This is a genomic window from Pseudomonas extremaustralis, assembly GCF_900102035.1.
Classification (GTDB): Bacteria; Pseudomonadota; Gammaproteobacteria; order Pseudomonadales; family Pseudomonadaceae; genus Aquipseudomonas; species Aquipseudomonas extremaustralis.
The window spans coordinates 3,051,866-3,109,536 of record NZ_LT629689.1; the positions used below are offsets into that span (position 1 = coordinate 3,051,866).

52 protein-coding genes (2 of these 52 running past the window's edge) are annotated in these 57,671 nt (G+C 55.7%); 15 read left to right on the plus strand and 37 right to left on the minus strand.

The window, feature by feature from the left end:
• The 16 genes from BLR63_RS13965 to BLR63_RS14040 form a co-directional block, all read right to left on the minus strand.
• Nucleotides 1-706, minus strand: partial view of a polysaccharide biosynthesis protein gene (locus BLR63_RS13965; protein WP_162097539.1) — the beginning only. The gene continues 1,292 nt to the left of window position 1, outside the view; the window shows 706 of its 1,998 coding nt (coding positions 1-706); it begins with the start codon at nucleotides 704-706; its stop codon lies beyond the left edge, outside the window.
• A gap of 57 nt (nucleotides 707-763) precedes the next feature.
• Complete coding sequence (locus BLR63_RS13970; protein ID WP_408003387.1) at nucleotides 764-1,792, minus strand: MraY family glycosyltransferase; 1,029 nt, start codon at nucleotides 1,790-1,792, stop codon at nucleotides 764-766.
• Nucleotides 1,793-1,809: 17 nt separating this feature from the next.
• Nucleotides 1,810-2,772 (minus strand): NAD-dependent epimerase/dehydratase family protein, encoded by a 963-nt coding sequence (locus tag BLR63_RS13975; protein WP_231998171.1) that lies wholly within the window; start codon nucleotides 2,770-2,772, stop codon nucleotides 1,810-1,812.
• A 5-nt stretch (nucleotides 2,773-2,777) separates the two neighbouring features.
• Nucleotides 2,778-3,527 carry a glycosyltransferase family 2 protein gene (locus BLR63_RS13980; protein WP_010566522.1) on the minus strand — a complete coding sequence of 250 codons (750 nt, stop codon included), beginning with the start codon at nucleotides 3,525-3,527 and terminating at the stop codon, nucleotides 2,778-2,780.
• Between the two features lie 4 nt (nucleotides 3,528-3,531).
• On the minus strand, nucleotides 3,532-4,947 hold the full coding sequence (locus BLR63_RS13985; RefSeq protein WP_010566521.1) for a mannose-1-phosphate guanylyltransferase/mannose-6-phosphate isomerase: 1,416 nt from the start codon (nucleotides 4,945-4,947) through the stop codon (nucleotides 3,532-3,534).
• A gap of 224 nt (nucleotides 4,948-5,171) precedes the next feature.
• Nucleotides 5,172-6,146 (minus strand): GDP-L-fucose synthase, encoded by a 975-nt coding sequence (gene fcl / locus BLR63_RS13990; protein ID WP_010566520.1) that lies wholly within the window; start codon nucleotides 6,144-6,146, stop codon nucleotides 5,172-5,174.
• Nucleotides 6,147-6,149: 3 nt separating this feature from the next.
• Nucleotides 6,150-7,268, minus strand: coding sequence for a GDP-mannose 4,6-dehydratase (gmd, locus tag BLR63_RS13995; RefSeq protein WP_010566519.1), 1,119 nt, complete (start codon nucleotides 7,266-7,268; stop codon nucleotides 6,150-6,152).
• 12 nt (nucleotides 7,269-7,280) lie between these two features.
• Nucleotides 7,281-7,976 carry a glycosyltransferase gene (locus BLR63_RS14000; RefSeq protein WP_050901346.1) on the minus strand — a complete coding sequence of 232 codons (696 nt, stop codon included), beginning with the start codon at nucleotides 7,974-7,976 and terminating at the stop codon, nucleotides 7,281-7,283.
• Entirely contained in the window at nucleotides 7,973-9,106 is a 1,134-nt protein-coding gene (locus BLR63_RS14005) for a hypothetical protein (RefSeq protein ID WP_130926121.1), read from the minus strand. The genes BLR63_RS14000 and BLR63_RS14005 overlap by 4 nt, the downstream gene beginning before the upstream one ends.
• A 26-nt stretch (nucleotides 9,107-9,132) precedes the next feature.
• On the minus strand, nucleotides 9,133-10,077 hold the full coding sequence (locus tag BLR63_RS14010; protein ID WP_010566516.1) for a glycosyltransferase family 2 protein: 945 nt from the start codon (nucleotides 10,075-10,077) through the stop codon (nucleotides 9,133-9,135).
• Nucleotides 10,078-10,767: 690 nt separating this feature from the next.
• Nucleotides 10,768-11,787: a GDP-mannose 4,6-dehydratase gene (locus tag BLR63_RS14015; RefSeq protein WP_010566515.1), complete on the minus strand. Its 1,020-nt coding sequence runs from the start codon at nucleotides 11,785-11,787 to the stop codon at nucleotides 10,768-10,770.
• A complete protein-coding gene (locus BLR63_RS14020) occupies nucleotides 11,784-12,668 on the minus strand; it encodes an NAD-dependent epimerase/dehydratase family protein (protein WP_010566514.1) in 885 nt (294 codons plus the stop codon). The genes BLR63_RS14015 and BLR63_RS14020 overlap by 4 nt, the downstream gene beginning before the upstream one ends.
• A gap of 2 nt (nucleotides 12,669-12,670) precedes the next feature.
• Nucleotides 12,671-13,984, minus strand: a complete 1,314-nt coding sequence (gene rfbH / locus BLR63_RS14025; RefSeq protein WP_010566513.1) for a lipopolysaccharide biosynthesis protein RfbH — start codon at nucleotides 13,982-13,984, stop codon at nucleotides 12,671-12,673.
• Nucleotides 13,985-14,010: 26 nt separating this feature from the next.
• The gene (gene rfbG / locus BLR63_RS14030; RefSeq protein ID WP_042947266.1) at nucleotides 14,011-15,096 is read right to left on the minus strand and encodes a CDP-glucose 4,6-dehydratase; all 1,086 of its coding nucleotides are present in this window, start codon (nucleotides 15,094-15,096) and stop codon (nucleotides 14,011-14,013) included.
• 2 nt (nucleotides 15,097-15,098) lie between these two features.
• Nucleotides 15,099-15,872: a glucose-1-phosphate cytidylyltransferase gene (rfbF, locus tag BLR63_RS14035; protein WP_010566511.1), complete on the minus strand. Its 774-nt coding sequence runs from the start codon at nucleotides 15,870-15,872 to the stop codon at nucleotides 15,099-15,101.
• A gap of 13 nt (nucleotides 15,873-15,885) precedes the next feature.
• Nucleotides 15,886-16,875: an FAD-binding oxidoreductase gene (locus tag BLR63_RS14040; RefSeq protein WP_042947249.1), complete on the minus strand. Its 990-nt coding sequence runs from the start codon at nucleotides 16,873-16,875 to the stop codon at nucleotides 15,886-15,888.
• 817 nt (nucleotides 16,876-17,692) lie between these two features.
• On the opposite strand from BLR63_RS14040, the gene BLR63_RS14050 reads away from it, so the two are divergent.
• Nucleotides 17,693-19,024, plus strand: a complete 1,332-nt coding sequence (locus tag BLR63_RS14050; protein ID WP_042947246.1) for a lipopolysaccharide biosynthesis protein — start codon at nucleotides 17,693-17,695, stop codon at nucleotides 19,022-19,024.
• Nucleotides 19,012-19,920, plus strand: coding sequence for a glycosyltransferase family 2 protein (locus BLR63_RS14055; RefSeq protein ID WP_010566508.1), 909 nt, complete (start codon nucleotides 19,012-19,014; stop codon nucleotides 19,918-19,920). Before BLR63_RS14050 ends, BLR63_RS14055 begins: the two co-directional genes overlap by 13 nt.
• Before the next feature lie 78 nt (nucleotides 19,921-19,998).
• Here BLR63_RS14055 and BLR63_RS14060 read toward each other — a convergent pair whose 3' ends face one another.
• The 11 genes from BLR63_RS14060 to mtnA all read right to left on the minus strand — a co-directional run bounded on the left by BLR63_RS14060 (nucleotide 19,999) and on the right by mtnA (nucleotide 33,383).
• Nucleotides 19,999-20,244 (minus strand): lipopolysaccharide assembly protein LapA domain-containing protein, encoded by a 246-nt coding sequence (locus BLR63_RS14060; protein WP_010566507.1) that lies wholly within the window; start codon nucleotides 20,242-20,244, stop codon nucleotides 19,999-20,001.
• A gap of 24 nt (nucleotides 20,245-20,268) precedes the next feature.
• Nucleotides 20,269-20,565, minus strand: a complete 297-nt coding sequence (ihfB, locus tag BLR63_RS14065; protein WP_003218804.1) for an integration host factor subunit beta — start codon at nucleotides 20,563-20,565, stop codon at nucleotides 20,269-20,271.
• Nucleotides 20,566-20,697: 132 nt separating this feature from the next.
• Entirely contained in the window at nucleotides 20,698-20,982 is a 285-nt protein-coding gene (locus BLR63_RS14070) for a hypothetical protein (protein ID WP_010566506.1), read from the minus strand.
• 161 nt (nucleotides 20,983-21,143) lie between these two features.
• A complete protein-coding gene (gene rpsA, locus BLR63_RS14075) occupies nucleotides 21,144-22,838 on the minus strand; it encodes a 30S ribosomal protein S1 (protein ID WP_010566505.1) in 1,695 nt (564 codons plus the stop codon).
• A gap of 119 nt (nucleotides 22,839-22,957) precedes the next feature.
• Nucleotides 22,958-23,647 (minus strand): (d)CMP kinase, encoded by a 690-nt coding sequence (cmk, locus tag BLR63_RS14080; protein ID WP_010566504.1) that lies wholly within the window; start codon nucleotides 23,645-23,647, stop codon nucleotides 22,958-22,960.
• Nucleotides 23,644-25,854 (minus strand): bifunctional prephenate dehydrogenase/3-phosphoshikimate 1-carboxyvinyltransferase, encoded by a 2,211-nt coding sequence (locus BLR63_RS14085; protein WP_010566503.1) that lies wholly within the window; start codon nucleotides 25,852-25,854, stop codon nucleotides 23,644-23,646. Before BLR63_RS14085 ends, cmk begins: the two co-directional genes overlap by 4 nt.
• A gap of 28 nt (nucleotides 25,855-25,882) precedes the next feature.
• On the minus strand, nucleotides 25,883-26,995 hold the full coding sequence (hisC, locus tag BLR63_RS14090; RefSeq protein WP_010566502.1) for a histidinol-phosphate transaminase: 1,113 nt from the start codon (nucleotides 26,993-26,995) through the stop codon (nucleotides 25,883-25,885).
• A gap of 9 nt (nucleotides 26,996-27,004) precedes the next feature.
• Nucleotides 27,005-28,099: a prephenate dehydratase gene (gene pheA, locus BLR63_RS14095; protein WP_010566501.1), complete on the minus strand. Its 1,095-nt coding sequence runs from the start codon at nucleotides 28,097-28,099 to the stop codon at nucleotides 27,005-27,007.
• A complete protein-coding gene (gene serC / locus BLR63_RS14100; protein WP_010566500.1) occupies nucleotides 28,099-29,184 on the minus strand; it encodes a 3-phosphoserine/phosphohydroxythreonine transaminase in 1,086 nt (361 codons plus the stop codon). Before serC ends, pheA begins: the two co-directional genes overlap by 1 nt.
• 164 nt (nucleotides 29,185-29,348) lie before the next feature.
• Nucleotides 29,349-32,003, minus strand: a complete 2,655-nt coding sequence (gene gyrA / locus BLR63_RS14105; RefSeq protein ID WP_010566499.1) for a DNA gyrase subunit A — start codon at nucleotides 32,001-32,003, stop codon at nucleotides 29,349-29,351.
• A gap of 303 nt (nucleotides 32,004-32,306) precedes the next feature.
• A complete protein-coding gene (mtnA, locus tag BLR63_RS14110) occupies nucleotides 32,307-33,383 on the minus strand; it encodes an S-methyl-5-thioribose-1-phosphate isomerase (protein ID WP_010566498.1) in 1,077 nt (358 codons plus the stop codon).
• A gap of 109 nt (nucleotides 33,384-33,492) precedes the next feature.
• Between mtnA and BLR63_RS14115 the strand changes: the two genes are divergently transcribed.
• From BLR63_RS14115 to BLR63_RS14130, 4 genes are all read left to right on the plus strand, one after another.
• Entirely contained in the window at nucleotides 33,493-34,824 is a 1,332-nt protein-coding gene (locus BLR63_RS14115; RefSeq protein ID WP_010566497.1) for a TRZ/ATZ family hydrolase, read from the plus strand.
• Between the two features lie 63 nt (nucleotides 34,825-34,887).
• The gene (ubiG, locus tag BLR63_RS14120; RefSeq protein ID WP_010566496.1) at nucleotides 34,888-35,586 is read left to right on the plus strand and encodes a bifunctional 2-polyprenyl-6-hydroxyphenol methylase/3-demethylubiquinol 3-O-methyltransferase UbiG; all 699 of its coding nucleotides are present in this window, start codon (nucleotides 34,888-34,890) and stop codon (nucleotides 35,584-35,586) included.
• A gap of 4 nt (nucleotides 35,587-35,590) precedes the next feature.
• A complete protein-coding gene (gene mupP, locus BLR63_RS14125; RefSeq protein ID WP_010566495.1) occupies nucleotides 35,591-36,262 on the plus strand; it encodes an N-acetylmuramic acid 6-phosphate phosphatase MupP in 672 nt (223 codons plus the stop codon).
• A 102-nt stretch (nucleotides 36,263-36,364) separates the two neighbouring features.
• On the plus strand, nucleotides 36,365-37,105 hold the full coding sequence (locus BLR63_RS14130; protein WP_010566494.1) for a YciK family oxidoreductase: 741 nt from the start codon (nucleotides 36,365-36,367) through the stop codon (nucleotides 37,103-37,105).
• A 75-nt stretch (nucleotides 37,106-37,180) separates the two neighbouring features.
• Here BLR63_RS14130 and BLR63_RS14135 read toward each other — a convergent pair whose 3' ends face one another.
• The gene (locus tag BLR63_RS14135; RefSeq protein ID WP_010566493.1) at nucleotides 37,181-38,683 is read right to left on the minus strand and encodes a nucleobase:cation symporter-2 family protein; all 1,503 of its coding nucleotides are present in this window, start codon (nucleotides 38,681-38,683) and stop codon (nucleotides 37,181-37,183) included.
• A 148-nt stretch (nucleotides 38,684-38,831) separates the two neighbouring features.
• Entirely contained in the window at nucleotides 38,832-40,010 is a 1,179-nt protein-coding gene (locus BLR63_RS14140) for an aspartate aminotransferase family protein (RefSeq protein ID WP_010566492.1), read from the minus strand.
• A gap of 103 nt (nucleotides 40,011-40,113) precedes the next feature.
• Here BLR63_RS14140 and BLR63_RS14145 point away from each other — a divergent pair, with 103 nt between their 5' ends.
• Nucleotides 40,114-41,019: a LysR family transcriptional regulator gene (locus BLR63_RS14145; RefSeq protein WP_010566491.1), complete on the plus strand. Its 906-nt coding sequence runs from the start codon at nucleotides 40,114-40,116 to the stop codon at nucleotides 41,017-41,019.
• Here BLR63_RS14145 and BLR63_RS14150 read toward each other — a convergent pair.
• Together BLR63_RS14150 and fabV are read right to left on the minus strand one after the other, a co-directional pair.
• Nucleotides 41,016-41,639 (minus strand): HAD family hydrolase, encoded by a 624-nt coding sequence (locus BLR63_RS14150; RefSeq protein WP_010566490.1) that lies wholly within the window; start codon nucleotides 41,637-41,639, stop codon nucleotides 41,016-41,018. The two genes, BLR63_RS14145 and BLR63_RS14150, sit on opposite strands and share 4 nt — an antisense overlap.
• A gap of 211 nt (nucleotides 41,640-41,850) precedes the next feature.
• On the minus strand, nucleotides 41,851-43,044 hold the full coding sequence (gene fabV, locus BLR63_RS14155) for an enoyl-ACP reductase FabV (RefSeq protein WP_010566489.1): 1,194 nt from the start codon (nucleotides 43,042-43,044) through the stop codon (nucleotides 41,851-41,853).
• A 318-nt stretch (nucleotides 43,045-43,362) separates the two neighbouring features.
• On the opposite strand from fabV, the gene BLR63_RS14160 reads away from it, so the two are divergent.
• Both BLR63_RS14160 and ppnN read left to right on the plus strand, forming a co-directional pair.
• On the plus strand, nucleotides 43,363-44,187 hold the full coding sequence (locus tag BLR63_RS14160; RefSeq protein ID WP_042947263.1) for an aspartyl/asparaginyl beta-hydroxylase domain-containing protein: 825 nt from the start codon (nucleotides 43,363-43,365) through the stop codon (nucleotides 44,185-44,187).
• 148 nt (nucleotides 44,188-44,335) lie between these two features.
• Nucleotides 44,336-45,709 carry a nucleotide 5'-monophosphate nucleosidase PpnN gene (gene ppnN, locus BLR63_RS14165; protein WP_010566487.1) on the plus strand — a complete coding sequence of 458 codons (1,374 nt, stop codon included), beginning with the start codon at nucleotides 44,336-44,338 and terminating at the stop codon, nucleotides 45,707-45,709.
• A 184-nt stretch (nucleotides 45,710-45,893) separates the two neighbouring features.
• Here the strand turns inward: ppnN and BLR63_RS14170 are convergent, their stop codons facing one another.
• Nucleotides 45,894-46,223: a YXWGXW repeat-containing protein gene (locus BLR63_RS14170; RefSeq protein ID WP_042947241.1), complete on the minus strand. Its 330-nt coding sequence runs from the start codon at nucleotides 46,221-46,223 to the stop codon at nucleotides 45,894-45,896.
• Between the two features lie 90 nt (nucleotides 46,224-46,313).
• Complete coding sequence (locus BLR63_RS14175; RefSeq protein WP_010566485.1) at nucleotides 46,314-47,243, minus strand: LysR family transcriptional regulator; 930 nt, start codon at nucleotides 47,241-47,243, stop codon at nucleotides 46,314-46,316.
• A 101-nt stretch (nucleotides 47,244-47,344) separates the two neighbouring features.
• Here BLR63_RS14175 and BLR63_RS14180 point away from each other — a divergent pair, with 101 nt between their 5' ends.
• A complete protein-coding gene (locus BLR63_RS14180; protein ID WP_010566484.1) occupies nucleotides 47,345-48,016 on the plus strand; it encodes an NADPH-dependent F420 reductase in 672 nt (223 codons plus the stop codon).
• A 92-nt stretch (nucleotides 48,017-48,108) separates the two neighbouring features.
• Here the strand turns inward: BLR63_RS14180 and mqo are convergent, their stop codons facing one another.
• Nucleotides 48,109-49,755: a malate dehydrogenase (quinone) gene (mqo, locus tag BLR63_RS14185; protein WP_010566483.1), complete on the minus strand. Its 1,647-nt coding sequence runs from the start codon at nucleotides 49,753-49,755 to the stop codon at nucleotides 48,109-48,111.
• Nucleotides 49,756-50,390: 635 nt separating this feature from the next.
• Here mqo and BLR63_RS14190 point away from each other — a divergent pair.
• Nucleotides 50,391-51,053, plus strand: coding sequence for a Wzz/FepE/Etk N-terminal domain-containing protein (locus BLR63_RS14190; RefSeq protein WP_010566482.1), 663 nt, complete (start codon nucleotides 50,391-50,393; stop codon nucleotides 51,051-51,053).
• 332 nt (nucleotides 51,054-51,385) lie between these two features.
• Nucleotides 51,386-52,225 carry a hypothetical protein gene (locus tag BLR63_RS14195; protein WP_010566481.1) on the plus strand — a complete coding sequence of 280 codons (840 nt, stop codon included), beginning with the start codon at nucleotides 51,386-51,388 and terminating at the stop codon, nucleotides 52,223-52,225.
• A 165-nt stretch (nucleotides 52,226-52,390) separates the two neighbouring features.
• Here the strand turns inward: BLR63_RS14195 and dusA are convergent, their stop codons facing one another.
• Nucleotides 52,391-53,377, minus strand: a complete 987-nt coding sequence (gene dusA / locus BLR63_RS14200; protein ID WP_042947239.1) for a tRNA dihydrouridine(20/20a) synthase DusA — start codon at nucleotides 53,375-53,377, stop codon at nucleotides 52,391-52,393.
• A 258-nt stretch (nucleotides 53,378-53,635) separates the two neighbouring features.
• Here dusA and BLR63_RS31885 point away from each other — a divergent pair, with 258 nt between their 5' ends.
• The 3 genes from BLR63_RS31885 (at nucleotide 53,636) to tal (ending at nucleotide 56,078) form a co-directional block, all read left to right on the plus strand.
• A complete protein-coding gene (locus BLR63_RS31885) occupies nucleotides 53,636-53,848 on the plus strand; it encodes a hypothetical protein (protein WP_010566479.1) in 213 nt (70 codons plus the stop codon).
• 208 nt (nucleotides 53,849-54,056) lie between these two features.
• Complete coding sequence (locus BLR63_RS14210; RefSeq protein WP_010566478.1) at nucleotides 54,057-54,935, plus strand: sensor domain-containing diguanylate cyclase; 879 nt, start codon at nucleotides 54,057-54,059, stop codon at nucleotides 54,933-54,935.
• Nucleotides 54,936-55,151: 216 nt separating this feature from the next.
• Nucleotides 55,152-56,078 carry a transaldolase gene (gene tal / locus BLR63_RS14215; protein WP_010566477.1) on the plus strand — a complete coding sequence of 309 codons (927 nt, stop codon included), beginning with the start codon at nucleotides 55,152-55,154 and terminating at the stop codon, nucleotides 56,076-56,078.
• Nucleotides 56,079-56,219: 141 nt separating this feature from the next.
• On the opposite strand, the gene rssC is transcribed toward tal, so the two are convergent.
• Entirely contained in the window at nucleotides 56,220-56,702 is a 483-nt protein-coding gene (gene rssC, locus BLR63_RS14220; protein WP_010566476.1) for an anti-sigma factor antagonist RssC, read from the minus strand.
• Nucleotides 56,702-57,671 carry the 3' portion of a two-component system response regulator RssB gene (gene rssB / locus BLR63_RS14225; RefSeq protein WP_010566475.1) on the minus strand. It continues 212 nt past the right edge of the window, so only the last 970 of its 1,182 coding nucleotides appear in the window; the start codon falls outside the window, past its right edge; its stop codon occupies nucleotides 56,702-56,704. Before rssB ends, rssC begins: the two co-directional genes overlap by 1 nt.

A 57,671-nucleotide genomic window follows, 5' to 3' on the forward strand; every position in this document is an offset into this window, starting at 1 on the left:
CACGATTTGAGGACGGAATTGCAAGCAAGATTTCCTCGGCTCCCGTTACATCGATCATGCGTTGAATATTTTTGGGCTTATACACCTGAAGCCCCGAAATAACACGGTCAGAAATACTCACGTCATCGTCAATAAACGCAACGGGGCGCATCACGCGCCCCATGCGTAAAGCAGCAACCAACTGGTTACCCGCAGAACCAGCGCCGTAGATGGCGACTTTAGGCAGACCATTGTCGCGACTGGTGAACGGTACGTGTTGCGCGGCAGTGAACCAGTCACCCAAAAAATACTGACGCATTGCCAGACGCAGACCTCCGATGGTAATAAGACTGAGCCACCAATAATTGAAAATGATCGAGCGTGGCACCACGGTCTGGTGGTTGCTGTACCAATAAACAACCAATGCCAATATCAAAGATGACAGGCTCACGGCCTTGATAATTGCGATCAACGCGTCGTTGCCAAAATAACGCATGACGGCGCGGTACATACCAAAACGGACAAACAGGGGAATGGCGATCAGCGGCGCGGAGAGAAAGAGCCAGAGGTGCATACGGATAGGATTGATCATGTCGTCGATCCCCAGACGCACAAGAAAAGCCATCCAGAGTGCAAACCAAACGAGCACGATGTCTGTCATTACTTGGATAAATCGTTTATACCGACGAGGCAGGCCCAACAAATAGGTCCGTAACATATCCATAATTACCTCCAAACAGGTGCTGCAAAACAAAAAAGCACAATGACTAAATAGACCAGCGACTTATTGCAGTGGGTCAATTTTCTCAACGGCACCCGCACGAAACATTCTGGCTAACATGACTAGCGGAATATAAGCAATTATCACGCCCATGACGCCATCCAATCCAAGCAAGGCAACACACAATGCAATGGGCAGCAGCCAGACCACGTTCACCAAACCAACCGCCAAGGTTACCGGTAAATGACGACCGTACTTTCGAGAAGCATACTGGTAGGCATGACTGCGGTGGGCTTCATAGACTTTATCTCCGCGAACAAGGCGCCGGATCAGTGTAAAGGTGGCATCCACTATAAACACCCCCATCAGAATCACCCAAACCCAAATAAGCGAAGGAGAAGCCCAGGCCGCTTGCAAGGAAAAAATGCCCAGTGTCACGCCGAGAAAACCACTGCCGGCATCCCCCATGAAAATCTTCGCCGGCGGGAAATTCCAATACAAAAAGCCAGCGACCGCGAATGACAATAGCAAGGGCGCCCAGGCCAGAGCGCCGAGCCCCATCAACGCGTAGATCAACGCGGCACTCAAGCAAACAAAAATAGCCTCAAGACTGGCGAGTCCGTCGATTCCATCCATGAAGTTGTACAGGTTAAGCATCCAGACCAAGTAGAGCATCGCCAGCACGATGCCAACCCAGCCCATATCAAATGTGGTGCCCATGACCGAGAGAGGGGGTGCTCCTCTCATCCAGAAAAGTGCCCAAACGGCGGCACTGAAATGCCCAAGCAGCCGCCATCGTGCTGCGATATGACCGTGATCATCGAGGAACCCCAGTACTGCGATGCCCGCGCCGGCACCTAACAGCCCCCAGGTGAACGGCCAAGATAAAAGCGAAGATATCGCAAGAACAGGTAATAAGAACAAGAAGCTCACCACGATCGCCACACCGCCGCCACGAGGTGTGGGAACCGTGTGGGAACTGCGCGCGTTGGGTACATCTATCAGGCTTTTAGCAAGTGCGTATCGTCGTAGAGCACTTGTCAGCAGCAGCGAAATGCCGCCAGTCACAATAAAAAAAAGCCAAATCATCACTCGATACTCCAAACGCTTTACGAACCGACGATGCGGTTATTGAACTCTTCCCCAGCCCTGATCATTGCTGCCTCAGCTGCCATGGGCGGCGTCCAGCCAAGCAGCTGTCTGGCTTTGGAAGTGTCGATTTGCAGGGATCCGCACAATTGGGTATAGACCCCCTGCTTCCCCAATAGCTTCGCAGACATGTTCAGCAACGACATTGGAAATGGGACCAAGGCCGCTTTTCGGCCCATGCCCTGGGCCAAAAGCCTGATCATTTGCCCCGTGGAAAAATCAACACCATCTGACGTTAGAAAAATCTGATTGGCCGCAGCAGGGTGATTTATACAAAGGGAGATGAAATCAACAAGATTTTCCAAGGCAATCATGCTTCTGCTGTTATTAACGCGACCAAAAGGCAAAGGGATACCTGAATGGACTAGCTTGAGTAGCCGGCGAAAGTTTCCGGGTGCATGGGCGGCATACACCAAGGGAGGCCGAATGATCACCACGTCCATCTCAGTAGTCTGGGCGAGCTGTAATAGCCCTACTTCCGCCTCCTGTTTGGAGATCGCGTAATCTGCGTTAGGCGCAGGCTCGGAGGACTCGGAGAAAGGAAGATCGACGGTATAGGCCCCATTCACGCCAATTGAGCTGATAAAGATAAAACGCTTTACACCCTGAGCGGCGGCCTGAGTGGCCAGGTTCAGCGTCGCCCGCGCATTGGCCTCTCGGAATAGCTCGAGGGCATTCGCTTCCTGTGTCAGAACGTGAGCCCGCCCTGCCATATGAATCACACAGCCAACGCCCCCCAGCGCGGGTTGCCAGTTCGTTTGCGCGCCAAATTCGCCAAGATTGAACATCTGACAACCACGCTCAATCCTCACATGTTCAGAACGGGAGGCAATAGCCACAGTATGACTCACCTGCTTTTGCAAATGAGCCAAGAGCGCCGAACCGACAAACCCAGTCGCACCGGTGAGCAAGACCTTATTCACAGGCATCACTTAAAAAAGTAGCTGGCAACTTTGAAAGGGATCTTCAAGGCAACCATAAAAATATTGGTATAGATCCCGTTTTCTTTGCAGGCTCTGACGATTTCCATATTTTGATGAACTTTCCACCAAAATCCTGTGGTGCTGATTCCACCCTGTCGCATCTTGACCATGTTCGCGTCATGCCTTGAGAGCTTGACCCCCTGAGTAATGAAGCGCGTCATCAGCTCAAAGTCAGCCGAAACACGATAGCCCAACTTATAGTATCCAAACCGCTCGAAGAGACTGCGACGAGCATAAAAAGTCGGGTGCGGAATCATGAATCCAAAACGGATTTTCCAGGCAGAGAATCCAGACGAGGAGTACTTACGAGTCACAACATCAGTGTTATCTCGTTGGACAAACACCAAGTTTGCATAGGACGCGTCGCACGCAGGATTGGCCTGCAAGAACTTGACCAACGCCTCAATGGTGGACGTGCTGGAGAACACATCATCTGAGTTCAGAATACCTACATAGTCTCCCGTCGCAAGCTTGATCCCCTTGTTCATGGCATCATAAATGCCCTTATCAGGCTCGCTGAGGACAGTCGATATACGCCCTTCATATTCAGAAACAATGGACAGTGTCGAGTCTTTGGATGCCCCGTCGATAACGATGTACTCAATATCCTGGTAGGTCTGGGAGAGCACCGATTCCAAGGTGTCGCGAATGGTCGAAGCGCTGTTATAGCAAACGGTAACGATCGAAATTTTCAAAATATCAACCTTTTAACCGACCATAAATATCTTCAAAACGAACAATATCGTCCTCTCCCAGGTATGATCCTGATTGTACCTCGATCAATTCGAGCGGAATCATTCCAGGGTTTTCCAACGCGTGTATCTGACCAATAGGGATATAAGTCGATTGGTTTTCAGTGACCAAATAGGTTTTTTCACCGTTGGTAACGCGCGCCGTTCCGCTCACGACAATCCAGTGTTCGGCACGATGGTGATGCATCTGCACCGAAAGCTTCTCACCAGGCTTAACGGTGATTCGCTTGACCTGATATCGCTCCCCGTTATCAATGGAATCGTATACGCCCCATGGACGATACACTTCACGGTGGTTCGCATACTCTTGACGCTTACAGCCTTTGAGCTGATCGACGATTTTCTTGACGTCTTGCACCTGATCTCTATGAGCAACAAGTACAGCGTCTTTGGTCTCGACAATAATAATGTCTCTTACACCAACAGTCGTTACCAGGCGATGTGTCGCATGGACATAGCTACCGGACGTATTCTCCGAGAGCACATCGCCCTTGAACAAGTTGCCTTCCGAGTTTTTCTCACCCGCCTCCCAGAGCGCTGACCACGAGCCAATATCGCTCCATCCAGCATCCAGAGGCACCATCACGGCATCGGAAGTCTTTTCCATGACGGCATAGTCGATCGAATCATCAGGGCTGGTAACGAATATAGAACTATCAACGCGGGTGAAGTGCATATCCTGCTTGCCGCCAGCCAAAGCCTCCCGGCAAACCGAAACAATCTTCGGCTGAAACCGTTCAAGTTCTTGAAGATAGCGGCTGGCCCGGAACATAAACATCCCACTGTTCCAAAAATAACCACCGTGAGATAAATACTGCTCTGCCGTTTTAAGATCAGGCTTTTCAACGAAGCGATTGACCTTGAAGCCCCCCTCTCCTACTGGCGACCCCATCTGAAGATAACCATAGCCCGTTTCAGGATGCGTCGGAGTAATTGCGAATGTCACCAACTTACCCGCCTCAGCGAGTACCTGCGCCTTGGCAATACTCTGATGAAACGCCCCCACATCCTGAATGAGGTGATCTGCCGCCAACACCAACAGGATAGGGTCTTCCTGCTCGGTCAACGCTTGCAATGCTGCCAATGCAATCGCGGGAGCGGTATTTCGTCCGACCGGCTCAAGAATAATGTTGGCGTCTTCCAGGCCTAACTGCCGAAGCTGTTCCGCCGCAAGAAAACGGTGATTTTCATTGCAGATGAGAAGAGGAACCGCATGCTCCAGCCCGTCAAGACGTTCGATGGTGGCCTGCAACATGGTCATGTCCGCATCCACCAAAGGCAAGAACTGCTTGGGGTTCAACTGACGAGACAAAGGCCAAAGACGGGTGCCTGAGCCGCCCGCCATGATTACCGGCAGAAACATTAATTCATCCTTTGATTCTTACTTGATCAACGCAACGAAATACCCGCAGAAGGGGCCATGCACGATGCAGTGACATCTATTATTTAGCAATACGTGGCGCTCATCATACGCCTGCCGATGGGGCACTGGCATCGCTAAAATATCCCGGGGCCACGCCACATTTGGCAAGCAAGAAATGTCAGGAAACGACGCTGGCTCTGTTAGCAAGCGCCATCACAACATTATCAGCCTCGTGCATCCAGGCGGTTTGTGACAAACCACTGATAGGCGTCCCTCAGTCCATCTTCAAGACCAATACTCGCCTGCCACCCCATAGATCTGAGGCGAGACACATCCATCAGCTTGCGTGGCGTGCCGTCCGGCTTAGAGGTATCAAACGACAAGACCCCTTTAAAACCTGTAACTTTGACAATAGTTTCTGCCAATTCACGAATCGTGCAGTCAATACCGGTACCCACATTGATATGGGAAAGCATTGGCTGAGTATTGGCACGATAGGCTTCGCCCTCAAGCTCCATGACATAGACGCTGGCTGCGGCCATATCGTCAACATGCAAAAACTCTCGCATGGGCTTACCACTTCCCCAAATCGCTACTTCTTCCACTGCGTTTTCGACCGCATCATGAAAACGGCGCAACAACGCGGGAATAACATGACTGTTATCCGGATGATAGTTGTCGTGTGGACCGTACAAATTGGTTGGCATCACACTACGATAGTCGCGACCGTGCTGGCGATTGTAACTTTCACATAACTTTATCCCGGCGATCTTCGCGATCGCATAGGGTTCATTAGTCGATTCGAGCGTTCCTGTCAGCAGCGCCTGTTCAGTCATTGGCTGCTCGGCCAGCTTCGGATAAATGCAAGAAGAACCCAAGAACAACAACTTCTGCACACCAGCACGATGGGCGGTTTCGATGACGTTCGCCTGAATCATCAAGTTGTCGTAGATAAAATCTGCAGGATAGGTGTTGTTGGCATGAATGCCCCCAACACGCGCCGCAGCCAAATACACCTGATCGACCTTGTGCGTAGTGAAATACTCCCGAACCGCACTTTGGTCGAGCAGATCCACATCCTCACGACCGAGCGTCAGAATATTGTTATAGCCCAATGCGGACAGGCGTCGCACGATGGCCGAACCGACCATGCCTCGATACCCAACTACCAAAACCGCTTCGTTCAAATCACGAGCCACCGATCAGTTCTCCGTTGCAACAGGAACCTCATGCCCGTGCTGCTTGAGCAAGGCGTGACGCTGAGCTATTTTTAAGTCTTCACGCACCATCTCGGCACACATTTCCTGAACGGTAATTTCTGGCGTCCAACCCAGCTTGGTCTTGGCTTTGCTCGGATCCCCCAGCAAAGTTTCGACTTCGGCAGGGCGGAAGTAGCGAGGGTCAACACGAACCACCACATCACCAACATTCAACGCAGGCGCCTTGTCACCTTCGATCCCTGCAACGATAGCAACCTCATCAACACCTGCACCTTCAAAGCGCAACTCGATGCCCAGTTCGGCAGCCGACCAACGCACGAATTCGCGTACGGAGTATTGGACCCCCGTAGCAATCACGAAATCTTCAGGTTGATCCTGCTGCAGCATCATCCACTGCATGCGTACGTAGTCTTTGGCATGGCCCCAGTCACGCAGCGCATCCATGTTGCCCAAGAAAACGCACGTCTCAAGGCCTTGAGAGATATTTGCCAAAGCACGAGTAATCTTCCGGGTTACGAATGTTTCGCCACGACGCGGAGACTCGTGGTTGAACAGAATGCCGTTACACGCATACATGCCATAGGCTTCACGGTAGTTGACCGTGATCCAGTAGGCGTACATTTTTGCTACCGCATAAGGTGAGCGAGGATAGAAAGGCGTGGTCTCTTTTTGGGGAATTTCCTGCACCAAGCCATACAGCTCGGAGGTCGATGCTTGATAAAACTTGGTTTTCTTTTCCAGCCCCAACAGACGGATGGCTTCCAAGATACGCAAGGTGCCCATGGCATCAACATCAGCGGTGTATTCAGGCGATTCGAAGCTCACAGCAACGTGTGACTGTGCGCCAAGGTTATAAACTTCGTCCGGCTGCACTTCCTGAATGATTCGAGTGAGGTTGGAAGAGTCAGTGAGATCGCCGTAGTGCAGGACGAACTTCTGATTATCGACATGCGGGTCCTGGTAGATGTGGTCCACGCGCTGGGTGTTGAAGGACGAGGCACGGCGCTTGATACCATGGACTTCGTAGCCTTTTTCAAGCAAGAATTCAGCCAAGTAAGAGCCGTCTTGCCCAGTAATACCCGTGATTAATGCCTTCTTCATAAAAACCCTTATCTATTTTCTCAAAATGATTCTAATACATCTTTTCAGAAATGGAAGACTCTCGTAGATCAGCGCCACAGCCAAACCAAAATGCTGTCGACGAATATCAAAAATCTGACGATCCCGCTCATAAACACGTTGCGCACTGACACCTACAGCATCGAAAAAAACATACCCGCTGGACGAGAGCTTTATTATTTTATTATCATAGCCGTGCTCTAAAAAATATTTATAGTCGGCACAGATATCGTAAGAACAATCGTACTCGATAGCTTTAGCTTCAAATATAATTCCTTGATGACAGTTGGAAATTCCCGTACGTGGATTTTCTATAGGCCGATTACGAAATCTGCCTAAAATATCAATATACTTCACAGGAAGGAACGCAGGAGCTGTACGAAACGTACTCAGCACATCGCCAACAAAGTAGTCACCCGCATTCAAAAACAATAATCCTGATCCTGTAGCAGCTTGAATGCCTTTGTTCATGGCATCGTAAATCCCTTTATCTGGTTCCGAAACCCAATAGTCGATTCCGCTTGAAGCTTCAGCAATAGCGTCGGCAGTGCCATCCCTAGAGCCGCCATCGATTACAATATATTCAATATTAGGATAAAAACTTCGTTGCTCCGCAACGCTATTAGCCGTCTTGATAAAGCCCGCGCGATCATTATAAACCACTGTTATAATGCTTAACTTCACCATCATCCAACTTCCTCAAAACGAACCTGTACACGCTCATGATTATCAGCAGCAAACGCAATCACAAACAAATAGTAAGCATACTGAAAGTTCAGCAAAGAACCCATCGTAAGGAGCGCCAAAAAAATGATCAAACTTGACAAGTTCTTTTGTTCAAGCGTAAGACTATGAGCATTACAAAAAAACCAAAAGACTAACGGAAGCAATAAAAATAACGACCCCAGCACTCCATTAGCATATATGTAAGTTGAAAAAAAATCGATCCCGCGCATCGGCCCTTCAAAATCACCACTGATTAACTGAGCGCTAGAAACAAATCCGTACCCGAAAAGCAACCCGAATACACTAGAAGAAAAACCAAAAAAAAGATTATAGAAAGAACTCAGTCGCACCCACAAACTTCCAAATGAATTGGCCTCGACTATCAGATTTAACAAGACAGGCGCAAAAATCAACAACATCAAAATACCAGCCACCATAAACTTCAAAAGCTTAAACCCTAACCTAGTGACTAGATAGCTAACTACCAAAAGCAACAAAAACACATATCCGACTTTCGCACCAGCTAAAAAAACAAAACTTAAATTAATCCACCTCAACCATTTAGACACACCTAAAATAGAGAATGCCAAATGCGTTATCATCAGATAGATAACAAAAGGTGCAGACTCTATAAACAAACCTGTCACACGATACAGGAACGGAAAGAGTTCAACGACTGGAATAGTATACGAAAGGTCATGCGTGTTTTCATGCATTAAAACCCAACTTTGACTACCACCTAGCATCAAAACCAGACCTTGATATAATGCGTAAATAATATTAAACCACCAAAAACAAATTACAAAAAGGCGAAATAGATGTGGATTTTTTCTGACAACGCCTACACCTAGAAGAATATAAATAAAACTTAAGATATAGCTAAAATCTATTATTGCAAACGGCCTAATCTCCGCCACTATTAAACAGTAAAAAAAATGAACTACGGAACAACATAAAAGCAACAAATCATTTTTTTTAATTTTTGAGAAAAAAGCGAGCAAAGGAAGTGCCAAGTACCTAACAGGAACATTTCCAAGTCCAAAATTAAAGGCCAAAGCTGGAAAGCTCGACAAAAGATAAAAAATCAAATACATACCCCACCCTTAATTAACAGCACAATTTAGACAAAAAATCTCCTGAGAACCTTACGAACGAAAAGCTGAATCATATGAATTCGAGAAAAAGAAAAGTTTTTATTACTGACATAAAAATCAGATATATCGTGCACTCCATACTCCTTAGAACCAGGATATCGAAGCAAGTGCAAGTATAGGCCGGCATTAAGTTTACGTATCAAGTCCGGCCTGACAGCTTCGACAAAATACGCACGCGACAAATTGTAATGAAGTGGCAGCTTGCAGTTTTTTGAAGCGATACTTATAGAACCTTCATGAGCTCTAAAAAAAGATAAAACATCAGAAACAAAGGCAAATTTTGGGTACTTGTTTGACACTAATAAAAACAACAGAAGATCGTTACCAATCGCATGCATCGAAAAATCACTGCCGACTGAATTTTCAATTTGCAGCAATAGGTTATCTCGCAAGTCCTGGAGCCTGAACAGTGCACAGCCAGGTGATACTGGATACCCCGCCCCCCTTATATCTCCCTCTATAAAGCTTTCCGTACTATATACACCACTGGCCCCAATTGAGTGGTGCAACTTTCCCTGGTTAGGATTTGAACTGAAAACCCTGGTTGCGGTAAAGACGAAACCCACATCCTCATCTTTGAGGAAGGGCAAGGTAGCCTCTAAAAAGTTAGGTGAAATAAGATCATCAGACCACAAAATTTTACCATACTTACCCTTTGCCTCTTGCAGGCACCTCAGCCAGTTTCGAACTGGCCCAAGATTAGTCGCATTACGGAAAACTCTCAATCTGCTATCCGTTTTTGCCAGATCAGAAATCAACTCCCACGTACCATCAGCGCTACAATTATCGACAACTACAATTTCTATATTCTGATAAGTTTGAGAAAGTGCAGAACTCAATGTCTCAACAATTATATCTCTTCGATTATAGACTGGTACCAAAACACTCACCAAATCTGTAAAATCTTTCATTCCAAATCCTTAAAATTACGCAGATACAAGTCCGAATCAAAAAAAAACACAAAGTAAAACTCAAAGTGACTCTGCTTTTTTCCTAAAAGCCTAAATACCTGCAGAGGTTAATAGATTCAACGTCGCGACAAAGACCACACTGCAATATAAAAGCCGGCATCAAACCCTGACATCAACGCAAATACCTTTATAAATAACTGAGCTAGCGATATGAGTGCACTCCGTTGCACCGCCCCACCAATAAAGCTGTATTCAAGCCAATCCAAAAATCAACCAACATAAACATTATGGTAACTTGAACTGCATATCTAAGATCCTCTTCAGTGACCAGCGCTGCATTGAAGATACGTTGCTATGAAACAGAGCATAAAAATAACAACCAAATCACAACAGCGATGACAGCAATCAGACTATAGGCGAACGAAATATAGTTACGAGCTTCGCCTGAAGTATTTTTAGCCAACGGCTCCGCAGCTTTATTGCGAAGTCCGTTACCTATACCTAAATCAAAAAACCATCCAAGCATAATAGTCAGTAATGTTGACCAGATACCAAATTGAGCCCCCCCCCAAGTAAGGAATCATAAGAGGGATTGCCAAAAGTCAGGCAACTACTGCAACACTTTTATATACCCCCCCTTGATCTGTCTTAGGTAATTACGAGTTCGCTCAAAACTCATATTCTCGAGCATTACTGCTGGCTCACCCAACTCACCATACGCGTTACACCATCTCTTGCGGAGACCTGCGGCCTCCAACCCAAAAGATCGTTAGCCTTAGCAATATCAGCCACAAACACTCGCTGGTCGCTCTCACGAACGGGGAGATGGGTATAACTCAACTCGATATCGTTGATTTCATTCAGTAGCGAAAATAGTTCAAGTAGCGAAAGGCTATTGGAAAATCCTCCACCCACATTAAATGCTTGCCCTCTAGCCACTTTAATGTTACTCACTGCGCTCATATAGAGGGTTTTCATATCGTCAGCATGCAGCACGTCACGAACTTGCTTTCCATTCCCTGAAATCGTAAACGGACTGTCTAATTTTCTATTCTTCGTTTCAATGGCTTTTTGACAAAACCACCCCACCCAACCTTGATCATATGTAGCAAACTGACGACCGCCATACATAGATGAATGGCGAAAGACTACGGTATTTAAACCAAAGATACGCGCATAATCCAGCATATATTGATCGGCGGCACCTTTAGAGCAGCCATATGGAGAATGAAAGTCGAGCTGGGTAGTTTCATTGAAGCCGTTCAATCTATCGACACACTCATAACGAGTGGCCGTCTCGCGATAGCTATATTGTTCTAGATCGCCATAAACCTTGTTAGTGGAAGAATATACGACCGTGGCATCCGGGACATACAGACGTACTGCTTCCAGCAAATTGTGCGTCCCAATGACATTCACTTCAAAATCCATACGAGGGTTCGCGATGGATGTAGTCATTGCGACCTGTCCAGCAAGATGAAAAATTACATCAGGCTTATAATATTGAACAATACGAGTAATATCATTTTGATTGCGTATATCGCCATGCTCAAATATAAATCTCCCTTGGCTCTGCAGCCAAGACAGGTTTTCCCTTGAGCCACTACGATATAAGCTATCAAAAATGATAACCTCATCACCACGCTGAATGGCATCAGATGCCAAATTACTACCTAAAAAGCCACACCCCCCCGTAATGAGCAACTTCATCGCAAAAGATCCTTATTGACCGTTATTTTTATGCCCTCCACCAGCGAAGTAGCAGGTACCCAACCGAACGAACGCATACGACTAATATCCGCCTCAAACAACATCGCTTCATTAGTACGATATGGAACAGTACCGAATTCCAATAGTGTTTTAGAGGCTGTCAGCGAGTGCACCAGCTCTACAAACTCTCTGACGGGTACCGACACACCAGAGCCAACCTCAATATCTTCAAAATCAGCCATATGTTTACCATGCGAAAGAATTGCATCATAGGCACTTACGACATCTTCTATAAAAACAAAATCTCTTTTTTGAACACCCGATGTCAACTTTAAACTTTCTACATTTTTCAAGCAAGAACTTATAACATAAGCAGTAAACTTACTCTTATCATCACCCGGCCCATACATATGCTGCAAAGAAATATTTATAAATTTCAAACCCGAGTTCGCCTGCTTAACCTGCAATGCCCCCAAAGCACTAAAACTTTGTTTTGACATTGCATAAATACCGACAGCAGGATCAAGTATTGTCCCTGTATTGACAAAGACAACCTCCTTATCGAGAAGTCTAACGCCTTCCAACAGCAGTAGCCCGAGACGCACATTCACGTCAAATACTTCGACAGGTGACTCACCTGCACGACCATACGAACACGCCGTATGAACGATATAATCCGGGGCAACCCTTGCAATTGCACCAATCACATCATCATCACTACTACAATAGATTAATTGGATATCATCCAAAATATCTTGAATTCGGGCAGTATTAGTTGTCGACCGTACTAGTGCGGAAACCTGATGACCACTATTCACCCAATGACGTGCAAGTGAGCTACCCAAAAATCCGGTGGCACCTGTCAGCAATATATTTTTCATATTTAAAAGTTAATACCGAAGAACTCTTCCATCTTCTCTCCGATGTACTCAAACTGCTCCGCCCCCAAGCCAGGATAGATCCCCAACCAGAACGTCTGATTCATCGTGCGATCCGTATTTGTCAGCTCGCCAACGACGCGATACTCGAGTCCCTGGAAGTAAGGTTGACGCGTCAGGTTGCCTGCGAACAACAGCCGTGAACCGATATTGTTCTGGTCCAGAAACTTTAATAGGTCAACGCGCTGGACGCCCGAACTCTCTTTCAGTGTAATCGGGAAACCAAACCACGATGGCTCACTGTTTGGCGTTGGTTCGGCGATTTCCAAAAAGTCGGACAAGCTGCTCAATCGCTCTTTCAGCAGCACATAGTTGCGCTTGCGAGTATCAATAAACTCCTGAGCCCGATCAAGTTGCGCGAGACCGCAGGCTGCTTGCATGTCGGTAATCTTGAGGTTGTACCCCAAGTGCGCGTAGACGTATTTATGGTCGTAGCCAGCCGGCAGGCTGCCAAACTGTTGGCCAAAGCGATCGCCACAGGTGTTGTCACAACCTGGCGCGCAGTAGCAGTCACGGCCCCAGTCGCGGAAGGACTCGGCAATGACTTTCAACTGAGAGCTGTTAGTGAATACTGCGCCGCCCTCGCCCATCGTGATGTGGTGAGCCGGGTAAAAACTCAGTGTACAGATATCACCGAACGTACCAACCAACTTACCGTCGTAAGTAGCACCCAGCGCGTCACAACAGTCCTCAATTAGCCATAGATTATGCTTTTCGCAGATGGCTTTGACAGCACCCAAATCGAACGGATTGCCCAACGTATGGGCGAGCATGATGGCTTTGGTCTTAGGCGTAATTGCAGCTTCGATCAGGTTTACATCAATGTTGTGTGTCTTCATGTCAACATCGACAAACACTGGGATAGCACCGAACTGCACAATCGGATTAACCGTAGTTGGGAAACCTGCAGCCACTCCAATAACCTCGTCACCCTTCTTGATTGCTCGCTCCCCCAGCTTGGGCGATGTCAGCGTGCTAAAGGCGACCAGATTGGCAGAAGAGCCCGAGTTGACCGACAGTGCAAATTTTACCCCCAAAAACTCAGCCAGTTTGCGCTCAAACTCTGCATTGAAACGCCCTGTTGTCAACCAACCGTCCAAGGACGCCTCAACCATCAATTGCAGCTCATGGGCCCCAATAACTTTGCCCGAAGGCGGAATAACACTTTCGCCAGCAACGAAAGGTTTTGTCGCCAGGGCGACTTGAGCGTACTGCTCAACGAGCTTGCTGATTTCCTGGCGAAGCATATTGGGTGTCATAGGGTTTCCTGCTTAAAAAATATAAGTTACTTGCCGCATGAAGACATAGCGGCCATATAGGCATTGATTTCTGAGAGGCAAAGAGCGCGTACATCACTTCCATTGAGCCAAGCTTTATGCCACGTCACAATGTAGGCCAACGTTGTATCTAACGACCATGTGGGCGACCAATGGAGATATGCTCGAGCTTTTGACACATCAAGTTTTAAATAACGAGCTTCGTGAGGCTGGGGATTTTGGTCCAAAGCCCAGCTTGCTCCCTCGCCCCAGGTGTTCACCATGCGGTCTAGAATCCAGTCGACAGGACGAGCATCTTCGTCTCTGGGGCCGAAATTCCAGCCCTGCGCGACATCTTGACCACGTGCCCACAGATTCTCAGCCAATACCAAATAGCCACTTAGCGGCTCAAGCACATGCTGCCATGGCCGGGTTGCCTGCGGATTGCGAATAACCACCGGTTGCTGCTTTTCAAAGGCGGTGAGTATATCTGGAATCAAGCGATCTTCGGCCCAATCGCCGCCACCAATCACATTCCCTGCACGCGCCGATGCAAGGGCCACAGGTTGGTCTTTGCCAAAAAAGGAGTTGCGGTACGCCGAAGTCACCAACTCCATACAGCCTTTGCTGTTGCTGTACGGATCATGCCCGCCCATGGGCTCATCTTCTCGATAACCCCATTCCCACTCGCGATTTTCGTAACATTTATCCGTAGTCACGTTAACGATTGCACGCAAGCCAGCACATTGGCGTGCAGCTTCCAACACATGCACAGTACCCATCACGTTCGTTGCATAGGTTTCAACCGGCTGTTTATACGAGAGCCGGACCAATGGCTGTGCAGCCATATGGATAAGAATGTCTGGACCATAGTCGATCATGCTGCGAGTAATCGCCTGCAGGTCTCTTATGTCGCCAATCTGCGACTGCATGCCTTCACCGACACGCGCCTCGTCAAAAAGGGCAGGTGTCGTGGGCGGCATGAGGGCGTAGCCCTTCACATCGGCACCCATACTTTGCAGCCATAGCGATAGCCAACTCCCCTTGAAGCCGGTATGACCAGTTAAAAATACCTTTTTCCCGTTCCAGAAGTCAGGTGTGACAGTGGCTTTCATCTTCACTCCCAAGTTTTCCAGGGCGCCTTGCCCGCCGCCCAGAGTTCTTCAAGATGATGCTTGTCGCGCAGGGTGTCCATCGGCTGCCAGAACCCCTGATGCTCAAAAGCCATTAGCCGGTTCTCGGCAGCCAGATTCATCAAAGGCTCCTGCTCCCACACACTGCTGTCGTCACCGATGTAATCCAACACTTCTGGGTTCAAGACAAAAAAGCCGCCATTGATCATAGCGCCGTCGCCCTTCGGCTTTTCTTTAAAGTTCAGCACCTGCCCTTGGCGAATATCCAAGGCCCCAAAGCGCCCTGGTGGATACGTCGCTGTGAGTGTCGCCGCCTTGCCGTGCTGCTTATGGAACGCAATGGACGCACTGATATCGATATCGCCGACGCCATCGCCATAGGTGAAGCAGAACGACTCCTCATCCTTCACATATTCGGCAACCCGACGAAGGCGTCCGCCAGTCATTGAATCGTCGCCAGTGTCGACCAGAGTCACGCTCCAGGCTTCAGCGCGCTTGTCATGCACCTGCATTGTGTTGTCACGCATGTTGAACGTAACGTCCGACATATGAAGGAAGTAATTAGCGAAATACTCTTTGATTACATAACCTTTGTAGCCACAGCAGATAATAAAATCGTTGATACCGTGAGCAGAGTACATCTTCATGATGTGCCACAAAATTGGCTTACCACCAATCTCGACCATCGGTTTAGGCCGGGTGCTGGTTTCTTCACTCAAGCGTGTGCCCAATCCGCCAGCCAAAATCACAGCTTTCATCTTTTATCCTTAATTAATTCGAGCTCACAAAAGCATCGGAGTAGAAATTTTTGTGCGGAAGGCCAAGCGTCACAAGTTTTTCTTTGGCCGAGTGAATCATGAATTCAGAGCCGCAGGCATACACCACAGCATCAGCCAAGTCGACGCCATCCTGCCAAAGCACATCCTGCACATAACCGGTACGCCCTTTCCAGTCGCTGCCAGGACGTGACAACACTGGCACGAACGTAATTGCTAGTGAACCAAGCTCAGGGGCCCAATAGATATCTTGGGCGTGACGACCGCCCCAATAGACCCACACCTTTTTACCTGCTACCAACTCAGGAGCGGCTTTCAACTGTTCGAGAATCGCTTTGACTGGAGCGATCCCCGTGCCGGTCGCCAGGAATACGAAGTTGGTCGGCGAGGTACTGCGCAGTGCAAATGTGCCTTGAGGGCCCTCAAGTCGGAGCAGGTCGTTATTGGCAATCTCTTCGAACCAATACTCGCTCATGACCCCCCCTTCGACCTGGCGGATCTGAAGCTCCAGTCGCCCATCCTGCCGAGGTGCATTAGCAATGGAATAGCTTCTTCTCACGCCATTTTTGCCGATGACATCCACATACTGCCCTGGCAGGTAGTGCAGCGGGTCTTTGGGCGGTAATCTCAGGATCACTTCAACCACGTCATCAGCCAACATCTTGAATGAGTCCACTCGGCAAGGGAGCGTTTTACTCTTGATGTTCGCAAATTGCCCCAAATCCTCAATACTCAAGCGAACATCACTCAGGGCAGTGCGACAACATGTCAAAATGTAACCAGAGGCAACCTCTTCAGCAGACAATACTGACTCATCGTGATGAATGACCTCAGTTCGACCGACCACTTGGGCTCTACAGACCCCGCATCGACCAGAACGACAACTGTATTCGAGGACTACCCCATGCTTTTTCGCGCTATCTAGAAGCGTTACGCCCGGCTCGCAGGAAAATTTTTTTTCGTTAGATAAGGTTACGATTGACATAGCGGTCACAATTTGTTTTCTGAAAAATTCAAAAGATACTAAAAATAAAGGTTAAGCCGCCTGTCGGCGCCCGGCGTTCAACTTAAGGCCTAAGCACATCCGAAATAAGTGCCATCTTGCCCCTTTCAAACCTCACCCAACACAAAATGCTGCCATGTAAAGCTACGCTCCCAGCATAGGTGAACGGCTAAATCCCCCTACCAACAAAGCGCTCAAGACTCAGAGCTCACACACGATTTAAACGTGTGAGCCACCCTCCAGAACTAGGAGCATCTCTGATGCGAAATTCAACGCACAGGTGATACATGTGGCTATTAGTAGAAGGATTATATGGCCATTAGAAGCTTTCAGTAACCTTTGTATGCCCCCACACACCCACGACATAGTGGCCTAATGGCATACAAGCCACCCCATGGACGACCAGCGCTTTCACCTGGAGTTGAAAGCAGCACTCGATGAACTTGGCGTACGAATTAGCTCGGACGATTTCCGCAAAGCAATTGTAGTTTGCCTGAAAGATCTCCGGGCTGGCGATGTGAAGGCATTTGAAAACGAGTCAAAAAGTTCGAGCAGCGCGGCGAGGATATCACAGGCTACCTGTTCGGCCTCAAGCCTTATTGATTTGATCACCCGGTGCCAACTGGGGGCAAGCCCTTTTGAGCCCCCATGTCAAGGTTGGATATTCCCACAGTAGTCACCCTCCCCAGCTTCCTGCCGAAGAACACCACTCCGGCCCGCCGCGTATCATTTTCGATAAAATCCCCCTACACTCCAAAATCTGTGCTACGTAGCAATCAAGAAAAGCGAAAACGAATTCATGATGCAAGTCAGCGGCAAGGAACGGTCGAGCAATTACATCTCTCAGGTCAAGAAATCCGTCATATACAAAGCAGCAGCTGTAGCCGCCTCATTTATATCCGTGCCGATTATGCTGCGCTATCTCGGGAATGAAGGGTATGGCATCTGGTCGACACTGCTAACGCTGATGTCCTGGGTCGTATTCTTCGATCTGGGGATCGGTAACGGGTTGCGCAACAAGCTCGCTGAGTCAATCGCCACCAATACACCAGACAAGGCTAGAGCCTATATCTCGTCCTGCTATTCGTGGATAGGCGTCATATCCGGGACATTGTGCATAACGCTGATCATCGCTTCGGGCTTTGTCCCATGGCAAAAGGTGTTCAACACCACGCTCCTCGACGACTCGTATCTGAGTACCGTGGTGGGCACCTCTATCTTCTTCGTGCTAACCAACTTCTGGATCAGTCTGGTTAACCAGATACTTGGGTCAATTCAAAAAAGCTCACTGATAGTTCTCGGCCAGCTCATATCTAACGCCGGCGGGCTGCTGGCCGTGTACATTCTATACCTGACGACGTCGCCATCCCTGCTCTATATGACGATCAGCTATGGTCTATCGCTCTGCGCCGGGAACATCGCACTCAGCGTCTTCCATTTCAGTCAGCACAAAGAGTCACGGCCAAGCCTACTACTTAGCCTGAGCGTCATCCGCCCACTTTTAACGGTTGGCCTGCAGTTCTTCGGGATCCAGCTGGCCGCCCTCGCCTTCTTCGCCACCGATAAGATCATCATTACCCAAGTGTTTGGCCCAGAGAGCGTTGCGTCATACGACGTAGTGTTCAAGCTGTTCGCCATCATTACTCTAGCGCATGGCCTAATCCTTGCGCCGCTGTGGTCGGCCTATACGGACGCGTACCACAGATCTGACTTCGAATGGATCAAGGCTGCATTCAAGAGGCAGATCGTTATCTACGGGATAACGTCTATCCTCACGCTCGTCCTCGCAGCCATGGCACCAACGATCATAAACCTATGGACTGGGTCAGCAGTCCATGTGCCGGAATACCTAATCGGCAGCATGGCGCTCTATATCATTGTTGCGACGTGGGTAAACATGTTCGCAATTTTCCTTAATGGCGTTCAAAAAATACGGGTATCATTATTGGCGTCTATTGCGGCGATCACTATAAACATACCGCTAAGCATATACTTGGCAAGACACACAGACTTGGATGTTGCGGCAGTGTCGATAGGAACGACTATCGCACTCCTACCTGGCGTTCTGCTTGGCCCGTACCAAGTTTTAAAAATAATCAACCAAAAGGATCTAGGGATATGGAGCCGTTAGTTAGCATTCTTATACCAACAAATAATCGACCACAACTAGTAGTCAAGGCAATTACCTCGGCGCTGTGCCAGTCCTATAAAAAAATAGAAGTCGTGGTAACTGACAACTCAGAGTCAAACGAAACGCAATTGGCCGTAGGCAAAATACCTGATACGCGCCTGAAGTACATCAAGAACAATACAAACATAGGGCCTGTCATTAACTGGAGGAAGGCGCTTGTAGAGGCAAGCGGTGAGTACTGCATTCTTCTGCCTGATGACGACTACTTCATCAACCCATTCTATGTGGCAGAGGCAGTGGAAATCGCGCAGGAAAACGGCGTCGACCTGGTGATCACAAATTGTCTGCTCGGATACCCAGACCGCACCCTTGTCGCCTCGTCGCACCACGGCGGGCTGATAGATTCAAAGGAATTTATTGAAGGATTCTGGAAGCGATTCTACATCCCGACGATATCCAACCTTTTCAAAAGGTCCACTGCTCTTGAGCTGAAAGCATTTAACTCAAATGACATCTTGTATTCCGACATCGATCTTTGGCTAAAAATAATGAGCACTAGCGATAAAGTGTATTGCTACGACAAGCCATCTATCTACTACCTGTTCCACTCTGCGAATATTGTTACAACAATGTCAACGGAAAGCCTTATCAAAAATTCACGATTCTTGCGGGATGCTGTTGGCAATAGTGCATCTCAAGATACGTTAAACGCTTTGATATGCAGATATATCGCCTTTATAGACAATATCTACAATATCTCGTCGCTCAACGTTACAAAGCGAATTTTCGCAGAAAATAATATTTACACTTCCCTGCATTCGCATCACACCAAAATACTGATGGCACGATACCGGCGAAAGGCTATAGGCACTATCAGAAAATTCCTGCCCGCGTAAAAGCAAAAAAGCGCCCCCCTAATTGTAGGAATATGGCATTTTCAATCGACCCAAGGAGCCACAATACACATAGAAGCTCTATGCACGCCTTGCGGACATAGACGTTTCACGCCGCCCCCACCCAACAATGACACTTAACAGCGGCCCCAGCAGCATTCCAATTATCAAGGCCGCTACTATAAACATCGACACCGGCATCTGCCCGGTAACCCAGCCCAAAAATGAAAGAGACACACCCTGTTGGTTTTCCAGCATGAAACCCAACACCACTAGCACAATAATCAATATAGCCAGCACTACAACGACGCGCTTAACCCCACGCATAACTTTCTCCTACCCCAAAAACACTCAGACGCCTTCTTCTTCATCTTCGTTCACCCGATCCCGCAATTCCTTGCCTGGCTTGAAGTGAGGCACAAACTTGCCATCGAGGCTGACGGACTGCCCAGTTTTTGGGTTACGACCCACACGAGGCGCACGGTAGTGCAACGAAAAACTCCCAAACCCCCGGATCTCAATCCGATCCCCGGTCGCCAGGCACTGGGACATTTGCTCGAGCATGGTCTTGATAGCCAGCTCCACATCCTTGGATGAGAGCAGCCCTTGATGGGTGACAATTCGTTCGATCAACTCCGACTTCGTCATATTTTTCCCTTCTTTTTCAAGCAGCTAGGAAAAGCGCTTCGAAGGTTTTAGCATGAGTTGATGAATTTGAACAGCCCAGTCGGCAACTTATATGCGGGATGGATCGCAGGCCTTTGAAGGCTCTTTCCACGCTCAATTACAGATCACCAACATGGTACGGGTCACGGCACCGGCAGGGTTCCAACCGAACAGGTAGTCGCCCTCCTCGTCCTTGGCGTCACTGGAACGGGTGATCACCTTGTAGCCCAGCTGCTTGCACTCCCGGGTGGCGCGTTTCTCGCACTTTTCCCAGCTGTTGCCAAGGCCTGAACAATCCACCTCAATACCACTGACACCGCGCTTGGCGTGAGTCTTGGCGCTGGTGGAGGAGCAGCCCGCAAGCACTGCCACTGCGAGCACTACGATAAGCCTGTTCATTCAAATCCTTATTGAAACAACAACGCCCAACGCGCTTTTGTTAAGACTATAGTCAGTTCTGACCGTCGTCGGCGCCTCTTGGTTCTCGCTTGTTGCTTCAACAAATTTCAGGCACAAAAAAGGGCGACCGAAGTCGCCCTTTTTCTATGGTCTGACAGAACTCAGTTCTGTTTTTCCATTTGTGCACGCAGCAGGTCGCCCAGAGTGGTCGGACCCGAAGCGATGTCAGAGGTAGCTGGCTTGTCGCGCAGGCTCTGGATAGCTTCTTTCTCTTCGATCTCGTCCTTGGACTTGATGGAGAGTTGGATCACGCGGCTCTTGCGGTCAACGCTGATGATCTTGGCTTCTACTTCCTGGCCTTCTTTCAGAACGTTACGCGCGTCTTCAACGCGGTCACGGCTGATTTCGGAGGCTTTCAGAGTCGCTTCGATATCGTCGGCCAGAGTGATGATGGCGCCTTTGGCGTCAACTTCTTTCACAGTGCCCTTAACGATTGCGCCTTTGTCGTTCTCTTGAACGTACTCGGAGAACGGATCGCTTTCCAGTTGCTTGATACCCAGGGAGATGCGCTCGCGCTCTGGGTCAACCGACAGGATAACGGTGTCCAGCTCGTCGCCCTTCTTGAAGCGACGAACAGCTTCTTCGCCCACTTCGTTCCAGGAGATGTCGGACAGGTGAACCAGGCCGTCGATGCCGCCGTCCAGACCAATGAAGATACCGAAATCTGTGATCGACTTGATGGTGCCGGAGATTTTATCGCCCTTGTTGAACTGGCCAGAGAAATCTTCCCATGGGTTAGATTTGCACTGTTTGATGCCGAGGGAGATACGACGACGCTCTTCGTCGATGTCCAGAACCATAACTTCCACTTCGTCGCCGACTTGTACGACTTTCGAAGGGTGGATGTTTTTGTTGGTCCAGTCCATTTCGGAAACGTGTACCAGGCCTTCCACGCCTTCTTCCAGCTCAGCGAAGCAGCCGTAGTCGGTCAGGTTGGTCACACGCGCGGTCACGCGAGTGCTTTCTGGGTAACGGGCTTTGATAGCGACCCATGGATCTTCACCCAGTTGCTTCAGGCCCAGGGAAACACGGTTGCGTTCGCGATCGTATTTCAGAACCTTGACATCGATCTCGTCGCCAACGTTGACGATTTCGGAAGGATGCTTGATACGCTTCCAAGCCATGTCGGTAATGTGCAGCAGGCCATCGACGCCACCCAGATCGACGAATGCGCCGTAATCGGTGAGGTTCTTGACGATACCTTTGACTTGTTGGCCTTCCTGCAGGGATTCCAGCAGAGCTTCACGCTCGGCGGAGTTCTCTGCTTCCAGGACGCTGCGACGGGAAACGACAACGTTGTTGCGTTTCTGGTCGAGCTTGATGACCTTGAATTCGAGTTCTTTGCCTTCCAGGTGCGTGGTGTCGCGCACTGGACGAACGTCGACCAAAGAACCTGGCAGGAACGCACGGATGCCGTTAACGTCGACAGTGAAGCCGCCTTTAACCTTACCGTTGATAACGCCCTTGACCACTTCTTCAGCTGCGAAGGCTGCTTCGAGAACAATCCAGCATTCAGCGCGCTTGGCTTTTTCACGGGACAGCTTGGTTTCACCGAAACCGTCTTCAACCGAGTCCAGAGCAACGTGAACTTCGTCACCGACATTGATAGTCAGGTCACCAGCATCGTTGTAGAACTGTTCCAGCGGGATCAGAGCTTCAGACTTCAGACCAGCGTGAACGGTTACCCAGCGAGCTTGGTAATCGATATCAACGATAACACCGGTGATGATGGAGCCTGCCTGAAGGTTCAGGGTTTTTAGGCTTTCTTCAAAGAGTTCCGCAAAGCTTTCGCTCATTTTAATTCCTGTTGATAAGGGCGAAGAATACGCCCATCTCCACACCCCAGACGGTATGGGTCAGTTTCAATTAAAAGAAGCACCACAGGACTATGACTGGTCCCCTGTAGCCTTCTTGGTCACCCGGTGATATCGCGAAGGGCGATCTCACTCAAGATGCGTTCCAGCACCTGCTCGATGGACAACTCCGTGGAATCCAGCTGTATGGCATCAGCCGCCGGCTTGAGCGGGGCTACTGCACGCTGGGTATCACGCTCATCGCGTGCACGGATCTCATCTAGCAGACTCGACAGACTAACACCATCGACTTTGCCCTTCAACTGCAAGTAGCGGCGGCGGGCTCGCTCCTCGGCGCTGGCGGTCAGGAAAATCTTCAGCGGCGCATCCGGAAACACCACGGTGCCCATGTCACGACCATCGGCCACCAGGCCCGGCGGCTCCTGAAACGCCCGCTGGCGCTGCAGCAATGCGTCGCGCACGGCCGGCAGTGCGGCAACCTGGGACGCCCAGGAACCGACCTGTTCGTTGCGCAGGTCATCGGTCACATCGTCGCCTTCAAGGATGATGCGCTGAGGATGACCTTCCGTCGCCCCGACGAACTGCACATCGAGGTGCGCGGCCAGCAGCTTCAGGGATTCTTCATTGGTCAGGTCGACACCATGGTTGCGTGCGGCAAATGCCAGCAGGCGGTACAGCGCGCCAGAATCCAGCAGGCACCAACCCAGGCGCCTGGCCAGGATGCCGGCGATCGTGCCTTTGCCCGAGCCGCTCGGCCCGTCGATGGTAATCACCGGTGCTTTGATATTCACAATTGAGCCTCTTGGGCAACACGGATGCCGACTTGGGCACACAGTGTAAGAAAGTTCGGAAAAGACGTAGCAACATTGGCGCAGTCATGGATACGAATCGGCGCCGCCGCCCGCAGGGACGCCACGCTGAAAGCCATGGCAATCCGGTGATCGCCATGGGCATGCACTTCACCACCGCCCATCGGGCCACCGTCGATGATAATCCCATCGGGAGTCGGTTCACACTTCACCCCCAATGCCAGCAGACCGTCAGCCATGACTTGGATACGGTCGGACTCCTTCACACGCAGCTCTTGCGCGCCACGCAATACGGTTCGCCCTTCAGCGCAGGCCGCAGCGACAAACAGCACTGGGAATTCATCGATCGCCAACGGCACCAGCGCCTCGGGAATCTCGATCCCCTTGAGCACCGCCGCACGTACCCGCAGGTCGGCGACAGGTTCACCGCCCACTTCACGTGGGTTCTCCACGCTGATATCTGCGCCCATCAGCCGCAGGATGTCGATCACGCCCGTGCGCGTCGGGTTGATGCCGACATGCTCCAGTAACAGTTCGGAACCCTCGGCAATCGAAGCCGCCACCAGGAAGAATGCCGACGAGGAAATATCCCCTGGCACTTCTATATGGGTCGCGGTCAACCCATGACCCGACTCCACTGACGCCGTCGCCCCCTCCACCACCACCGGATAACCAAAACCGCGCAACATGCGCTCGGTATGGTCACGGGTTGGCGCAGGCTCGGTCACCGAGGTCTTGCCTTCGGCATACAAACCCGCCAGCAACAGGCAGGACTTGACCTGCGCACTGGCCATCGGCATGGAATAGCTCATGCCTTTCAGGGCTTGCCCGCCCCGAATGGTCAGCGGCGGACGCCCTTCGGGACCGGTCTCGATCACCGCCCCCATTTCCCGCAGCGGCTTGGCCACACGGCTCATCGGGCGCTTGGACAGGGAAGCATCGCCAGTCAACACGCTGTCGAAACGCTGCGCCGCCAGCAACCCGGCGAGCAGGCGCATGGACGTACCGGAGTTGCCCAGATAGATCGGCCCCGGCGCCGGCTTCAAGCCGTGCAAGCCCACGCCATAGATGGTCACGCGCCCGTGGTGCGGCCCTTCAATCACCACGCCCATGTCGCGAAACGCCTGCAGCGTCGCCAGGGCGTCTTCGCCCTCAAGGAACCCTTCGACCTCAGTCACGCCCTCGGCCAACGAACCAAGCATGATCGACCGATGGGAGATCGACTTGTCGCCCGGTACCCGGATACGCCCGCTCAAGCGGCCGCCCGGGTTGGCGAGGAAGATCAGGTCATCGGCGTTCACAGCGGTTTCCATATAGGCCCGGCGCGCCAGGATCTTGCTGAAATGCTCGCGCGCCACCCGTGCACGGGTGAACACACCCAATAATTGATGGCCATCCCCGGCGTCGACCGCGTCGCGCAAGGCGTCAAGGTCGCTGCGGAAGGTGTCCAGGGTGCGCAACACGGCTTCGCGATTAGCGAGGAAGATGTCGTGCCACATCACCGGGTCGCTGCCGGCAATGCGCGTGAAATCACGGAAGCCACCGGCGGCATAACGGAAAATCTCAAGGTTCTCGTTGCGCTTGGCCAGGGAGTCCACCAGGCCGAACGCCAACAGATGGGGCAAATGACTGGTCGCCGCCAGCACTTCATCGTGGCGCTCGACCTGCATGTGCTCCACATCCGCCCCCAGCTCACGCCAGAGACGGTCCACCACGGCCAGCGCAGCCGGATCGGTTTGTTCCAGTGGCGTCAGGATCACCTTATGCCGACGGAACAACTGCGCATTGGACGCTTCCACCCCGCTCTGCTCGGAACCGGCAATCGGATGCCCCGGCACAAAGCGCGGCGGCATGCTGCCAAAAGCATGCTGTGCCGCCCGCACGACATTGCCCTTGGCACTGCCGACGTCGGTCAGGATCGCTTGTCCGAGGTCCATGCCAGCCAACACCGCCAGCAACTTCTCCATGGCCAGGATCGGTACGGCAAGCTGGATCACGTCAGCGCCCTGGCAGGCGAGCGCCAGGTCCGCCTCACAGCGATCCACCACACCCAGCTCAACCGCCAACTGGCGCGATTGCGGGTCCAGGTCCACGCCAACCACTTCGCCACATAGCCCGCTTTCACGTAGGCCCTTGGCGAAGGAGCCGCCGATCAATCCCAGGCCGACCACCACCAGGCGACCGATCATAGGCACAACAGGTTGCAGAGCTGTGACATCAACCACGAGCCAGGACCTTGGCCAACGCCTCCAGGAAGCGGCTATTTTCAGCCGGCAGACCGATGGTGATACGCAGGTGGTTCGGCATGCCATAGTTGGCCACCGGACGCACGATCACGCCTTCGCGCAACAGACCCTGGAACACCGGGGCAGCTACTTGGCCGAGGTCGACGCAGATGAAGTTGCCCTTGGAGGGAATCCAGCCCAGGCCCAGTTCACGGAAGCCTTCCTGCAGTTGCAGCATGCCGCTTTCGTTGATGCGACGACCTTCTTCCAGGTACTCGACATCCTTCACCGCCGCACACGCTGCCGCGAGGGCAAGGCTGTTGACGTTGAATGGTTGGCGCACGCGGTTCAGTACATCCGCGACCACCGCGGTGGACAAGCCGTAGCCGACGCGCAGCGACGCCAGGCCGTAGGCCTTGGAGAAGGTGCGCGATACCAGCAGGTTCGGGTAGGCCGCCAGGAAGTCCAGGCCATCCGGCAAGTCAGCGCCTTCGGCGTACTCGATGTAGGCTTCGTCGAGCACCACCAGCACGTGCTCCGGCACGTCTTGCAGGAATTCGTTCAGCGCCTGCTCATCGAACCAGGTACCGGTGGGGTTATTCGGGTTAGCGATAAATACCACGCGCGTCTGTGCGTCGATCGCTGCCAGCATCGCCGGCAGGTCATGGCCCCAGTCCTTGGCAGGAATCACGCGCGCATCGGCACCGACGGCCTGGGTGACGATCGGATAGACCGCAAAGGCGTGCTCACTGAACACGGCGTTCAGGCCCGGCGCCAGGAAGGCGCGGCCGACCAGCTCAAGAATGTCGTTGGAGCCGTTACCCAGGGTCACCTGATTCAGCTCGACGCCACACTTTTGCGCCAGCAGGGACTTGAGGGCAAAACCATTGCCGTCTGGATAACGGGTCAGCTCGGCCAGCTCTTCGCGAATCGCCGCCAGTACTTTGGGGCTTGGGCCCAGCGGGTTTTCGTTACTGGCCAGCTTGACGATCTTCGCCGGGTCCAGGTTCAACTCACGCGCCAGCTCGTCCACCGGTTTACCCGGAACGTAGGGCGACAGTTGTTGCACGCCCGGCTGAGCCAGGGCGAGGAAGTTGGCACTCATGTTAACGCCTCACAAAACCGCTTTCGGGTAAGAGCCCAGCACCTTGAGTGCCACGGCCTCCTGACTGATTTTTTCCAGCACGCCTTTGACCAGCGGGTCACGGTGATGGCCGACGAAGTCGATAAAGAACACGTAGGTCCATTTACCACTGCGCGAAGGACGCGTCTCGATGCGTGTCAGGTCAATCCCGTTGTCGTGGAACGGCACCAGCAGCTCATGCAGCGCACCGGGCTTGTTGCTCATGGAGACGATGATCGAGGTCTTGTCGTCGCCGGTCGGCGGCACTTCCTGGTTGCCGATCATCAGGAAACGCGTGGAGTTGTCCGGGCGGTCCTCGATTTTCTCGGCCAGGCGCGTCAGGCCGTAGAGGCTCGCGGCCATGTCACCGGCGATCGCCGCCGAGTTCCACTCACCCTTGACCCGCTTGGCCGCTTCGGCGTTGCTCGACACCGCCACGCGCTCGACATTCGGGTAATGGGCGTCCAGCCACTTGCGGCACTGGGCCAGGGACTGGGCGTGGGAATAGATGCGGCTGATGCTGTCGGTCTTGGTGTTCTCGCCCACCAACAGGTGATGGTGGATGCGCAGCTCGACTTCGCCGCAGATCACCATGTCGTGCTCGAGAAAGCTGTCGAGGGTGTGATTGACGGCGCCTTCGGTGGAGTTTTCCACCGGCACCACGCCAAAATTCACCGCGCCGGCCGCCACTTCACGGAACACTTCGTCGATCGCCGCCATCGGCTTGCTGATCACCGCATGACCAAAGTGCTTCATGGCTGCCGCCTGGGTGAAAGTCCCTTCCGGACCGAGGTAAGCCACCTTCAGCGGCTGCTCCAGGGCCAGGCACGACGACATGATTTCACGGAACAAGCGCGCCATCTCTTCGTTACCCAACGGCCCCTTGTTGCGCTCCATCACACGCTTGAGCACCTGGGCTTCACGCTCAGGCCGGTAGAACACCGGCACTTCGCCTTCAGCCAGGGAGGCCATCTTCACCCGTGCCACTTCCTGGGCGCAGCGCGCACGCTCACTGATCAGCTCCAGGACTTTTTCGTCCAGGCTGTCAATGCGTACGCGCAAGGCCTTGAGTTCTTGCTCAGACATTAGCCGTGTTCCTTTTCGAACTCTGCCATGTAGGCCACCAGCGCGTTGATGGCGTTGATATCGACAGCGTTGTAGATGGAGGCGCGCATGCCGCCGACCGAACGGTGCCCCTTGAGGTTCAGCAGGCCACGCGCCTCGGCACCGGCCAGGAACGGCTTGTCCAGACGGTCGTCGGCCAGGCGGAACGGTACGTTCATCCACGAGCGGTCGGTCAGGTTGATCGGGTTGCTGTACAAACCGCTGGCATCGATGAAGTCGTACAGGGTGCGCTTCTTCACTTCGTTGAGCTTGCCCATGGCAGCCACACCGCCCTGCTCCTTGAGCCACTCAAACACCAGGCCCGACAGGTACCAGGCGAACGCCGGCGGCGTGTTGTACATCGAGCCGTTATCGGCCGCGACCTTGTAGTTGAGCATGGTCGGGCACAGCGAACGGGCGCGGCCCAGCAGGTCTTCGCGGACGATGTTGACCAGGATACCGCTCGGGCCGATGTTCTTCTGCGCACCGGCGTAGATCATGCCGTACTTGGACACATCGATAGGGCGCGAGAGGATATCCGAAGACATATCGCACACCAGCGGCACGTCACCCACCTGCGGCACCCAGTCGAACTCCAGGCCGCCGATGGTTTCGTTGGCCACGTAGTGCACGTAGGACGCGTCCTTCGACAGCTTCCACTCGTTCTGACCTGGAATCGCGAAGTAATCGTAAGGCTTGGCAGTACCGGCGACGTTGACGTTGCCGTAGCGCGCAGCTTCTTCGATGGCTTTCTGCGACCAGATACCGGTGTCGATGTAGTCGGCCGTGCCGTCTTCGGGCAGCAGGTTCAGCGGCACCTGGGCGAACTGCTGGCTGGCGCCGCCTTGCAGGAACAGCACTTTGTAGTCGGAGGGAATGTCCAGCAGGTCGCGCAGGTCCTGCTCGGCCTTGGTGGCAATGGACACGAACTCATCGCTGCGATGGCTCATTTCCATCACAGAGAGGCCTTTTCCATGCCAATCGAGGAGTTCACCCTGCGCACGCTGCAGGACTGCTTCAGGAAGCGCCGCGGGACCGGCACAGAAGTTATAGGCTCTCTTGCTCACATCCAATCTCACTCTGATCTGGTGGGGTGGTGCAATAAATCGGATATTAACTGCTAACGCTGCCTGTAGGAGCGAGCTTGCCCGCTCCTACAGGGGGAGCATCGATATTTCAAAGGGGACAAACAACAAGGGGGCGAATCTTCATCCGCCCCCTGTATGTCCGCTTATTCCTGCGGTTCTTCTTCGTCTGCGGCAGCGTCGAGGGTCGGTTCGTCGACGCTGTCATCGCCGGTTGCGATCACCTCGCCTTCAAACGCTTCACCTTCAAGCTCTTCGCCTTCGACTTCCGACGGCTCCTGGACACGCTCCAGGCCAACCAGTTTTTCGTCCTTGGCCAGCTTGATCAGGGTCACGCCCTGGGTGTTACGGCCCAGGCTCGACACTTCAGCCACACGGGTACGCACCAGGGTGCCCTGGTCGGAAATCAGCATGATTTCCTCGCCATCGAGCACCTGGACCGCGCCGACCAGACGGCCGTTGCGGTCGTTGCTGACCATGGCGATCACGCCCTGGCCGCCACGCTTGTACTCCGGGAATTCGCTGATGGCGGTACGCTTGCCATAACCACGCTCGGAAGCGGTAAGGATCTGGCTGCCTTCTTCCGGGATCAGCATCGAAATCAGCTTCTGCCCTTCCGGCAGGCGCATGCCGCGCACACCGCGGGCGGTACGGCCCATGGCGCGAACGTCGGATTCCTTGAAACGGGTGACCTTGCCGCCATCGGAGAACAGCATGACTTCACGCTCGCCATCGGTGATGGCTGCGGAGATCAGTACGTCGCCTTCGTCCAGCTCCAGGGCGATCAAACCCACACTGCGTTGACGGCTGAAGGATTCCAGCGGGGTCTTCTTCACGGTGCCTTTGGCAGTGGCCATGAAGATGAAGTGACCTTCGGTGTATTCCTCGACCGGCAGCATGGTGGTGATGTATTCATCACTGTCCAGCGGCAGCAGGTTGACCAGCGGACGACCACGGGCGGCACGGGAGGCCTCCGGGATTTCGTAGGTTTTGAGCCAGTACACCTTGCCCTTGCTGGAGAACAGCAGCAGCGTGGTGTGGCTGTTGGCGACCAGCAGGTGAGCGATGTAGTCCTCATCCTTCACGCCGGTAGCCGATTTACCTTTACCACCACGGCGCTGGGCCTGGTACGCAGCCAGGGGCTGGGTCTTGGCGTAGCCACCGTGGGAGATGGTCACGACACGCTCTTCTTCCGGGATCATGTCACCCAGGGTCAGGTCGAGACGGGCATCGAGGATTTCGGTGCGGCGCACGTCGCCATATTCGGCGCGGATCACTTCCAGTTCTTCGCGGATCACTTCCATCAGGCGCACGGCGCTGTTGAGGATGCGGATCAGCTCGCCGATCTGGTTGAGGATCTCCTGGTACTCGGCCAGCAGCTTCTCGTGCTCCAGGCCGGTCAGGCGGTGCAGGCGCAGTTCCAGGATGGCCTGGGCCTGTTCCGGCGACAGGAAATACTTGCCGTCGCGCAGACCGTATTGCGGGTCCAGGGTCTCGGGACGGCAGGAGTCGGCGCCGGCGCGCTCAACCATCGCCACCACGGCGCTGGATTCCCACGGCATCTTGATCAGCGCTTCCTTGGCTTCCGACGGAGTCGGCGAAGCCTTGATCAGGGCGATCACCGGGTCGATGTTCGACAGCGCAACCGCCTGGCCTTCCAGGATATGGCCGCGCTCGCGAGCCTTGCGCAGTTCGAACACGGTACGGCGAGTGACTACTTCACGACGGTGACGGACGAAGGCTTCCAGCAGATCCTTGAGGTTCAGGATGCGCGGGCGACCGTCGATCAATGCAACGACGTTGATCCCGAACACGCTTTGCAGCTGGGTCTGGGCGTAGAGGTTGTTGAGGATGACCTCGGGCACTTCGCCACGACGCAGCTCGATCACCACGCGCATACCGTCTTTGTCGGACTCGTCGCGCAGCTCGGTGATGCCTTCGAGTTTCTTCTCCTTGACCAGCTCGGCGATCTTCTCGATCAGACGCGCCTTGTTCAACTGGTACGGGAGCTCGGTGATAACGATCTGCTGACGACCACCGACCTTGTCGATGTCTTCGATGATCGAGCGGGCGCGCATGTAAATGCGGCCGCGACCGGTGCGATAGGCTTCGATGATGCCGGCGCGACCGTTGATGATCGCGGCGGTCGGGAAGTCGGGACCGGGGATGTATTGCATCAGCTCATCGACGGTCAGCTCGGGGTTGTCGATGAGGGCCAGGCAACCGTCGATGACTTCACCGAGGTTGTGCGGCGGGATGTTGGTGGCCATGCCCACGGCGATACCGCTGGAACCGTTGACCAGCAGGTTGGGAATCCGGGTAGGCATGACGGCCGGGATCATTTCGGTGCCGTCGTAGTTCGGCACCCAGTCCACGGTTTCTTTGTGCAGGTCGGCCAGCAGCTCGTGCGCCAGCTTGGTCATGCGCACTTCGGTGTATCGCATGGCCGCGGCGTTGTCGCCGTCGACCGAACCGAAGTTGCCCTGGCCGTCTACCAGCAGGTAGCGCAGGGAAAACGGCTGGGCCATCCGAACGATAGTGTCGTACACCGCAGTGTCGCCGTGAGGGTGATACTTACCGATCACGTCACCGACAACACGGGCAGATTTCTTGTACGGCTTGTTCCAGTCGTTACCCAGCTCGCTCATCGCGAACAGCACACGCCGGTGCACGGGCTTCAAGCCATCGCGCGCATCAGGCAGTGCCCGACCGACAATTACGCTCATCGCGTAGTCGAGGTAGGACTGTTTCAGCTCGTCTTCGATATTGACCGGGAGGATTTCTTTGGCCAGTTCGCCCATGAGAAGCCTGATTCCTTTTTCGGGTGAAACCTCGTCACATCCATATGGGACGAACGAAGCTCGCCGCTGCCGGCAAAGTGCCTGACAACGACTTACGACAAATCAACGAGTTATGACACGGATCTGCACGTTATGGGCCACCCCTCGGGGCGGCCCTGGAAACCGCCGGATGTTATCACAATCGCCGCCACGCACCTATCCCCCAGATGGGCAAGGAGCATAGTAAGTTGACGGACGACAGGCTTGAGGGCGACGAGAGGGGCTCAGAGCCCGGTCCACCCCCGATTTCGGTGACAAATAGGCTTAATGCAGACGTCTACGGCACATCAACTGGGCCAGCTTGGCGGTGTCCGGTCGCTCGACGATGCCTTTTTCAGTCACGATCACGTCGATCAGGTCGGCCGGGGTCACGTCGAACACCGGGTTGTAGGCCTCTACGTCAGCGGTAAAGCGCTGCCCGGCGACTTCCAGCAACTCGCCGGCATCGCGCTCTTCCAGGGCGACGTCATCGCCGGTGGCCATCATCAAATCCAGGCTGGAGCTCGGCGCCACCACCATGAAGCGCACGCCGTGGTGCATGGCGCACACCGCCAACTGGTAAGTGCCGATTTTGCTGATCACATCGCCATTGGCGGCGATGCAGTCGGCGCCGACGATCACCCAGGTAACGCCCTTGGTCTTGAGGATATGCGCGCCCGCAGAGTCGGCATTCACCGTGACCGGCACGCCTTCGCCCGCCAACTCCCAGGCGGTCAACCGTGAGCCTTGCAGCCATGGGCGGGTTTCGTTGGCGTAGACCTGCGCGACCATGCCTTCCAGGAAGGCGGCGCGGATCACGCCCAGGGCCGTGCCGACCCCGCCTGTGGCCAGGGCGCCCGCATTGCCATGGGTCAGGATGGCCTGGGCATTGCCCTGATGCTTGCGGATCAACTCCACGCCCAATTGCGCCATGGTCAGGTTGGCTTCGCGGTCGCTTTCATGGATCGCGATGGCTTCGGCTTCCAGCATCATCAACGGGTCGGCGTGTTTCTTGAGGCGGTCGAGGCGGTCACGCATGCGCTTGAGGGCCCAGAACAGGTTGGAGGCGGTCGGGCGGGTATCGGCAAGCAGTGCGTAGTCTTCTTCCCACGCGGCCTGCCAGTCACCGCCCTCGGCGATTCGCTCGCGGGCTGCGAGCACCAGGCCATAGGCGGCGCTGATACCGATGGCCGCCGCGCCGCGCACCACCATCGAGCGAATGGCCGCCGCGACCTCATCGACCGTCGAGCAGGTCACCCAGCTTTCCCGGGATGGCAATACTCGCTGATCGAGCAAATGCAGTGCGCCATCATGCCAATCGATGGCCTTCACTTTCTCCGCGGCCAACAGTCGATCGCGCATCCCTCACCCCGCTCTCATGAACAAAAGCCGCCGATTATAGCGATCCGCCAGCCAGGACGCTCGGGTATACTTCGCCCTTCTTTGATAGCTGCCCCGGAAGAAGCCCGCAATGACCTCCACTGCTGCCCCGCTCGACTTGCTGTTGCTGCCGACCTGGCTGGTACCTGTCGAGCCCGCCGGTGTAGTACTCAAGGACCATGGCCTGGGTATCCGTGATGGGCGCATCGCTTTTATCGGCCCACGGACGGCGGCGTTGAAGCTTTCGGCCCGCGAAGTGCGGGAGCTGCCGGGCATGCTGCTCAGCCCCGGCTTGATCAACGCCCACGGGCATGCGGCGATGAGCTTGTTCCGCGGCCTGGCCGATGACCTGCCGCTGATGACCTGGCTGGAAAAACACATCTGGCCCGCCGAGGCCAAACGGGTCGACGAAGCCTTCGTCCGCGACGGCACCGACCTGGCTATCGCCGAACAGCTCAAGGGTGGCATCACCTGCTTCTGCGACATGTACTTCTACCCCAAGGTCGCCAGCGACTGCGTGCATAACAGCGGGATGCGCGCACAGATAGCGATCCCGATCCTCGACTTCCCGATCCCCGGCGCCAGCAGTGCCGATGAGGCGATCCGCCAGGGCATCGAGCTGTTCGGCGACCTCAAGCACCACCCGCGCATCAAGATTACCTTCGGTCCCCACGCGCCCTACACGGTGAACGATGACAACCTGGAAAAGATCCGGGTGATCGCCGAAGAACTGGACGCAGGCATCCACATGCACCTGCACGAGACCGCCCATGAGGTACAACGGGCTGTCGAACAGACCGGCGAACGTCCATTGGCGCGCCTGGGTCGCCTCGGGCTGCTGGGCCCGCGCTTCCAGGCCGTTCACATGACCCAAATCAGCGAGGACGACCTGGCTTTGCTGGTAGAAAGCAACACCAGCGTGATCCACTGCCCGGAATCGAACCTGAAACTGGCCAGCGGCTTCTGCCCGGTGGAGCGTCTGTGGCAAGCTGGCGTCAATGTGGCCATCGGCACCGATGGCGCCGCCAGCAACAATGACCTCGACCTGCTGGGCGAAACCCGCACCGCCGCGATGCTGGCCAAGGCCGTCGCCGGTTCGGCCACCGCCCTGGATGCGCACCGCGCGCTGCGCATGGCCACCCTCAACGGTGCCCGGGCCATGGGCATGGAAAGCGAGATTGGCTCGCTGGAAGTAGGCAAGGCGGCGGATATTGTGGCTTTCGATCTTTCAGGGCTGGCGCAACAACCGATCTACGATCCGGTCTCACAGCTTATATATGCCACCGGACGCGATTGCGTGAAACACCTTTGGGTCGCCGGCAAGCAGTTGCTCGACGATCGGCAATTGACCCGCATGGATGAGCAACAGTTGACCGCCATGGCCATCGCCTGGGGCCAACGCATCAGCGGGCACCACGAATAACGCCGGTGCTGAACCCGTGCGTTCAGCACCGCCCACCGATTTATCAGATTCAGAGGATGCACCATGAGCAACGTCGACCACGCCGAAATCGCCAAATTCGAAGCCCTGGCCCATCGCTGGTGGGACCGCGAAAGCGAGTTCAAACCCCTGCACGACATCAACCCGCTGCGGGTCAACTGGATTGACGAACGCATCAGCCTGGCCGGCAAGAAAGTGCTGGACGTCGGTTGCGGCGGCGGCATCCTCAGCGAAGCCATGGCCCAGCGCGGCGCCACCGTGCTGGGGATCGACATGGGCGAAGCGCCGTTGGCCGTGGCCCAGTTGCATCAGTTGGAGTCCGGGGTGAACGTCGAATACCGCCAGATCACCGCCGAAGCCCTGGCCGAAGAAATGCCGGAACAGTTCGACGTGATCACCTGCCTGGAAATGCTCGAGCACGTGCCAGACCCCTCCTCGGTGATCCGCGCCTGCTTCCGCATGGTCAAGCCCGGCGGCCAGGTGTTCTTCTCCACCATCAACCGCAACCCCAAGGCGTATCTGTTCGCGATCATCGGCGCCGAATACATCATGAAGCTGCTGCCGCGCGGCACCCACGACTTCAAGAAATTCATCCGTCCGTCCGAGCTGGGCGCGTGGAGCCGCCAGGCCGGGTTGACCGTCAAGGACATCATCGGCCTGACCTACAATCCGCTGACCAAGCACTACAAGCTGGCCAGCGACGTCGACGTCAACTACATGATCCAGACCCTGCGCGAGGAGTAAGCCTGTGAAGTTGCGAGCGGTTCTCTTCGATATGGACGGTACCCTGCTGGACACCGCTCCGGACTTTATCGCCATCTGCCAGGCCATGCGCGCCGACCGCGGCCTGGAGCCGATTCACGACCAGCACATCCGCGATGAAATCTCCGGCGGCGCGCGGGCGATGGTCGCCGTGACCTTCTCGATGGACCCGGAGTCCCCTGGCTTTGAAGAGCTGCGTCAGGAGTTCCTGGAGCGCTACCTCGAGGGCTGCGCGATCCACAGCGCTCTGTTCGACGGCATGGCCGAACTGCTGGAGGACATCGAGAAGTCCAACTTGATCTGGGGCGTGGTCACCAACAAGCCGGTGCGCTTCGCCGAGCCGATCATGCAGCAGTTGGGCCTGGCCGAACGTTCGGCGCTGCTGATTTGCCCGGACCACGTGAAGAACAGCAAACCGGACCCGGAACCGCTGATCCTGGCGTGCAAGATGCTCGACCTGGACCCGGCCAGCGTGTTGTTCGTAGGCGATGACCTGCGTGACATCGAGTCCGGTCGCGACGCCGGCACGCGTACGGCGGCGGTCACCTATGGCTACATCCACCCGGATGACAACCCGCGCCACTGGGGCGCCGATGTGGTGGTGGACCACCCACTGGAATTGCGCAAAGTGCTGGATCACGCACTGTGCAGTTGCTGATGGCCTACCGGTCCTGCTGACCTATGAAGCTCCCTCCCACAGAGGATCTTCGCGACATGCAGGTTCGGTGTTTGCCTATGTTGAATTTTGTCGAGGCTATTTATGTTTGATTACTCTGCACGCCCGGAACTGCTCAAAGGTCGAATCATCCTGGTGACCGGCGCCGGTCGCGGGATCGGCGCGGCGGCGGCGAAAACCTATGCCGCCCATGGCGCGACCGTGCTGCTGCTGGGCAAGACCGAAGCCAATCTGGCCCAGGTGTATGACGAGATCGAAGCCGCAGGCCATCCGCAACCGGTGGTCATCCCGTTCAACCTGGAGACGGCCCTGCCCCATCAATACGATGAGCTGGCCGCAATGATCGAAAAGGAATTCGGCCACCTCGACGGTCTGTTGCACAACGCCTCGATCATCGGCCCACGCACGCCGATCGAGCAGTTGTCCGGCGAGAATTTCATGCGGGTGATGCACATCAACGTCAACGCGATGTTCATGCTGACCAGTACGCTGCTGCCGCTGCTCAAGCTGTCCCAGGACGCGTCGGTGGTGTTCACCTCCAGCAGCGTCGGCCGCAAGGGCCGGGCGTATTGGGGCGCCTATGGCGTGTCGAAATTCGCCACCGAAGGTTTGATGCAAACCCTGGCCGACGAGCTCGAAAACGTCGCCCCGGTGCGCGCCAACAGCATCAACCCCGGCGCCACGCGCACCAGCATGCGCGCCCAGGCCTACCCAGGGGAAAACCCGATGGATAACCCGACGCCGGAAGAGATCATGCCGGTGTACCTGTACCTGATGGGCCCCGACAGTACTGGCATCAACGGGCAGGCGTTCGACGCACAGTAATGCTGTGCCGGCGATGCGATTCTTGAGACACGTGCGCTACTCAAGGACACCATCGCCGGCAAGCCCCTCTCACATTCAGGCCTCGCTGGTTTCAGGCTTTGCGGTTTTCCTTGGGGCATCCGCCAACAACGGAATCTCCTTGCCCTCGGCATCGAACAGCTTGCCGCCACTGAAGTAATCGCCGTCGCGCAACGCCGCCACGTCCTGGAAGCACAAGCTGCGCTCAGTCCCCGCCACGAACACTGACTGCTGGTCCGAATTACCGGCGGTGAAGTGGTTGAACGCCAGGTTCAGCAGGATCGCCATGATCGCCGAGGAGCTGATCCCCGAGTGGAAAATGGTCGCGAACCAGCCGGGGAACTGATCGTAGAAACTGGGCGCGGCGATCGGGATCATGCCAAAGCCGATGGAGGTGGCGACGATGATCAGGTTCATGTTGTTGCGATAGTCCACTTTGGACAAGGTGCGAATGCCACTGGCCGCCACCGTACCGAACAGCACGATCCCGGCGCCGCCCAGCACTGAAGTCGGTACCGCCGCGATCACCCGGCCCATGAACGGCAGCAGGCCGAGGATCACCAGGAACACCCCACCCGTGGCCACCACAAAACGGCTCTTCACCCCAGTCACCGCCACCAGGCCGACGTTCTGGGCGAAGGCACTCTGGGTGAACGAGCCGAAGATCGGCGCAAACAGGCTCGACAGCATATCCGCGCGCAGGCCATTGCCGAGGCGCTTGGAGTCGACCTTGGTGTCGATGATCTCCCCCACCGCCAGGATGTCCGCCGAGGTCTCCACCAGGGTCACCATCACCACGATGCACATGGAAATGATCGCAGCCACATGAAAGGTGGGCATGCCGAAGTGAAACGGCGTGGGGAAGCCGAACATCGGCCCCTGGGTAACACCGGAAAAATCAGCCATGCCCAGCAGTACCGCGATCACGGTGCCGATCACCATCGCCAGCAGGATCGACAAGCGCGAAATGGTGGCACTGCCGACCTTGCTCAACAGCAGCACCAGCACCAGGGTCAGCGCCGCCAGGCCGATATTGGGCACGCTGCCGAAATCCGCCGCGCGGCTGTTACCGCCCATGGCCCAGCGCGCCGCCACGGGCATCAGGGTCAAGCCGATGGTGGTGATCACGATACCGGTGACCAGCGGCGGGAAAAACTGGGTGATCCGTGAGAACACCGGGGTGATCAGCAGTCCGATCAACGACGCGGCCATCACCGCCCCGAGAATCGCCGGCACACCACCGGCGCCGTCGCTGCCGACAATCGCCACCATGGTTGCCACCCCGGCAAACGACACACCCTGCACCAGCGGCAACTGGCAACCAAAGAACGGCAGGCCGAGGGTCTGCAACAGCGTGGCCAGGCCACCGGCGAACAGCGACGCCGCGATCAACAGGCCGATATCCGCGGGCGCCAGCCCCGCCGCCTGGCCGACGATCAACGGGACCGCAACGATGCCGCCGTACATGGTGAGCACATGTTGCAGGCCGTAAGCCATGTTGGCGGCGACGCCGAGATTCTCATCTTCGGGTCGCTGCGGTGACGCCTTCGGGATAGTCATGGTGAGGGGTTCTCTGTTTTTGTTGTGCGGCCACTGTATGCAATGTCTGGATTGGATGTCCATAGAGTTGTATACAATTAATCCGACAAAACACACCATATCCGTACTACAAAACAATCCCTCTATTGCCCCGCAAGCACACTTCAGATCAACGGTCCTGATCCAATAACCGGGTGATACCGCGCACGATCATCTCCACCTCCTTGGCGTCCAGGGTCAGCGGCGGCAGCAGGCGAATGATTTTGCCGCGCGTCACATTGATCAGCAGCGCGTGTTCTTGGGCGGCGCGCTGCGCCAGATCGCGGCAAGGGCTGGCCAGCTCGATCCCGATCATCAAGCCCTGCCCGCGAATCGCCAGTACTTGCGGGTGTTCGCTCAATTCCACCCGCAGCCGTGCCAGCAAGCGTGCGCCCTGTTGCGCGGCGTTGTGCAACAAGCCTTGCCCTTCAATGATGTCCAGCACCGTGCAGCCCACTCGGCAGGCGAGCGGGTTGCCGCCAAAGGTGCTGCCATGGCTGCCGGGTGTGAACAGTTGCGCCACGGCGGCCCGAGCCAGGCAGGCGCCGATGGGCACGCCATTGCCGAGGCCTTTGGCCAGGGTCATCACGTCCGGCACGATGCCTTCGTGCTGGAACGCAAACCAGGCGCCGGTGCGGCCGATGCCGGTCTGGATTTCGTCGAGCATCATCAGCCAGCCATGACGGGTGCAGTGATCGCGCAGGGCTTGCAGGTAACCGGCCGGCGCCGGCACTACACCACTTTCACCCTGGATCGGCTCGAGCAGGACTGCTGCGATGCGCGTGCCGAACGTCTGGGTGATCGCCTCTATTGCCGCCATGTCACCAAACCTGACCTTGAGAAAATCCCCTGGCAGGCGCTGGAAACCCAAGCGCACCGAGGGCCCGTCGCTCGCGGCCATGGTGCCGAGGGTGCGGCCATGAAAGGCGTTCTCCATCACCACCACCACTGGCTCTTCGATGCCCTTTTTCCACCCATGCAGGCGCGCCAGTTTCAGCGCTGTTTCGTTGGCTTCGGCACCGGAGTTGTTGAAAAAGGCACGGTCCAGGCCGGACAGCGACGTCAGGCGCTGGGCCAGCCGCTGCTGCCAGTCGATGCTGTACAGGTTGGACGTATGCAGCAGCAGGCCCGCCTGTTCGCTGATGGCCGCCACTAACCTGGGGTGGGAATGGCCGACATTGGTCACTGCCACGCCCGCCACCGCATCCAGGTATTCGCGACCCTGTTGATCCCACAGGCGCGTGCCCAGGCCACGGATGAAACTCAAGGCGAGGGGTTGATAGGTGGTCATCAGACAGGCGGCAGTCATGGGGGGTAGCTCCAGTGCATCGTTGTGATGGCAACAGTATCGTTAGCCACTTCAGCTGGATAAACTGCGCATTCCTGCAATGACTTTGAATCAGGGATTGATAATGGATCTGTTCCAGGCGATGTCGGTGTACGTAAAGGTGGTTGAATCGGGCAGTATGACCGCCGCCGCCCAGGCCTGCGGCCTGTCGACCACCATGGTCGGCAACCACCTGCGCGCCCTGGAACAGCGGCTGGGCGTCAGTCTGCTCAAGCGCACCACCCGCAAACAAAGCCTCACGGAATTCGGCGGGCAGTATTACCAACGGTGCCTGGAAGTGCTGGGGCTGGTGGCCGACTCCGAGCAATTGGCCGAACAGGCCCGCAGCGATATTCCCAAAGGCACCTTGCGTATCACCGCCCCACCCGCGTTCGGCACCGAACGCCTGGCGCCGGCACTGAGCGAATTTTCCCAGCGCTACCCGCAGATCAAGCTGTACGTGGTGCTCAGCAACCAGCGTATGGACATGATCGACAGCGGCTTCGACGTGGCCATCCGCCTGGGCGAACTGGAACCCTCGAGCCTGATCGCACGCCCTCTGCAGGACTACACCATTACCCTCTGCGCCTCGCCGGATTACCTGGCGCGACGCGGCACTCCAATGAAGCCCGAAGACCTGCAGCAGCATGACTGCCTGGCGTTCGCCTACCCCTCCACCGATGACTGGCGCGATGCCGACAAGCTGTGGCGCATGAGCGGCGCCGAGGGTGAAGTGGAAATCCCGGTGTCCGGCTCACTGACCGTCAACAGCTCCCAAGCCTTGCGTCAGGCGGCGCTGCAAGGCATGGGCATCGTCATGCTGCCCGATGCCCTGGTGCAGCCGGATGTGCAGAGCGGCAAGCTGGTGGCCTTGCTGAACACCTATCAATTGCCCAGCCGCCCCATGCACGTGCTGTACGGTCAGGACCGCTATCGCCTGCCGAAACTACGGGCGTTCGTCGACTTCGTGATGGAAAAGTGGGCGCGCTAGAAACCCACGCCCAACGCTCGCAACTGCGCAGCGGTGCGCTCGGCCGACACATGATGAATGCCTTGCCAGCCGAGGGCGACGGCGGCCTCGATATTGCCGGTGACATCATCGATGAACACCACTTCCCGGGCCTCAATATCCGGCAGGTGCGCACGCACCTGGTCAAGGCTGGCGTGATAGATCGCCGCGTCGGGCTTGATCAGCTTCACTTCGCCGGACACCACGATGTCGCGGAAAATCTGAAGGAAGGGGTAATGGGCGCGCGCATAAGGAAAGGTCTCGGCCGACCAATTGGTGAGCCCGAACAGCGGCATATTGGCCTGGTGCAGCGCCGTGAGAATGGCCACGCCTTCGGGCAACGGGCCAAGCAGCATTTCATGCCAGCGGTCGTAATAGGCCTGGATCAAGGCGTGGTGGTGAGGGTATTCGTCGATCAGGCTGCGCGTGGCATCGGCCAGGCTGCGGCCGGCATCCTGCTCGGTGTTCCAGGCCTGGGTGCAGATCGTGTCGAGGAACCATTGCCGTTCGTGATCGTCGGCAATCAGCTTGCGATACAGGTGATGCGGGTTCCAGTCGAACAGGACACCGCCGAAATCAAAAACCACTGCACGAATCGTCATCAGATCCTCCGTTAGCCTGAGTGTGATAGCTGAGGGAGTCTGGCAGATTTGCAAAGCGGGAAGTACGCGCTGGAGCGTAAGACGGATCTGAAAAGCACACAAACAAAGGTGGGAGGGGGCTTGCTCCCGATAGTGGAATGTCAGTACCGAATGGACTGGCTGACCCACCACTATCGGGAGCAAGCCCCCTCCCACATGTTTTCGACCGCGCTTAAGCCTGGATCAGGCCCTTGATCTTCACGGTCGGATTCACATCCGCCTCGTAGTCCACGCCGTCGATCTCGAAGCCGAACAAGCGCAGGAACTCAGCCTTGTAGCCGGCAAAGTCGCTGATCTCGTTGACGTTCTCATCGGTGACCTGGTTCCACAGCGCCGCCACGGCGTCCTGGACCTTCGGCTCCAGTTCGGCCAGGTCGGCGCGCAGGCGGCCGTCGGCGTCGAGTTTCGGCTGGCTGCCGTACAGGCTGTCCTTGAACAGGCCGTAGACCTGCTCGATGCAGCCTTCATGGGTGCCCTGCTCTTTCATCACCTTGAACAGCAGCGACAGGTACAGCGGCATGATCGGGATCGCCGAACTGGCCTGGGTGACCACGGCCTTGAGCACCGACACACGGGCGTCGCCCTTCAGCGCGGCGAGGTTGTCGCGCAGGGTCAGGACTTTCTTGTCCAGGTCCTTCTTGGCTTCGCCGATGGAGCCGTTCCAGTAGATGTCCTGGGTCAGCTTCTCGCCCAGGTAGGTGAACGCGGTGGTCTTGGCGCCTTCGGCCAGGACGTCGGCGTCACGCAGCGCGTCGATCCACAGCTGCCAGTCTTCGCCGCCCATGACTTTCACGGTGCCGTCGATTTCTTCCTGGGTGGCCGGTTCAAGGGTGGTGTCGACCACAACGCCTTTGTCGGTGTTGATCCCACGCAGGGTTACGGCCTTGCCGATCGGCTTGAGGGTGGAGTTGTGCACCACGCCTTGCGGGTCGGTGCGGCGTGGCGCGGCCAGGCTGTAGACGACCAGGTCGATCTTGCCCAGGTCTTTCTTGATGGTCTCGATGGTCAGGCGCTTGATGTCGTCGGAGAACGCATCGCCATTGATGCTCTTGGCGTACAGGCCTTTTTCGACAGCAAACTTCTCGAATGCAGCGCTGTTGTACCAGCCGGCGGAGCTGAGCTTGCCTTCTTCGCCTTCTTTCTCAAAAAACACGCCCAGGGTGTCGGCGCCGCAACCGAACGCGGCACTGATGCGCGCAGCCAGGCCGTAACCGGTGGAAGCGCCGAGGACCAGCACCTTCTTCGGGCCGCCTTCAATGGCGCCGTGCTTGGTTACGTAGTCGATCTGTTGCTTGACGTTCGCTTCACAGCCAACAGGGTGAGCGGTCACACAGATAAAGCCACGAACCCGCGGTTTGATGATCATAAAATTTCTGCCTCTTCCAAGGTGCCGAAGGCCAATGGTGGCCATTCAACTTCAATCGTACCGGTCTATGACGTCCGAAAAACCGAAGCGTCACGATAGACGTAAATCTTCTGTTTACAAAATCCGATCCATAAAACGCGAATCGAGGCTGGCAAGGGTTAAAAACTCTGGCGGGCCTTCACAATTTTGCAATATTTAAACCGCCTTTCCAGCACCGAACGCCTTATCATGGCGCAGTTGTTTCAATACATGTCCAAACCACCACTCGCGGCCACAGAACCTGACCTGTCGAATGGCGTCCTGCTGGAGCTGAGTGTCATGAACAAGCCTGCTTTACGTAAAAAAGCGATATCGGTCGCCTGGGTTCTCGGCGTGCTGCTGATTATCGGTGTCTTCCCCAAAACCATGCTGGTGTTTCTCGCCCTGGTGCTGGTCTGCGGTATTTACGACTATCTGCGTAATGGCTTGTATGACATCCCCACCTTCAAGAAATACTTTGTCGGCAACGGTCGCAACACCTGGCTGCTCGCGCCGTTCAACACGCTGTTCGACCTGCTGAGCTCACGCAACCGTCATATTTATACGATGCGCGACCTGCCGCCGGCCTGGCAGGAAGACCTGCAACAGGTGATCAACGACGCCATGGCCCACAAGGACGAAATCATCGGTTACCTCGACGCGCGCATGGCCGAGAAGAAACGCGGCATGTTGTTTTTCCAATGGTACGGACGGCCGATCGAAACCTCGCTGGATATTCCCGAACTGCGCAAAAAACTGCCGTTCGTGAAAACCATCGGCGTGTCGGTGTTCAATGAAAACCGTTCGACCTCTTTTCACTTCGGCCCCCTGCGCATGATGTTCCGCGTGCTCTACAACATGGCTCCGGCGCCCCACCACGATGGTGTCTATATCCAGGTGGGCAAGCACAAGCATTACTGGCACGACGACCCGCTATTTATCTTCGACGACACGCTGATGCATGCGTCCTTCAACAAGAACGATGCGAAGCGCTACTGCCTGTTTATCGATATCGTGCGCCCGACCTCGCTGCCTTCGATACTCAACGCCGTGATCGCTGGGTTTGCCGGGATGGTCTTTACCCTGCGTCGGGTTTTCTACAAAAACTGGAAGCTGATTCAGTAAGTTCTGCGGCATGATGGTGCTGCACGGTGTTTGCACTCGGCCTTGTGCCTTTGGTAAATAACCGTCTTGCGCGACCGAATTCGGCACCCATCATTCTCAAGCCATCGCCCTCCTGCGGATGCGGTGGCTGCGCTTTCAAGGACTCAGAATGCCCCAACGTCAAGTCATCAACGCTTCCGTCAGCCCCAAGGGCAGCCTCGAAACCCTGTCACAACGTGAAGTCCAGCAACTGAGCGAAGCCGGTTCCGGCAGTATCTATACCCTGTTCCGCCAATGCGCCCTGGCGATCCTCAACACCGGCGCGCATATCGACAACGCCAAGACCATCCTCGACGCCTACAAAGACTTTGAAGTGCGCATCCACCAGCAGGATCGCGGTGTGCGCCTGGAATTGCTGAACGCGCCGGCCGATGCCTTCGTTGACGGCGAAATGATTGCCAGCACCCGTGAGATGCTGTTCAGCGCCCTGCGCGATATCGTCTACACCGAGAACGAACTGGACAGCCAGCGCATCGACCTGAGCAATTCCCAGGGCATCACCGACTACGTGTTCCACCTGCTGCGCAACGCCCGTACCCTGCGTCCCGGTGTCGAGCCGAAAATCGTCGTGTGCTGGGGCGGACACTCGATCAATACCGACGAATACAAATACACCAAGAAAGTCGGCCACGAACTGGGCCTGCGCAGCCTCGACGTGTGCACCGGTTGCGGCCCCGGCGTGATGAAAGGCCCGATGAAAGGCGCAACCATTTCCCACGCCAAGCAACGGATTACGGGCGGCCGCTACCTGGGCCTGACCGAACCGGGCATCATCGCCGCCGAAGCGCCGAACCCGATCGTCAATGAGCTGGTGATCCTGCCGGATATCGAGAAGCGCCTGGAAGCCTTCGTGCGCGTCGGCCACGGCATCATCATCTTCCCTGGCGGCGCCGGCACGGCTGAAGAGTTCCTGTACCTGCTGGGCATCCTGATGCACCCGGACAACCGCGACGTGCCCTTCCCGGTCATCCTCACCGGGCCGAAACACGCCGCGCCGTACCTGCAACAACTGCATGCCTTCGTGGGCGCAACCCTGGGCGAAGCGGCACAGGCGCACTACCAGATCATCATCGACGACCCGGCCGAAGTGGCGCGCAAGATGACCGCCGGCCTCAAGGCGGTGAAACAGTTCCGCCGCGAGCGCAACGACGCGTTCCACTTCAACTGGCTGCTCAAGATCGACGAAGGCTTCCAGCGCCCGTTCGACCCGACCCACGAAAACATGGCCAGCCTGCAACTGAGCCATGCGCTGGCGCCCCACGAACTGGCGGCCAACTTGCGTCGCGCGTTCTCCGGCATCGTGGCGGGCAACGTCAAGGACAAGGGCATCCGCCTGATCGAACAGCACGGCCCGTACGAAATCCACGGCGACGCGACCATCATGAAACCGCTGGACGAACTGCTGCAGGCCTTCGTCGCCCAGCACCGCATGAAGTTGCCGGGCGGCGCGGCGTATGTGCCGTGCTACCGCGTCGTGCAATAAGCGAACGCTGCCCCGCCCGGCAAACCGGGTGGCGGCCGGTCATATGTTGTAGCGCTTTACGGGCGCTTTCAGGCGTGTGGACGGGCGGAATCGGGCTATCGAGAGCTATGCCGCGACCAATTGGGCGCGGCACTGCTGCGAGAGGTTCGGCTCCTGGGTACGAAGAAGCCGACCTGGCCGAGATTCAGCGAACCCAACCCCCTCCCTGCCAGTGATAACCGTCATTGCGCTGCACCCAATGCGGGTGCATATAGCGATAGCCCTCACGCACCGCCTCCCAATGACCGTGCACGGCGACGTAACGCCCACCTTCCCAGCGCCAGTAACCCCGTGACCACACATAGCCGTAGCGCGGAGCGGGCTCGACTTCGATCACCTGAACCGGCGGCGGTTGTGGCGCGATTACTTCGACATACTCTCGTTGCACCGGCCGGCGCTCATGCACGACACGCTCTTGCACACACCCGGATGCCGCGACGACCATCGCCGCCAATGCTGCATAACGTAGCCACATACCAACCCCTCGGGCGCTGACGCCCAACAACCTGCTCGTAAAAAAGTGCCCCCTTGTTGCAGCCTCGCTCCTGCAAGGCCTGGGTACTTTTTAACAGGTGGCGTCTGTCAGGTTGCTGAACTCACACGCCGGGCCGAAACGCTCCTGCACCGCCTCGACAAAACGCCGCAACTTGGCAGTACGTTGCCGGTTGGCGGTATAGACCAAATGCATGGGCCGGCTCGGCGCATCAAAGTCCGGGAGCACCCGCACCAACTCACCCCGGTCCAGGGCCGGACGCAGAAAATCTTCCGGGCCGAGCACAATGCCAAACCCATCCAGTGCAGCCGACATCAAGGCCCTGCTTTCGTTGATCTGCAAACGGCTGGCAACCTGCACCTTGTGCGATACCGCCCCCTGGTAGAACACCCATTCGCGATCAGCAGGACGTGACCAGAAGACATAGCCCAAGCATTCATGGTGTTGAAGGTCCGCCGGTCGCAGCGGTATACCCCGTGTCGCCAAGTAGACAGGCGCCGCGCAGACCACCAGACGATAGGGCGCCAGGGGTCTGGCGGTTAATCCAGTGGTCGCCAGGGGACCAATCCGAAAAGCGGCTTCGTAGCCTTCTTCCACCAAATCGACGAAACGATCGGTGAGGTGCAGGTCAATGTTCACATCGGGGTTGTCGCGCAGAAACGCAGTCACCAGGGGCATGAGGCTGTAGGAGCCGAAGGTCACCGGCGCGGTGATTTTCAGCTTGCCACGCGGGGTGTCATTCATGATCTGCGCCAGAGAATCGGCGGCCTCGGCTTCTGTCAGGATATGTTTGCAACGCTCGTAGTACGCACTACCCAGCTCAGTGAGGCTTTGCCGGCGCGTGGTGCGATTGAGCAAGCGCGCCCCCAGGCGCTGTTCCAGCGCGGCAACATGTTTGGCCACCATCTGCGCCGACATGTTCAAACGCTCGGCGGCGCGGGCGTATGAGCCCAACTCGGCAGCGATCACAAAGGCATTCATGCTGGAAAGACGATCCATCATTCCCCACTCTCAGTAATAACATCAACGACAGATCGCTTATTTATCGCCTATTGGTTGCCAATCATCATAACCCCCTCCCCCCTTCTCTCTGGAGCAAAGATATGAAGATTGGCGTTATTGGAGCAGGTTTCATCGGGCGCGCCGTGGCACAACTGGCACTGGCGGCCGGCCATGAGGTGATGTTGAGCAACTCCCGCGGCCCACAGACCATGAGCAGCGTGCTCAGCGGCATTTGGGGCGTTCAAGTGGGCAGCGCAGAAGACGCGGCACAATTTGGCGATGTGGTGCTCGTGGCTATTCCCCTGGCGCATTATCGCAGCGTACCCGTACAGGGGTTGGAAGGCAAAACGGTCATGGACGCAAACAATTACTACCCGGAGCGTGATGGGCATATCCCCGAGTTGGACCGCTTTGAAACCACCACCAGCCGGCTGCTCGCCGATCACTTGCCCCGGTCCCACGTGGTGAAGGTGTTCAATGCGATCTTTGCGCCGGACTTGACGCAGGACGCCCGCCCCCACGGCGCCCCCGAGCGCCGCGCATTGCCGGTGGCCGCCGATGACGTAGCGGCGAAAGCCCAAGTGATCCAGTTGCTCGACGAGCTGGGGTTCGACGCCGTGGATGCCGGCGGACTGGATGAAAGCTGGCGCTTCGAACGGGCCAAACCGGCGTATTGCGTTGCGCTGGACCAGGCAGGCTTGAAAGCAGCGCTGGCAGCGGCCCAACGGACCGTCGAAGTGCCTCCGGTCGATCGTTCCCGCTTTCGGCCATAGACACGCACCTGCAAAAAAACCCGCTGACCGTTACCGGTTCAGCGGGCTTTTGCACATCGGCTCAGCCCTGTTACCAAGACCTCACCAACGACTTACAACGCCAGGTCCGACGCCGGCTTGCTCGGCTCGGCCGCAGGCTTGGCAGCCTCGATGGCTTTTGGCGCAGCCAACTGCGGAATCGCAGGCGGTGGGGTCAGTTGCAGGATGTTGGCGGTGTAGGCCCATTCCTTGGCAACCGCCTCAGGACTGTCATTCAGCTTAGTGCCGTAGCTTGGCACGATCTGGTGCAGTTTTTCCTGCCAGGCCGGGGTAGCGACCTTATCCTTAAAGACTTTCTGCAGCACGGTCAGCATGATCGGAGCCGCGGTGGACGCGCCTGGCGACGCACCCAACAGGCCTGCAATGGTGTTGTCGGCAGAGCTGACCACTTCAGTACCAAGTTTCAGCACACCGCCCTGCTCTTCGTCACGCTTGATGATCTGTACGCGCTGACCGGCTTGCCACAGGCGCCAGTCCTCTTTCTTGGCGTTCGGGAAATATTCTTGCAGCGCCTTGAAGCGGTCGTCGTCCGACAGCATCAGTTGGCCGGCAAGGTACTCGACCAGCGGGTATTCACGAATACCGACTTTGGTCATTGGCCAGATGTTGTGGGTGGTGGTGCTGGTCAGCAGATCCAGGTACGAGCCTTCCTTCAGGAACTTGGTGGAGAAGGTCGCGAACGGGCCAAACAGGATCACGCGCTTGCCATCCAGCACACGGGTGTCCAAGTGCGGAACCGACATCGGTGGCGCGCCTACCGAGGCTTTACCGTAGGCCTTGGCCAAGTGCTGTTCGGCAACGGCCGTGTTATCGGTCACCAGGAACGAACCGCCAACCGGGAAGCCGGCATATTCCTTGGCTTCAGGAATGCCAGACTTCTGCAGCAGGTGCAGTGCACCGCCGCCAGCGCCGATGAACACGAACTTGGCGTCGGTTTCAGTCTTGGTGCCGTCTTTCAGGTTTTTGTAGCTGACACGCCACGAACCGTCGGCGTTCTTGGTAATGTCCTGCACTTCACTCGACAGTTTCAGGTCGAACTTAGGGGTGGTTTGCAGGTGAGCGACGAATTGGCGAGTGATCTCGCCGAAGTTCATGTCTGTTCCCAGCGGGCTCCAGGTGGCCGCGATTTTCTGGCTCGGGTCGCGCCCTTGCATCATCAGCGGAACCCATTTGGCAATCTGCGCCGGGTCTTCGGAGTACTGCATGCCGGCGAACAGTGGGCTGGCTTGCAGGGCTTCATAGCGTTTCTTGAGGAACTTGATGTTGTCATCGCCCCACACGAAGCTCATGTGCGGTGTGGAATTGATGAACGAACGCGGGTTCTTCAGCACGCCCTGCCGGACCTGCCAGGACCAGAACTGACGGGAGATCTGGAACGCTTCGTTGATCTCGACCGCTTTGGGGATCTCAACGTTGCCGTTCTTGTCTTCCGGGGTGTAGTTGAGCTCAGCCAGGGCCGAGTGGCCGGTACCGGCGTTGTTCCAGCCGTTGGAGCTTTCTTCGGCGACGCCGTCGAGGCGCTCGACCATTTCCATCGACCAATCCGGTTCCAGCTCATTGAGCCACACACCCAGGGTCGCACTCATGATGCCGCCGCCGATCAGCAGCACATCGACTTTCTTTGCCTCTTGCGCATGAGCAGACGCGATCCCCATCGACAAAGCCAGCCCCAGCAGGGCCGTGTTCACTTTTTTTAACATCCGTAGCACCTATGATAAAACGCCATCCGCCCCACCGCCCCCGACTCACTTCAGGACCGCAGGGTGGGCACACAAGGCCGACGTATCGACCTCACTTTTATGTCCGTTCAGCGCTGACTTCTTATCATTATTGGCTTCAGCTACCCCAGAAATAGCCAAGAACCGCTACGTATGCGTGTTTACGTACCGGAGAAAGGCCAAACCAAGATGGCGCGCAGAATATCACGCCAAACAGCCAATATGCGCCGTTTGGCCAATTGACAACTCTCATAGAGTGGTTTTAACGAGACTGATCGGGGCGAGTGTCAAGCCGGACAGGCGCGACGCAGGGTCACAGGGTCGTCAGTGACAGGACACTCACGAACCAGTGGCTTTTCTTGATACCTTCATCGCCGCTTGCGCCGCCACGACGGATCCAAGGCGGGGATTGAACAACAACGGGTAGGAAAACCTGCGCCATTGCAACACAAACCCTGTGAACGATTGCCGCACGAGCGTGCTCATATGGGTGAACGAAAGGTGCGGCGCCCGACCCAACAAACAGGAACCGCTCGCATTTAAATCAATAGTAAATAATACATGCCGTATTGCGGCGCTTTCTCTACAATTCGAGAATGCAAAGAAAGGAACTTGTCGTGAGCATTTCAACGAACTCGAAACCCCGCCCCACTGATGATGAAATAGATTTAATCCCGCTTCTCCAGGCTTTATGGTCGAGTAAGAAAACCATCATTGCCACGACAGTCGCAGGCGCCATTGTTTCATTTACGATCAGCGCAATGTCTCCCGAACAATGGACAGCCAGTAATTACATCACCAAATCATCGCTATATAGCTTATATAAAGAAGTCAAGGAAAAAGGCGCGAGCCCGTCATTGAATATGCCGCCACTGGAGGCTGAACTGTACAGTTCGATCCAAAACGACGTGTTCTATACCGCGATGGGCGTGATGGCAGCGAATGCTATTACCTTGAGAGAGACCGTGCCCAAGACAGGCAAAAACGAATCCGTTCTCTATATTGCCTCGGCCACAGCTGCAACTGAGGCGCTGGCAAGAGCGCAATTGAAAGCCGCATTGGACACCGCAAACGCCCAAGCCATTGCGCTTAACTTGCCATCCTTGTCGACCAGTAATAGCGTACGAGCGTTTAACCTCCTCGACGAAGCAAAAATCACCAGCAGTAAAAACACGAAAAAAATGGCGCTACTGGGTGGCTTCCTAGGTCTTATCCTCGGCAGCTTTTTTGTGATCGGCAAGTTTCTTATTCGCCAGTACAAACATACTCATCGCTCTTAAAACGCACTACAAAAACTCGTCCGTTAAAAATAAGCAATACAGACCAGTGTCGAAGCAACAACAGTAATAAACAACTTCGCGAAAAATGTCGTTTTCATTAAGAGCACTTATGAAAGAGCACGGTAATGGCCCAAGGCCATTGTTGCACCGCGGCTCTTTTTTTCACGACGATTTTTTGACTAAGAAAAAACTCAAAAAATATTCAATCTGTCAATCAATACAAACCTTATTTTCATTATTTTTAGCTTGTGGACAGGCAACGTTCAGGTTGGATATCACAACGCCATCATGTAACATTTCTGTCATATATTTCCAAACGACAAGGACGTGTTTTGAGCTTTCCTGACAGTAGCGTGCTCCAAAATTTCCCAGCGACACTCCACCACCGCAACGCTAAGATTTTCACCGCCCACCCGTTTGACCAGAGCGCCCAACTGGCAATCCAGAAGCTGATCGATACCCGCCAACCACTCCAAGACCGCGTCAGCGCACCGCTCAAAGGAATGGAGAACAACTTGTTCGCCAAATCCCAGCCACTCGACAGCCTCAGGCCCAAACTGCGAGTCACCCTCGGCCGTGCAAAAAGCGACGGCACCTTCGACTGGCCGGTCGAGGAAGTCATCAACACCCTGGGCGCCCAACAACGCGATGCACCGGTCGCCGGCTTGTATGGTTTCGGCTACAGAAAGTCTGCGCTGGGCCTGATCCAGGAGTTTTTCATCTTTACCAAACTACTGGACGGCTACCTCAACGGCCTGGAATGGCTCAAACAGGAGCGCGACATCCAGAGCCTGATCACGGTGTCGTTCAAATTGCTGCACGCCTTGCACTGCAAGGGCATCGTGCACATGGATTTCTGGGCTAACAACGTGATGATCAACCTTGACCAACCAACGCAGGCCAAGGCCATCGACCTGGAAAACTGCTTCCTCACCGCCTCGGATTACTTGACCGAGGTGCTGGCGTTTCAATTCGGTTTTTACTACCGGAGGGAGATTTTCCGCTTCGTGATCGAAGAAGAATACGACCGGAGGGTGTCGGAAGAAGTAGCCAAGTATGAAGGCATTGATCGCCACCGTTTTAATGAGATGTACGCGCTGAGCAAGCATGAAAATATAAGTCGCCGGGCGCGGCGCGAGATTTTTCATAAGGGAACGGTTGTTACGGGTTAATTCACTCCAATGCCTTGCCAGCTTGCAGCATTGGATTAAAGCAGCAGTGCGTGGGCTTTAAAGCTACGCACCGCTTGCAGGTGTAACTTGCTCATCTGACCGCCGGAGACTCCCGAACAGTCGAGCCAAGAGAGGGGCACAGCCGCCAGCACAATAGGGGCGCCTTCAGCGCCCCTCCAGCAATGCCCCGGCCTGATCCAGCAATGCCAACGGATCGGTCGCCTTGTGGATATCCACCGACAACAGCTGCCGAAACTTGCGCGCCCCCGGGAACCCCGTCCCCAACCCCAGCACATGCCGAGTGATGTGATGCATCGAACCGCCCGTCGCCAAGTGTTCGGCAATATAAGGCCGCAACTGCGCCAATGCCTCGGCGCGGCTTACCACCGGCTGCGTACTGCCAAACAGTTGCCGGTCCACCTGCGCCAGCAGATATGGATTGTGATAAGCCTCGCGACCCAGCATCACCCCATCAAACGTCTGCAAGTGTTCCTGGCACTGTTCCAGGGTCTTGATCCCGCCGTTGAGGATAATCTCCAACTCCGGGAAATCCCGTTTCAACTGCGCCGCCACGTCATATCGCAATGGCGGAATGTCGCGGTTCTCCTTCGGCGACAGCCCCTCCAGAATCGCAATCCGCGCATGCACGGTAAAACTGATGCAGCCTGCGTCTTTCACCTGCTCGACAAAATCACATAACTGCGCATAACTGTCCCGGCCATTGATCCCGATGCGGTGCTTCACCGTCACCGGAATCGACACCGCATCACGCATCGCCTTCACACACTCCGCCACCAGCGCCGGGTGGCCCATCAGACACGCGCCGATCATGTTGTTCTGCACCCGATCACTGGGGCAACCGACGTTCAGGTTCACCTCGTCATACCCCGCCGCCTCAGCCATACGCGCACACGCGGCCAAATCGGCCGGAACGCTACCGCCCAATTGCAGCGCAAGCGGGTGCTCGGCGTCGTTGTGGCGCAGGAAGCGCTCGTGATCGCCGTGGAGGATCGCGCCGGTAGTGACCATTTCGGTGTACAGCAGGGCGTGCTTGGAGAGCAGACGCAGGAAGAACCGGCAGTGGCGGTCGGTCCAATCCATCATCGGAGCAACGGAAAAACGGCGGGAAAACGGAGCTGTTTGTAGGGACATTGGAAATCTGAGTCAACGAGGCGAATGGCGCAGTTTATCAGGGATGTATCTCAGGTGTCGGAGCGGCGTGTTCCGCACACTGCACCACTTCGTGTGTGAAATACACCGCGATGCTGCTCTGCACCCCCGATATTCCAAAGCCGCAACCTGAACCCATCCAGTCATTTGGCAAAGTTTCATAATTCCCTGCGCCTTTGAGGTCTACGATCACTGTAAAGCGGTGACTTCCGCGCCTCCAACCCACAGGAAACCGAAACAATGATCTCGAACCTGATCAAAGTCGTGATGATCGCTGGCACGTTGCTATTGGGCGCTTGCTCGTCAGGTGTGAGCAGCGACCCTTGTTTTACCGGCGGGTGCCAGGCCTTTGGTGACCGCAGTCCCAGCAAAGCCGCGAAGATGAGTTTCGGGGGGAGTGGGCTGGGTAGTAGTTATGGTGAGTATGGTTCGGGGTTGCTGCATGATGACTGATGGGGTGATTGCCCCGTCGCTATCGTGAGCCGCCCCCGCGTAGACCGACTAGCGCAGTTGCCGCGCGAAACCATGGCCCCAGAGATGAATGTCGGTGTGGCCTGGCGTGCGTGGTCCCGCGCCTGCCGGATGGGTGCAAGATTACTCGCCGCCCGTGCTATCGATCGGGATATGATCGCGCTCTATGAATCAGATTTCCCCATGACTTATGGCCGTTGATCTACATGCGCTCTACCCCAAACTCATCCATCTGATGCTGGATACGGTGTTTGTGGTTGATATAAACGACCACATTGTTTTTGTGAGTGATGCCTGTGAGGCCCTCCTGGGTTATCGCCCTGACGAACTGAACGGCACGGCAATCACGCGCTATATGCATCCTGAAGACCTGGCTGCCACGCGGGCCTCGATTGGTCGTGTGATGAGTGGTCAATCCCACTTCGATTTCCGCAACCGTTACCTCCGCAAGGATGGAGGCGTGGTGTATATCCTGTGGGCGGCATTCTGGTCGGAGGAGGTCGGCGCAAGGATTGGTGTGGCACGCAACGTAACGGCTCTAGCTCAGGCCGAGGAGGAGTTACGCTTCCTCGCTCATCATGATCCACTGACAAAATTAACCAACCGGTCGCTGTTCAATGATCGACTGGAGTCCGCCCTGCGCGCGGCGCACCGCCACGATAGTCAGCTGGCGTTGCTGTTTCTGGACGTGAATGACTTCAAGCGTATCAATGATGTCCATGGCCACGCGGTGGGGGATCGTGTTCTGTGCGTGATTGCCCATCGCCTGGAAAGCTGCATGCGTGAGACGGACACCGTGGCTCGGATGGGCGGCGATGAGTTTACGGTGCTGTTGACAGATGTCCACTCGAGGGCGGCCATCTCCAATAAGTTAGAACAGATTCACACCATTATGGCCGCGCCACTGGGGCCTGAGTTCGGTGCACTCAAAATGCCGCTGTGCAGTATCGGCGTTGCCTATTATCCGGAGGATGGGAAGGATGCCGACACACTGCTCACCTATGCGGATGGTGAAATGTACCGGATGAAAAAGCATCGCTCTGTAGACAGTGAAGCGCCCGGGACATAAGTGAAATTCAATAAGGGGCATTCGTGATAGGCATGCGACTTAGCTCCCCTCGATTGAACCTGTCGCGCATTTTGCCCTCCTATTTACCAGCAAGCTCAATCATTCAAACGGCTGTTTTCAGGTTGTTGCCCTCGCAAACGATCGAACGCATTTGCGCCCTTGAGCGCCTGCCAGCGCTCGGGTAATGTCACCAGACCCATAGGACAGAGCACGCCCATGACTTCCAAGCTGGAACAACTCAAGCAGTTCACCACCGTCGTAGCCGATACCGGCGATTTTTCAGCCCTCGCCAAGCTCAAGCCGCAAGACGCTACCACCAACCCTTCCCTGCTGCTCAAGGCCGCGTCGATTCCGGCGTACGCCAAGCTACTGGACGAGTGTGTGCAGGACTGCAACGGTGATGTCGGCCTGGCCAGCGACCGTTTTGCGGTAGCCGTCGGTCAGGAGATCCTGAAAGTGGTGCCGGGACGCATCTCCACCGAAGTGGATGCGCGCCTGTCGTTCGATACCGATGCAGTGCTCAAGCGTGCGCATCGCCTGATCGACCTGTACGAAAAAGCCGGCGTTGGCCGTGACCGCGTACTGATCAAGATCGCCTCCACCTGGGAAGGCATCCGCGCGGCGGAGAAACTGGAAAAAGAAGGCATCCAGACCAACCTGACCCTGCTGTTCTCCTTTGCCCAGGCCGTGGCGTGCGCAGAAGCCGGCGTGTTCCTGATTTCGCCGTTCGTGGGGCGGATCTACGACTGGTACAAGAAGGCCAATGGCAACGACTACACCGGTGCCGAAGATCCGGGCGTGCAGTCGGTGACACGCATCTACAACTACTACAAGGCCAATGGCTACAAGACGGTGGTGATGGGGGCTAGCTTCCGCAACCTGAGCCAGATCGAGGAGCTGGCCGGTTGCGATCGCCTGACCATCAGCCCGGACCTGCTGGAAAAACTGGCGGCCGATACCGGCAAGCTGGAGCGCAAGCTGTCGCCTGGCCATGCCGGTGAAGCGCGGGTGCATCTGACTGAAGCGCAGTTCCGTTGGGAGTCCAACGAGGATGCGATGGCAACCGAGAAGCTGGCGGAGGGGATTCGTCAGTTTGCTCGCGACCAGGAGAAGCTGGAAGCGTTGCTGGCTGCCAAGCTGTAAAAGCAGGCGGCGGCAAAAAAGGGCGGGACCTGTGAGGGTGCCGCCCTTTTTTTGTGTCAATCGGTTAGGAATGTATGGACCGGTCTGATGCAATCGGGAGCAAGCCCCCTCCGACACTTGGAGTGCATTTGAACAGGGCGATCAGTGGCGTTCGAGGGCGTTGACGAGGTCGTGGAACGCTTCGCGATTGGATTCGTTCAGGCCCATCAGAATCTTGTGCGCTTCCAGCACCTTGATCCGCACCACCTCCTCGGACTGATCCTGGGACGGCAGGTCGGTCAGGCATTCAGGGCACGGGATCGGGCGATCCACGATGTTGAAGACCTGGTCGAAGCCCATGGACTGCAACAAACGGGTGATGTCTTCGTGGGTGGTGACGACCGTCGGCAACAGGCCCACTTTCTGCCGAGACAGAATGGACAACTTGGCCAACAACCCAAGGGTGGTGCTATCGATGCTGCGGGTTTCGGTCAGATCGATCACGATCGCCGAGAAATTCAAGGCAGTGAAAATCCGCTCAATCGTTGCATCCAGCGCCGAACACAAGGTCAGGCGCACTTCACCGACAAACTTCAAGACGAAGGTCCCGTCCTGCTCGGCGAATTGGATTCTTCCGGTACTCATCAAAGATTCCTGCTCAACACCAATAGGGCGATATCATCCGGCATCTCCCCCAGCGTGGCCAATCCAAAAACCTGCCGCAGGCCATCCAGGCTGCCGCCCGCCGACTTGACCCGTTGGGGCAAGGCGGCTTCTTTCTCTTTGAGTGTAGGCTCTGGAAGAAGGTCCAGGATGCCGTCGGACATCAGCGTCAGGCTGAACGTCGGCGGCAACTCCAGGATGTGGTCTTCATAGGTCGCTTCGTTGAACAGGCCGACCGGCAGACCACGCCCTTCCAGGTAACGCACACTGTCGGGAGTGTACAGAACAGGCATCGGCAAGTGGCCGCCGATGCTGTAGGTCAAAAGACCGGTTTCTTCGTCAATCACGCCGCCGACCATCGTCACGTGCTTGCCCAGCTTGCAGCTGATCAGGCCTCGGTTGATGTGGCCCAGCACCTCGGAGGGCGTGAACTCCGGCAAGGTGCCGTTGCGCTTGGATTCAAACAACAGCCGCGTGGTCATGAACTTCAACAACACGGTCACAAAAGCAGAGGAAGCCCCGTGGCCGGATACGTCGGCCAGGTAGAACGCAACCCGTCGCTCATCAACACGGAAATAGTCGACGAAATCACCCGACAGGTACAAAGACGGGATGATCTGGTGAGCAAACTGAAACTCGTCGATGGTCCAGGGGCTGACAGGCAGCATGTTCATCTGCACCTGGCGACCGGCGTTCTGGTCTTCCTGAAGCAGATTCAGGCTGGCTTCGAGTTCGCGGTTGGCGGTTTCGAGCTTTTCGCGATAGCGCTGGTTTTCCAGGAGCAGGTGCGCACGATCCAGCGCACGGCGTACCGAGTGCTCCAGCACCGCGAGGTCTTCCAGGGGCTTGATCAAGTAATCGGCGGCGCCCAGGCGCAGGGCCTCGACGGCATCGTTCATCACCCCGGCCCCGGACACGACTATCACCGGCGTCTGCGGAGCCAGCTCGGTG

Excerpts from the sequence above, each read along its gene's own strand:
- BLR63_RS13985 (WP_010566521.1), bottom strand. The coding sequence starts at position 4,947 with ATGTTTCTGCCGGTAATCATGGCGGGCGGCTCAGGCACCCGTCTTTGG.
- gmd (WP_010566519.1), bottom strand. The coding sequence starts at position 7,268 with ATGAAGAAGGCATTAATCACGGGTATTACTGGGCAAGACGGCTCTTAC.
- BLR63_RS14000 (WP_050901346.1), bottom strand. The coding sequence starts at position 7,976 with ATGATGGTGAAGTTAAGCATTATAACAGTGGTTTATAATGATCGCGCG.
- BLR63_RS14005 (WP_130926121.1), bottom strand. The coding sequence starts at position 9,106 with ATGTATTTGATTTTTTATCTTTTGTCGAGCTTTCCAGCTTTGGCCTTT.
- BLR63_RS14010 (WP_010566516.1), bottom strand. The coding sequence starts at position 10,077 with ATGAAAGATTTTACAGATTTGGTGAGTGTTTTGGTACCAGTCTATAAT.
- BLR63_RS14015 (WP_010566515.1), bottom strand. The coding sequence starts at position 11,787 with ATGAAGTTGCTCATTACGGGGGGGTGTGGCTTTTTAGGTAGTAATTTG.
- BLR63_RS14020 (WP_010566514.1), bottom strand. The coding sequence starts at position 12,668 with ATGAAAAATATATTGCTGACAGGTGCCACCGGATTTTTGGGTAGCTCA.
- rfbH (WP_010566513.1), bottom strand. The coding sequence starts at position 13,984 with ATGACACCCAATATGCTTCGCCAGGAAATCAGCAAGCTCGTTGAGCAG.
- rfbG (WP_042947266.1), bottom strand. The coding sequence starts at position 15,096 with ATGAAAGCCACTGTCACACCTGACTTCTGGAACGGGAAAAAGGTATTT.
- rfbF (WP_010566511.1), bottom strand. The coding sequence starts at position 15,872 with ATGAAAGCTGTGATTTTGGCTGGCGGATTGGGCACACGCTTGAGTGAA.
- BLR63_RS14040 (WP_042947249.1), bottom strand. The coding sequence starts at position 16,875 with ATGTCAATCGTAACCTTATCTAACGAAAAAAAATTTTCCTGCGAGCCG.
- BLR63_RS14050 (WP_042947246.1), top strand. The coding sequence starts at position 17,693 with ATGATGCAAGTCAGCGGCAAGGAACGGTCGAGCAATTACATCTCTCAG.
- BLR63_RS14055 (WP_010566508.1), top strand. The coding sequence starts at position 19,012 with ATGGAGCCGTTAGTTAGCATTCTTATACCAACAAATAATCGACCACAA.
- BLR63_RS14060 (WP_010566507.1), bottom strand. The coding sequence starts at position 20,244 with ATGCGTGGGGTTAAGCGCGTCGTTGTAGTGCTGGCTATATTGATTATT.
- ihfB (WP_003218804.1), bottom strand. The coding sequence starts at position 20,565 with ATGACGAAGTCGGAGTTGATCGAACGAATTGTCACCCATCAAGGGCTG.
- BLR63_RS14070 (WP_010566506.1), bottom strand. The coding sequence starts at position 20,982 with ATGAACAGGCTTATCGTAGTGCTCGCAGTGGCAGTGCTTGCGGGCTGC.
- rpsA (WP_010566505.1), bottom strand. The coding sequence starts at position 22,838 with ATGAGCGAAAGCTTTGCGGAACTCTTTGAAGAAAGCCTAAAAACCCTG.
- BLR63_RS14085 (WP_010566503.1), bottom strand. The coding sequence starts at position 25,854 with ATGATCGGTCGCCTGGTGGTGGTCGGCCTGGGATTGATCGGCGGCTCC.
- hisC (WP_010566502.1), bottom strand. The coding sequence starts at position 26,995 with ATGAGTGCCAACTTCCTCGCCCTGGCTCAGCCGGGCGTGCAACAACTG.
- pheA (WP_010566501.1), bottom strand. The coding sequence starts at position 28,099 with ATGTCTGAGCAAGAACTCAAGGCCTTGCGCGTACGCATTGACAGCCTG.
- gyrA (WP_010566499.1), bottom strand. The coding sequence starts at position 32,003 with ATGGGCGAACTGGCCAAAGAAATCCTCCCGGTCAATATCGAAGACGAG.
- mtnA (WP_010566498.1), bottom strand. The coding sequence starts at position 33,383 with ATGCGCGATCGACTGTTGGCCGCGGAGAAAGTGAAGGCCATCGATTGG.
- BLR63_RS14115 (WP_010566497.1), top strand. The coding sequence starts at position 33,493 with ATGACCTCCACTGCTGCCCCGCTCGACTTGCTGTTGCTGCCGACCTGG.
- ubiG (WP_010566496.1), top strand. The coding sequence starts at position 34,888 with ATGAGCAACGTCGACCACGCCGAAATCGCCAAATTCGAAGCCCTGGCC.
- BLR63_RS14130 (WP_010566494.1), top strand. The coding sequence starts at position 36,365 with ATGTTTGATTACTCTGCACGCCCGGAACTGCTCAAAGGTCGAATCATC.
- BLR63_RS14135 (WP_010566493.1), bottom strand. The coding sequence starts at position 38,683 with ATGACTATCCCGAAGGCGTCACCGCAGCGACCCGAAGATGAGAATCTC.
- BLR63_RS14140 (WP_010566492.1), bottom strand. The coding sequence starts at position 40,010 with ATGACTGCCGCCTGTCTGATGACCACCTATCAACCCCTCGCCTTGAGT.
- BLR63_RS14145 (WP_010566491.1), top strand. The coding sequence starts at position 40,114 with ATGGATCTGTTCCAGGCGATGTCGGTGTACGTAAAGGTGGTTGAATCG.
- BLR63_RS14150 (WP_010566490.1), bottom strand. The coding sequence starts at position 41,639 with ATGACGATTCGTGCAGTGGTTTTTGATTTCGGCGGTGTCCTGTTCGAC.
- fabV (WP_010566489.1), bottom strand. The coding sequence starts at position 43,044 with ATGATCATCAAACCGCGGGTTCGTGGCTTTATCTGTGTGACCGCTCAC.
- BLR63_RS14160 (WP_042947263.1), top strand. The coding sequence starts at position 43,363 with ATGAACAAGCCTGCTTTACGTAAAAAAGCGATATCGGTCGCCTGGGTT.
- ppnN (WP_010566487.1), top strand. The coding sequence starts at position 44,336 with ATGCCCCAACGTCAAGTCATCAACGCTTCCGTCAGCCCCAAGGGCAGC.
- BLR63_RS14170 (WP_042947241.1), bottom strand. The coding sequence starts at position 46,223 with ATGTGGCTACGTTATGCAGCATTGGCGGCGATGGTCGTCGCGGCATCC.
- BLR63_RS14175 (WP_010566485.1), bottom strand. The coding sequence starts at position 47,243 with ATGATGGATCGTCTTTCCAGCATGAATGCCTTTGTGATCGCTGCCGAG.
- BLR63_RS14180 (WP_010566484.1), top strand. The coding sequence starts at position 47,345 with ATGAAGATTGGCGTTATTGGAGCAGGTTTCATCGGGCGCGCCGTGGCA.
- mqo (WP_010566483.1), bottom strand. The coding sequence starts at position 49,755 with ATGTTAAAAAAAGTGAACACGGCCCTGCTGGGGCTGGCTTTGTCGATG.
- dusA (WP_042947239.1), bottom strand. The coding sequence starts at position 53,377 with ATGTCCCTACAAACAGCTCCGTTTTCCCGCCGTTTTTCCGTTGCTCCG.
- BLR63_RS31885 (WP_010566479.1), top strand. The coding sequence starts at position 53,636 with ATGATCTCGAACCTGATCAAAGTCGTGATGATCGCTGGCACGTTGCTA.
- BLR63_RS14210 (WP_010566478.1), top strand. The coding sequence starts at position 54,057 with ATGGCCGTTGATCTACATGCGCTCTACCCCAAACTCATCCATCTGATG.
- tal (WP_010566477.1), top strand. The coding sequence starts at position 55,152 with ATGACTTCCAAGCTGGAACAACTCAAGCAGTTCACCACCGTCGTAGCC.
- rssC (WP_010566476.1), bottom strand. The coding sequence starts at position 56,702 with ATGAGTACCGGAAGAATCCAATTCGCCGAGCAGGACGGGACCTTCGTC.